Source organism: Agrobacterium sp. lyk4-40-TYG-31 (genome assembly GCF_030209855.1).
Lineage (GTDB): Bacteria > Pseudomonadota > Alphaproteobacteria > Rhizobiales > Rhizobiaceae > Agrobacterium > Agrobacterium vaccinii.
In genome coordinates this window covers 403701-461371 of the sequence record NZ_JARVRE010000002.1, presented here as the reverse complement: position 1 = coordinate 461371, position 57671 = coordinate 403701, and the positions used below count along the sequence as shown (strand labels likewise).

The following is a 57671-nucleotide window of genomic DNA, read 5'->3' as shown; positions in this document are numbered from 1 at the left end:
GGAACGCCTGCTAAGCTACCTGCGCTCTCGCAACGATTGCCGGATCGTTGGACAGGTTTCCAACAAAGAGGAGACACGGGTTCCGACGATTGCCTTCCGCTTCGATGGCCGCGAGGCGGGAGAGCTTTGCAAGGCAATGGACGGCGAAAACATCGCCATGCGGTTTGGTGATTTCCATTCGAGACGGCTTGCCGAATATCTCGACCTGACCGACCATGGCGGAATGCTGCGCGTTTCCATGGTACATTACAACACGCTGGAAGAGGTCGATCGCCTCACAGCGGCGCTTGACCGTATTTTGGCTGGCGATGCCGGATTTGCGAAAGCAAGCTAAGCTTTAAACGACAATAAGGACATGGAATGATGCGTTTCGATACGGTGATCAGACATGGAACCGTGGTGACGGCAAGCGACACCTTCGTCAGCGATGTCGGCATCAAGGACGGGCGCATCGCCGCGCTCGCCGCTGAACTGACCGATGCCGACGAGGTGATCGATGCCACCGGCCTTTTCGTCCTGCCCGGCGGTATCGACAGCCATGTCCATCTTGATCAGCCATCCGGTGATGGCATCGTTATGGCCGATGATTTCGACAGCGGCACCCGCTCTGCCGCCATCGGTGGCAACAGCACGGTTCTGGCCTTCTGCATGCAGGAAAAGGGACAGTCGCTGCGAGAGGCGCTGAAGGTCTATCATGCCAAGGCCGAAGGCAAGTGCCATGTCGATGTTTCCTTTCACCTCGTCATCACCGACCCGACCACGGAAGTGCTGGGACAGGAATTGCCTGCACTGGTAGAGGATGGCTACACCTCGCTGAAGGTCTTCATGACCTATGAAGGCCTGCGGCTGCGCGACGATGAAATCCTCGCCACACTGGATACGGCACGCCGCACTGGTGCGCTCGTCATGGTCCATTGCGAAAACGAAGATGCCATCCGCTATCTTATCGGTCGCCATGAGGAAGACGGCAAATTCGAGCCCAAATACCATGCCACGACGCGGCCCATCGCCGCCGAGCGAGAGGCGACGCACCGGGCGCTATCATTGGCCGAAATCGTCGATGTGCCCATCGTCATCGTCCACGTTTCCAACCGCGAGGCGATGGAGGAAATTCGTCGCGCGCGCCAGCGCGGCCAGAAGATCGCGGGCGAAACGTGCCCACAATATCTGATGCTGACCGCCGATGATCTCGACCAGAGCGAGATGGAAGGTGCTAAATATGTCTGCTCCCCACCTCCGCGCGATAAGGCCAGCCAGGATGCCTGCTGGGAGGGGCTGGAACAGGGCGTATTCGATCTCTTTTCGTCCGATCATTGCCCGTTCCGTTTCGATGATCCCGAGGGAAAGCTGAACGAGAAAGGCAAGCGTAATTTCCGTTGGATTCCCAACGGCATCCCCGGTGTTGCGACCCGTCTGCCAATCCTGTTTTCCGAAGGTGTGATGAAGGGCCGGATCGAAATCAACCAGTTCGTTGCCGTGACCTCCACCAACCACGCCAAACTCTATGGCCTCTACCCGCGCAAAGGCACAATCGCTGTCGGTGCAGATGCGGATATCGCCTTATGGGACCCGAACAAACGCGTGACCATCACCAACGACATGCTGCATCACGGCGCGGATTATACACCCTACGAGGGACTGGATATCAAGGGATGGCCAGTGCGCCTGCTCTTGCGTGGCAAGACCATCGTGGAGGACGGACACTTCGCCGGGCCGTCTCCACATGGAAGCTATCTGCCTCGACAGCGGTCATCGCTCACCAAGCAGCGTTCTGAGGCTTTGAGCTGAGCATCGAACCAGACAGCTGATTGCCCGGCATCCAGTCAATGCCGGGCATCGTGTTAATCGCCTACTGTTTCGAATATTTGCGGTCTTGATCGGACAAATGTTTTCCGTCCGGCTTTCCAGCCAGCCAGAGTTTGCGCCCCGGATCGTATGGCGCTGCGGTGGTTCGGGGCGTCAAGGATGACGATGTCGGCCACAGCGCCCAAAGCCAAACCATAATCTGCTCTCATAATCTTCGCGGCATGTGCGCTGACCATCTGAAAAACCGAGTCTATATCCTCATCGCGGGAAAGCTGCATGACATTGGCATAGAGATTGGCCATCCGTCCCAGTGAAGCATCTCCGAATGGAGTGAAGGGGTTCAGGACATTGTTGGTCGCGATTGCAGCTAGCACTCCATCTTTCAGCAAAAGATGTGCCGGTGTAACGCCGCGCGGGATGTTGAACTGCTGATCGCGCCCCATCAGAAACAAATCTGTAGCGGGCAAAACCGTCATAGCAATGCCGGCAGCGGCGATTTTGCGTGCAGCCATCGAACGTGCCGCCGGATCAAGCGCGGAGAGGTTGGTTACGTGGCCAATCGTCACGCGCCCACTATAGGCATTAGCCCGGGTTGCATCGATAACGGCCGGTAAATCGGTTCTTGCAGGATCGAGGCTGAAATCCAGATGGAAATCCACATCGACATCATACTTTCGGGCCAGCGCGAATATCCGCCGGATATGCTCCTCGGGTCGCGGGTCGGTATAGGGACAGCCCCCGATCGCATCGGCACCGGTTCGCAGAGCCTCGTCCAGCATCTCTTCCGTTTCCGGCTCCTGCGTCAGCCCTTCTTGCGCGAAGGCGCAAATCTGGATGTCGATTGCGAAGGAAAAATGCTCACGAACGCGCTTGATCGCTTCGAAAGAGCGCATGCCAGCGCGTGGATCGATCTCCACAAAGGTGCGCATGCGCGTGGTGCCGTTGGCGATGGCTTGCCGGACGATGGCAGATGCCCGCTCAGTAACGTCTTCTTCAGAAAATCCGGCCTTGGCTTTTGCCGTTTCGCGCACGGCTTCTTCCAGCGTACCGGCACAGATCGTGCAGCGTTCCAGAATACAGGCCTTGTCGAGATGGATATGGCTATCGACAAAGCCGGGAAATGCGAAGTTGCCGTCAATATCCTCTTCAGTCACGGCATCGCAGCGGATGTTTGCGCCAATCGCCACGATGCGCCCGGCCTTTACCGCAATATCCACCGGTCCCGGCTGATCTGCCAGTTGCGCATTTCGGAAAACGAGATCAGCGAGCATGTCCGGCCTCAAATACCAATGGCGCAGCCATCGCTGCGGGGATCATGTGCGCCGTCAATCCAGCCGTCACCGTTCAACCGGATTATCCCTGCCTGCCCGGCCAGCGCGCTCAGGGCAGGAATAGCGATGGTTTCGTGGCCCATGGCATGCAGTGTCTCGATAACCTCGTTGCCAACTGAAACCTCGATCTTCAGATTGTCGCGCGTATCGGAGAAGGTTCGTCCAAGAAGAAACCGTGGTGCGGAAAGCGCGGACAACGGATCGAAGCCGTGGTCTATGAGGCGGCTCAACAGCAACGTTATCGTCTGCGGCTGCCCGTCGGCACCTTGTGTGCCATAGAGAAGGTGCGGTTTGCCGTCCCGCAAACCAATGCCGGGATTGAGCGTGTAAAATGGCCGCTTGCCGGGTGCCAAAACGTTGGGGCTCATCGGATCTGTGCTGAAGGCCGCACCCCGATTTTGCCAAAGAATGCCGGTGTTGCCAAGCAAGACACCACTTCCCCAGTCGTAATAGGTGCTTTGAAGGACACTTGCACAACGGCCCTCGTTATCAACTGCGGCGAGGTAAACCGTGTCGCCAGTTTGATGGATAGCGGGCCACGCACAAGCGACCTTTTGATCAATTGATGCTGCCTTGCGTGACAAAGCGGTATCGTTCAACCAGTTCCCGCACGCCTGCGCGGCGAAATCGGGGTCGGCAATGGCGCCCCGATCAAGAAAAGCCTGCTTCACCGCCTCGACGCAGAGATGATAGAACTCTGCGGATGACGCGTTCACGTTCGCCATGTCGAAATGAGACAGGACGCCCATGATCCCGAGCGTCGTTACACCTTGGGATGGCGGCGGCGGTGCGAGGAGTTCGATGCCGCGATAGACCAGGGAGATAGGATCAACGATCCGTGCTGCGGTCTTTTGCAGGTCGCGCAGACGGATCGGACTACCCGCAGCTTCGAGGCCATTTGCGATGCGCTGGGCAAGCTCACCCTCATAAAATTCGCGGTGGCCGTAAAGAGCGATCCGCTCCAGAACAGCGGCCAGTTGCGGTTGCCGCTGAATGCCTTCAGTGACGAAATGGGCTTCGAAACCCGGCCATTTGGAAATTTCGGCGGCGCGAAATGCGTGCCAGTGCTTTTGCGATTGGCTGACCGGAAAACCCTGTGCCGCCAACTCAATCGCGTCCGCGAGCAGCGTGGCTAGGCTCTCCGTTCCTTGCCAGTTTTCGGAGGAATACCGCAAGGCCTCGCCCCAACTATCGACCAGCGCTGCCGTTGTCAGTGCCGATAGAGGGCCGCGTTGCGGTATGGCGTCAAGCACCGGCAGATGTTCAGCCGCCTGACCGATCCCCATGATCGTCTGGCGACGACCGGAGCCATCCGCCACGATCCAGATTGCATCTCCGCCCAGTCCGCAAAAATGCGGATAGAGAACAGTGAGTGCTGCACCGGCGGCAATCACGGCTTCGATCGCCGTGCCTCCACGCCGCAAGACCTTGGCACCCGCTTCACTCGCCGTGTGATGCGGCGTTGTGACCATGCCCTTGTTGGAGCGGGCCGCCCTATTTTCCGATTGGCGCATGTATGCTCCTAATCGGATACGGAAATGTAGCGGCTGAGAATCTCGGTGATATCCGGCCCATCATCCTTCTCGTCCACCTTGGCCCGGTCTTCGACGGCATGCAGGTGATGATCCATGATGCGCATTGCGGTCTCGGCATCGAGGTTTTTCAAAGCCTCGATCAACTGGACATGCTCATCGATACCGCATTCGGCAGAATGCGGACGCCCGAAACGGGCGAGGATGAGCGACGAGCGCGAAACGATCTGGCTGATGAAATCGATCAGCAGTTTGGAGCCGGTCAGTTCGGCAAGAAGAATGTGAAACTCGCCTGCAAGCCGGATAGACCGTGGGGACGATGCCTGTAGAGCGCGCTCTTCCTCCCGCACATGACTGATGAGTGCGTCGATACCGTCTCTTGGCATGCGCTTGCACAGGCGGCCTATCACTTCCCGCTCGAGGCAGCGCCTCAGCGCAAAAACCTCTTCCGCTTCTTCCAATGTCGGCATGGCAACGGCCGCACCGCGATTGGGCTTGATCTCCACCAACCCATCGGAGGCAAGCCGCAACAAGGCGTTACGAGCGCTAGTTCGGCTGACACCGAAGGTGTCGCCGATGGAATCCTCCGGCAACTTTACGCCCGGCTTCAGCGCCTGCTCAAGAATGGCACGGCGCAAAGAAGCGTAGATCGCGTCACTTCTGCTGAGATTTGTCGACATAACATGCTCTCGTTATCTGGATGCAATTTCGTCACTGTATCGCACGAGTATCGTACAAAATCCATACCGTTAAATTGCATGCAATTTCTTATTGCGTTTGCACTCATACTAATCTAGCGTTCTGCATAGTCCGCAAAAATGAGCCTAAAGGTCGTTTGCGACGACGGGTTTCAATAGCATTCATTCCGGTTAGCGACAAAGCGTCGACGAGATTGAATGCAATCCGAGGGGATCTACAAATGCAATTATCCAAAATTCTGATGGCAGGTGCTGCATTGCTGGCGCTGGCAATGCCTGCATCCGCGACAACTTTGAAATGGGGCGCTTCCCGTGACATCAGTTCGCTTGACCCATATTCCTACGGCGACAGTTTTGCGCTCGGTGTACTCAATCACGCCTATGAAGGATTGATGCGGTATGACCGAAACTTGAAGCTCGAGCCTGCACTTGCGGTCTCATATGAAATCGTCTCGCCTACCACATGGCGCTTCAAACTTCGCGAGGGCGTGAAATTCCACAATGGCGCTGATTTCACGGCAGACGATGTGCAGGCATCGCTGGTGCGTGCGACCAACCCGAAGTCGCCGCTGCGTGGCAACATTCCGGCCTATAAGGGTTCACGCGTCATCGATGCCCACACCATCGAAATCGATGTCTCTGCCAATTACCCGCTGCTGCTGAACGACCTGACGACGATCTATATCTTCGATGCGGGCTGGTTGAAGGATAACAATGCCGAGGCACCGACGGATGTCGGCTCCGGCACCGAAGGCTACGCCACTTATAATGAGAACGGCACCGGCCCCTTCAAAGTGGAAAGCCGCCAGCCGGATGCAAAAACCGTCTTCGTGAAATATGACGGCTGGTGGGACAAGCCTCAGCACAATATCGATCGCATCGAGCTCACGCCGATTGCCTCCAGCGCCACCCGCGTGGCCGCTCTTTTGTCCGGCGACATCGACTTTACGGATCAGGCACCGGTGCAGGATTTGCCGCGGCTTGAAGCCGCCTCGGGCCAGGTCAAGCTTCTCGAAGGGACCGATCTTCGCACGGTCATGATCGGTTTCAGCCAGCGTGACCAGTTGCTATCGGGTGCACCTAACCCGATGAAGGATCTGCGCGTCCGTCAGGCCATGCAACTCGCCATCGATCTCGATCTGATCCAGAAACGCGTGATGCGCGGAAAATCTCGCAATGCCGGTGCGCTCGTGGCACCACAAATACCGGGATATGATGCGTCGCTGGACCAGCCGGTCAAGGCCGATCCGGAAAAGGCAAAAGCACTTCTCAAGGAGGCAGGTGCCGAAGGTTTCGAGTTCGAATTCAACTGTGCTGACACCTTGGTCAATGAAGAGCAGATGTGCCAGGCCGTCGCGTCCATGTGGTCGCGGGTTGGCCTCAAGCCAAAGCTCGATCAAGGTCCCCGGGCGGTACAGACACCAAAGCGGTCTGCCGGAAAGGTTGATGTCTATACGCTTGGCTGGGCCACTCTGCCCATGCTGGATGCCTACAGCCTGACATCGCAGGTTCTCCACACCAAGGAGGGTTCATTCGGGATTTTCAACTGGGGTGGCTGGTCCGACAAGGAATTCGACAAGGTGACGGAAGCATCGGCGGTTGAACTTGATACGACAAAGCGCCTTGCGTTGGAGGCAAAATCGCTGAAAATCGCCAAGGAACACGCGCTGATGATCCCGCTCCATCAGCAGCCGCTGGCCTGGGCCACCAGCGCCAAGATTGCCGATTTCCCGCTGTTTTCGGATAACCTCCCGCGTTTGTGGCTGGTGAAGATGTAATCCGAGCCCCCGCCAAGATTTTTGGCGGGGGACCGTTCCTTCATGTGGGTCAGATCAAGGACACTTCACCATGCTCGCTTTCCTCATCAAGCGGATCGGCAACGCCGTTCTCGTGATGCTGACGGTCGCTTTCTTTGCCTTTCTCATCTTCCGTTTTCTGGGAGATCCCGTCGAGATGATGGTCAACGAAAGCGCGACACAGGTTGATCGCGACGAGTTGCGGGGACGCCTCGGCCTGAACGACGGCTTCCTCGTGCAATATGTGCGGTTTGTCGCCAACGCAGCGCAGGGGGAATTCGGCTTGTCCTGGCGCAATCAGCAGTCCGTGCTGGGTCTTATCGCCGAACGATTTCCAGCCACATTCGAGCTGGTCATCATCGCCACCATCCTGTCGCTCGCCATCGGCATACCGCTGGGTGTTTTCACGGCCATCGGTCGGGGAAAGTGGTGGGCGGAAAGCCTTCAGTTCAGCTCCATCATCGGGGTATCCCTACCGAGTTTCCTCGTGGGTATTCTCCTGATCCTGATATTTTCCGTCACGCTTGGCTGGTTGCCGGGTTATGGGCGAGGCGATGTGGTGCGCATCGGCTGGTGGTCCACTGGGCTGCTAACACCTTCGGGCCGCGCCGCCGTCATCCTGCCGTCCCTGTCTCTATCCCTTTTCCAGATCACCCTCGTCATGCGGCTGGTTCGCGCAGAAATGCTGGAGACGCTGCGGGCGGATTTCATCAAATTTGCCCGTGCACGCGGCGTAAGACGGCGCGCCTTATGGTTTCGCCACGCGCTCAAGAACTGTCTGATGCCCGTCGTTACCTTGACCGCCATGCAGGTGGGCAACCTGATTGCCTTCGCCCTCGTCACGGAAACGGTTTTCCAGTGGCCAGGCATGGGAATGCTGTTCATGCAGGCCGTCACCTTTGTCGATATCCCCGTCATGGCGGCCTATCTGTGCATCGTATCGTTCATCTTCGTAACGCTGAATACCTTCGTCGATATCGCTTATGCGGTCATCGACCCGCGTCTGCGCGCCGCGTGACAGGAGCATCACCATGACCGCCATCGAACCGACGCAGACAACGACCAAACCAACCCCATCGCGATTGGCACGGTTGCTGCAATCCGATCTGGGATGGAGCTTCACCCACCATCCATCAGCCATTATCGCCGCAATCATGCTTCTGGTGCTGATCGCATCCGCTTTTCTGGCTCCGCTGTTTACTGTGCAGAACCCCTACGATCTTGCCTCTCTCGATCTGTTGAACGCCGAGATACCACCGATCTGGATGGCTGAGGGACAATGGCCCTATATTCTCGGTACCGATGTTCAGGGGCGCGATCTGTTGTCGGCCATCCTTTATGGGTCGCGGGCGTCCATCATTATCGGGGCCGCCTCCGTGGCTGTATCGTTGGTCGTCGGCTCCACGCTCGGATTGATCGCCGGCTACCACGGCAAATGGGCAGACAGCCTGCTGATGCGGGCGGGTGATGTGCTGCTCTCCATGCCGACAATGCTGATCGCCATTCTCGTCTCAGCACTCGCCCGGCAGCTGCTGCCGCCCTATCTGCGCGAGGCGGGCGCATCCGGCGTCATCGTTTTTGCGATTTCACTATCCGCATGGGTCCAATATGCGCGAACCGTGCGGGCGCAGACCATGGTCGAGCGCAATAAGGAATATGTGCAGGCGGCCAGGCTCATACGTGTACCGACATGGCGCATCATGCTGAAACACATCCTTCCCAACACCACGACACCCCTGCTGGTGACAGCCACGCTGAACTTCGGCCTGGGCATTCTGATCGAGGCTACGCTTTCTTTCCTCGGCGTCGGCATGCCACCGGAACAACCATCGCTCGGAACGCTGATCCGCATCGGCAATCAGTATTTGTTTTCCGGTCTGTGGTGGATCGTGCTTTTCCCGGGCCTTCAGCTCTGTCTGCTCGTTGTGTCCATCAACGTGCTCGGCGACTGGCTGCGCGACGCCCTTAACCCCAAATTACGCTGAGGCATTTGATGACCGATCTTCTGATTACCAATGCAAGACCCATGGGTGGCGTCAAAGCCGATATCCTGATCAAGGACGGACGCATCGCTGCAATCGGTGAGAAGCTGGCGGCCGACGGCGCAACAATCGAGGATGCGGGCGGTCGCATTGCCATTCCCGGTCTGGTCGATGCCCATACTCATCTCGACAAGTCGCTGCTGGGATACCCCTGGTACGTCAACACGGTTGGCCCGCGGCTGATCGACAAGATCGACAATGAGCGCGCGGTAAAGCGTGAATATGGCCTCGACGCCCATGTGCAATCCATGCGGCAGTCGTTGCAGTCTGTGGGTTACGGCACGACGCTGATCCGCACCCATGTCGACATCGACACCGACCAGGGTCTGATCGCACTGGAAGGCGTCATGGAAACGCGGCGTCAGCTTGCGGGCGTGGTCGAAATTGAGATTGTCGCTTTCCCACAATCAGGACTGATGCGCAGACCCGGCACCGCCGAACTGCTGGACAAGGCCATGGAGATGGGTGCTGATCTGGTTGGCGGCCTTGATCCTTGCGGTATGGATCGTGATCCGAAAGGACATCTCGATACGATCTTCGCCATCGCTGAAAAACACGGAAAAGGCATCGATATCCATCTCCACGAGGGTGGCGAACTGGGTGCATTCTCCATGGAGATGATCTTTGAGCGCATCCGCGCCATGGGCATGCAGGGCAAGGTCGCGGTCAGCCATGCCTTCTGCCTGGGCCTTCCGGATTGGAATGTCTCGCAAGCCCTGATCGACACCTGCGCCGAGCTGGATGTCCCCATTTTCACGACGGCACCGCCATCCCGTGAGGTCCCGTCGCTGAAGCGTCTGCATGCTGCGGGTGTTCGCTTCGGTGCCGGGGTCGATGGCTTCCGCGACACATGGGGACCCTATGGTAACGGCGACATGCTGGAACGGGCCATGCTGCTGGGCATGAAGAACAATCTGCGCCGCGATGACGAGCTTGCAATGGCTCTCGACGTTTGCACTACCGGTGGCGCTTTAGCGATGGACCGCTCCGCCCATGCACTTGAGGTGGGCGGTCGTGGCGATGTTGTGTTGGTCGAAGGCGAAAGCGTCGGCGAAGTGATCGTTACACACCAGCCGCGCAAACTCGTGGTCACCGCCGGCAACATCGTTGCGCGCGACGGCGCAAGTCTGAGAGCACGGCCATGACGAATTCTGACTGGTCCAAGCTCACTCTCGGCAAACGCCCGCCCGGTCGATGGGCGCTGGCCGCGCGTTACGTAATCGCCGACATGCCGGACGGCAGACGCCTCATCAACAACGGTGAGGTGGTCATCGAGAACGACCGCATCATCTGGGTCGGCTCCCGCTTCGACGGAGAATTGGCTGCACGTTATGACATGGGCGAAGCCCTTATCGGTCCGGGCTTTGTCGATCTCGATGCCCTCTCCGATCTCGACACCACCGTGCTTGCCATGGACAACCAGCCGGGCTGGAAAAAGGGCCGCGTCTGGCCCTCCGATTACGCCGCACGGGCATACGAGATGTATACGCCGGAAGAACTGGCGTTCCAGAAGCGCTACGCATTTGCCCAGTTACTGCTCAACGGCATCACGTCGGCGCTGCCCATAGCTTCGCTTTTCTATCGCGCATGGGGTGAAACGGTCGCCGAATTCGAGGCCGCCGCCGTCGCCGCAGAAGAACTCGGAATCCGCGTTTGGCTTGGCCCAGCCTATCGCACAGGCGGTGTCATTCTTGACGAAGCGGGCGCGATGCAGCCGGTGTTTGACGAGGCACGCGGACTTCGAGAGCTTTCGGACGCCGCGGCTTTTGCCAAAAGGGTTCACGGCACCGGCAATGGACTGATATCAGGCATGTTCGCTCCAGACCGTGTCGAAACCTGCACGGAGGAACTCCTGCGCCAGACATTTGCCCATGCAGATGATCTGGATATGCCCGTGCGGTTGCACATGGCACAGGGCGAAATGGAATTGCAAACCGCCCAGCGCCTGCATGGCACCACCGCTCCGCAATGGCTTGATGGTCTCGGCTTCCTCTCCTCCCGCCTGATCGCACCGCACGCGACAGTGGCAACCGAAGATGATCTGCGGCGGTATGCGGCAAATGGTGTCACCGTCGCCCACTGTCCGCTTGTGTCTGCGCGGCACGGCTCGTCTCTCAAGTCCTTTTCCCGACTGAAAGCGAAAGGCATTCGCATTGGCATGGGGACTGATACGGCACCGCCCGACATGGTGTTGAACATGGCCGTTGGCATGATGGCAAACAGGATTGCGGAAGGGCGCGGTGATGCCGGATCGGCAGCCGAGTTCTACGACGCAGCGACTATTGCCGGTGCCGATGCCGTGAAGCGCCCTGATCTAGGGCGCATTGCGCCAGGCGCAAAGGCCGACATCGCCGTGTTCGACATGGCGGACCGGATGATCGCGCCGCGCATTGATCCCATTCAGACACTTGTCTATGGCGCAACCGGTCGCGTCACCCGCGCAACAATCGTCGATGGGCGGATTTCCATGCGTAACGGACAGGTGGCTGGGATTGATCTCGTCGCCGCACGAGGTCAGGCGCAGCAGCAATTTGACGGTCTGATCGCTCGTTATCCTGAGCGCACTTACGGCCATCCATCGGTGGAGGACATCTTTCCACCCAGCTATCCTTTCGTTCAGAGTGAGGTGTCGTCATGAACTCTGCAAGTGCCTCCCCCGCTCTCGAAGTCAAAGGTCTTTCTGTCGAATTCCCAACCCGCGGGGGCGTTCTTACGGCGTTGTCCGATGTGTCCCTGACGATTGCGCGAGGCGAAATTCTCGGTGTCGTGGGCGAGTCAGGTGCGGGCAAGTCGATGACCGGCATGGCCGTTCTCGGTCTTCTCGAACCGCCCGGTCGCGTCGCTTCCGGCGAAATCCACATCGGCGGCAAACGGACGGATAATCTGAACAATGACGAGATGGAAAACGTGCGAGGCCGCATGGTGGGTGCCATCTTTCAGGACCCGCTGACCTCACTCAACCCTCTGTTTTCCGTAGGTCAGCAACTCATCGAAACCATCCGGTTGCATTCGGACCGAAACCGGGCGCAGGCGCGTCTTCATGGCGTTCACCTGCTGCAACAGGTGGGCATTCCCGGTGCGGAAGAGCGCATCGACCATTATCCCCACCAGTTTTCCGGCGGCATGCGCCAACGCGTCGTCATCGCATTGGCACTTGCGGGAAATCCGCAACTGATCATCGCAGATGAGCCGACAACGGCGCTCGATGTTTCGATACAGGCGCAGATTACCAGCTTGCTGCGCAAGCTGTGCCGGGAGCAAGGCGCTGGCGTCATGCTGGTGACCCACGATATGGGCGTGATCGCTGAGACGGCCGACCGCGTCGCCGTGATGTATGCGGGGCGCATCATCGAGATCGGCACCGTCGAAGATGTCATCTCCCGCCCAAAACATCCCTACACGCGCGGCCTGATGGGCTCAATTCCAGCGCTTGGCGCACGTGTCGAGCACCTGACCCAAATAGACGGTGCCATGCCACGGCTCAACGCCATTCCGCCCGGCTGCGCCTTCAATCCACGTTGTCGCGCCGTCGGTCCACGCTGCCTCAAAATCCGCCCGGCGCTGATACCTCATGCATATGGTGCCGTAGCCTGCCTGCTACATGACGGAGGTGTTGCATGAGAAGTTCCCAGAACGCCCTTGAAGTCGATCAGCTGACGCGGGTCTTCGATGTTTCGACGCCCTGGCTGAACAGGATGATCGAGCGCAAGCCGAAACGCTATCTGCATGCCGTGCAGGATGTCACCTTCATTGTCCAAAAAGGCAAGTGCCTGGCACTGGTCGGCGAGTCCGGCTGCGGGAAATCTACCGTGGCACGGCTCGTGACGCGGCTCTATGCCCCGACCGAGGGAGCCATCGTCTTCGCACCGGCCAGCGACGGTAAGCCGATGGAAGCGCAGATGATCTTTCAGGACCCGCAGGCAAGTCTCAATCCGCGCTGGCGCGTCGGTGATATCATTGCCGAACCCATCCGCGAATTCGGCCTTCGTGACAGTCCGGAGGCCGTGACCGAACGCGTGGCCGATCTGCTGAAGATCGTTGGCCTTTCACCCGATGACAGCAGGCGTTATCCGCATGAATTTTCCGGTGGGCAGCGGCAGCGTATCTCGATTGCCCGCGCACTGGCGAGTGAGCCGGAATTCCTTGTCTGCGATGAACCGACATCGGCACTCGATGTCTCGGTGCAAGCGCAGATCCTCAATCTGATGCGCAAGCTTCAGGACGAGCTCGGGCTGACCTACCTGTTTATCAGCCATAATCTGGCCGTTGTGCGTCACATGGCAGACCGGATTGCGGTGATGTATCTCGGGCGTATCGTGGAGGAGGCAGATACGGAAGCCCTGTTTGCCAATCCGCAGCACCCCTACACGAAGTTGCTGCTCGAGACGATACCGGATGTGGCTTCCCCCAATCGCGACCGGGCACTGATGGGCGGCGAACCGCCCAGCCCGCTCGATCCGCCGAAGGGTTGCGCCTTCCACCCCCGCTGTCCGCTTGCCGCAGATATTTGCAGCAAGGAAGCACCGGTCTCACGCGAGCGCCAAGGCGGCGGTATTGTCGCCTGCCACATGGCCCCGCTTTAGCAGACACCCACATTTCGGCGTCAAACACGTCATAAATTGCATGAGGAGTTTTAATCAGCATGACAAAGACTGTCTTCACCAATGCCAAACTGGCAGACGGCCTGCTGCGTGATATCAGTGTAGAAAGCGGACGGATCACATCCATCGACCCTGCCGGGTCGGATACCGCCTCGGCGTCTGTTGTCGATATTGCCGGAGATATGCTTGTCCCGGGATTTGTCGAAGGACATATCCATCTGGATACCAGCTTCTACGGCGACACTTGGATACCGCATCGCCCCTGCACCAATGGTTTCGACGTGCATGAGCGTGTTGCATTTCAGGCGGAAAACATGGCTGTCGCTGCACCGATGGACAAACGCGCGCGCAACCAACTCGATCTTTGCATCAGCAATGGAACGCTACATATGCGCAGCCACGTCATGGTGGATGGCTCCGTCGGGCTGAAATCGCTGGAGACCATTCTGGCGGTTCGTGAAGACTACAAGGATCTGATCGACATCCAACTCGTCGCTTTTCCTCAGAGCGGCATCCTCAAAAGCCCCGGCACACCGGAACTGTTGGATGAGGCAATCAAACTTGGCGCTGATCTCGTCGGTGGCCTTGATCCCGCAAGCTTCGACCGTGATGTGAACGGCCATCTCGATGTGGTGTTCGGCGTTGCAGACAAACACGGCGTGGACATCGATATCCATCTTCATGACGGCGGAAGCATGGGTGCTTTTACCATCGAGGAGATTTGCGCCCGAACGGTCGCGCTCGGCATACAGGGCCATGTCGCTATCAGCCACGCCTACGGACTTGGCGACTTGGCCCCTGACGCAGCTCGCAAGATTGCCGCGACCATTGCCAAAAGCGGAGTATCGATCATGACAAACGCGCCCGGCAACCACACTTTTCCGCCTGTTGCCCTGCTGCGCCGCGAAGGCGTGACCGTCTTCAGCGGCAGCGACAACATCCGCGATTCCTGGTGGCCCTATGGCGATGGCGATATGCTGCACCGTGCCGAAATCATCGGCTACCGCTCTGGCTTCTACACAGATGACGAATTGAACGCTGCATTCGACATCGTCACAAGCGAAGGCGCAAAGGCTCTTCGCTTAGAAGATTACGGTGTTCACGTTGGCGCGAAAGCAGACTTCGTAACATTTCCAGCCACCTGCATCCCCGAAGCAGTCGTCTCATTTCCTAGAAATCGAAGTGTCTTTAAAGGCGGGCATATGGTGGCAAAAGGAAACGCAGTCTTCCGCTAGTACCCTAACATCTAAACGCGCAGAATAATGTGCTGCGGGAGGGGCGGGTCATCAAAGACTCCAGATCAGCTCCTCAGCATCTGCAAGGCGGCAACAAATTCGGCAGGCCGTAATGCAGCACCCTGACGGTTATTTGTTGCCGCACCATCCCTCGTTATATCGATAAGGTCGTGCATCTTTTTAGACCGCGTTCCATGCGCAGAACGCGGCTGATCAGAGCGCGACCCCCAGTACCGCTGATCGCACGAGGCCGTATACTGTCATACCAGGAAGACGAGAGAAGAAGTCGTTACGACGTGCGGTCTCGACCCAAGTGGACCATTCGCTGATCACAGCCAATTGGTTGTCTTTCCACACCACGGTTGCTTCGATGACACCGATATCCTCACCCTTCAGGTTTTTAACGGCAAAACGGAACTCGCGGTTGGCAAGCTCAGCTTCCGAGAGGGCCGGGTTTTCGTTAGTGCGGAGGATCACCGGCGCAGCAGCATCCGGCGTCTGCTTGACGAAGTAGTTTTTGATGATTTCGGCACCCGTCTTTTCCAAATCTGGCTTTTCAGCCATGGGCAGCACGATAAGCCAGATCAGGCCGACAGCGCGATCATCGCTGCGACGGATCATGTGCAACTCAGCCGGCAATGGCCCTTGAAAGTCGTTGATCGGGATTTCCCAACCAAGCGGGATTTGAAGGTCGATATTGCGTTCGCCGATCCGCAGGGGAACGCGCTGCATGTCGTCGCCAAAATTTGCTTGCTTGCCGTCGGAGAACTGAAAATTTTTGAGAAAAGCGATTGAATAGCCGTCAAGCTCGTTCAAAGCCTTTTTGGCCGCCTCCGGCGTCGGTTCACCGATGACCTCAACGACAAAGTGAATTGCCAGCGCATTTTTCCCTTTTGCAAAACAGTGACTTAGGATAGCGGCCTTCGGCTTGCCGTTGTCGCTCTGCGTAGCGAAGACCTTTGCTTCAGTTAGATCTTGGGATGCGAATGTGGAACGAGGCGTGTAACCGTCCAACTCGGCCTCGAACTTACATATCCGCAACGCCGCAGGTGGGCTACGAAGGTCATAGGCCATTATGGTCGTCTCGACCCGTTGGCCATCGGCACCGGGCGTTACCTTTCCGACGATCTTCACCCTGCCGATTGAACCGGGCTCCGCATCCTCCATTGCCACCGTCTCGACTGTGGCATTGTCTGGCACCTCAGTCTCGAAATTCAGGCTCGGATTATTGAATTCAAAAACATGTTTTTTCCATGCGCCTTCTGCGGCACTCGCTTCACCAAAGACGGAGAAAAGAGAAATCAGCGCGGAAAGGAAGAGCATGACTTGCGGATAAGGCATCAGGATTTCCTATGAAGATGCAGACGACCTCGACGTCATGGAAACGAAAAAAATGTCAGCCAAATCAATGACAGAAAACAACCAAACAGCCAACTTCAGATTGTGCCATTTTTTCCATGTTGTATAATCTCGGCACCCAATTGCAGTCCTAATTTGAAGGAGATTACCCCTCCCATCCACGTTTTCTGCTGTGCGCTGACTTTGCGAGCACTCTACCGCCAGCCAAAGTCACCTAGGGCGGCGAAATCAGCGTTTCCTGCTTAAACGGAAACGCTGCTCTAGCCGAAGCTACTGCTCATCTCTTCAGCGAGGCTGACACGGGAAACACCACGTCGGTTCAGCCAAGCTTCTCCAGCACCTTGTCGAGAGTAAGAGGCAAATCACGGATGCGGACGCCGGTTGCATTGTAGACGGCGTTGGCAATCGCCGCTCCCACTCCCGTAATGCCGATTTCGCCGATGCCGCGTGCGCCCATGGGGGCCTGCGGATCGGGCTTGTTGGTATAGAGAATGTCGATGGGCGGGACATCCATCTGCACTGGCACGTGGTAGTCAGCTAGAGAGGCGTTGACGACGCGGCCCGTCCTCTCGTCGAAGTTGGTTTCCTCCGTCAGGGCAAGGCCGATGCCCATGATGATGCCGCCCTTGAACTGGCTGGCGGCCATCTTGGCATTCAATATCTGCCCAGCATCGAAAGAGCCGAGGAACCGCGACACGCGCGTTTCACCGGTAACGACGCTGACCCGCACTTCGCAGAACTGGGCGCCATAGGAGTGCATGGAAAATGCCTCCATTTCTGCCGGAGCTGGTGCATCTGCTTCGCAGACCAGTGCTTCGCGCCCTGCCCTCCGCAATATGGACTGATAGCTTTCGAAGCGACTTTTGTCGTCCACATGTCCAAGACCATTATCTCTCGGCTCGACGTCTCCGAGGGACAGCCCTGCGAGTGGCGAGTCATTGCCAGCGAGCTTTATCAGTTCCTCGACGAAGACCTCCGTTGCCGCGATGACAGCACCGCCAATCGAGGCGGTTTGTGTCGAGCCACCGGCGATTACGCCGCGCGGCAGCTTGCTGTCGCCATACTCGAAGGTGACATGGTCGAGCGGCACGCCCAGCCGCACAGCAATGTGTTGGGCTTGAGCCGTCGCCGTTCCCATGCCCATGTCATGCACGGCGGTGGAGACCGTCACATGCCCCTCTGCCGTCAGCTTGATCCTCGCCGCACCGCCTGGAAAGCGATGGTAAGGATAAGTTGCTGTCGCACAGCCCATGCCGATAAGCCATTCTCCCTCGCGTCTTTGGCGTGGAGTCTGGCTTCGGCGATCCCAGCCGAATTGCTCCGCACCCTTTTCATAGGCCTCGATGAGGTATCGTGATGAAAACGGTTTACCGGTCGTCGGGTCCTTTTCCGGTTCGATACGGCGGCGCAGTTCGATGGGGTCCATTGCCAGCTTGTCTGCCAATTCATCCAGCGCACATTCCAATGCGAAGGTGCCGACGGATTCACCGGGTGCCCGCATGAAAGTGTTTACCAGCATGTCCATGTCTGCGACATCCTGCGCCAAGCGGAAGGTCTTGGCGGCATAAAGGTGCTTGGCTGGAAAGGTGAACTGTTCCGGGCAGGAATTGTGCAGTGTCATCGCTGCCGTACCCGTGTGGACCAGGGCATCCAGCGTGCCATCGAATTTGGCGCCGAGTGCCACCCGTTGCTCGGTCACTGTGCGACCACCCACGATACGGAATACGCCTTCGCGTGAGAGCATGATCCGCACCGGTCGCCCTGCCAGCTTGGATGCAGCACAGGCAAGTATCTGATGGTCCCAAAGACATTTGCCGCCGAACCCCCCGCCGACATAGGGCGACGTCACATGTACCATATCCGCGTCGAGATCGAAGATATCGGCAAGTTGGCCTTTCGTCAGGTCCAGCAACTGGCTGGCATCATGAACGCGCAGTTCGTCTCCGGTCCAGGCAACGGTTGCCGCATGTAACTCGATGGCATTGTGATTGTGTCGCGGCGTGCGGTAGATGACATCAACCTTGACCTCGGCATTGGCGAGCGCTGTCTCGGCGTCACCGATTTCCACGATAGGCGGTTGCCCGAGCAGGTTGTCCAATTGCCGTGGTGTTTTCTTCGCCTCATCGAAAGAGGTTACCGCTGGCAGCATCGCATATTCCGCCTTGATAAGCGAAGCGGCATAATCCGCCTGTTCCTGCGTTTGCGCCAAAACAAGGGCGATTGGCTGGCCGTTCCAGTGGATTTCGTCGTTTTGCATCACCGGCAGATCACTGGCACCTGCCGCTGTCGGCGATGACATCATCAATGACGGCGCCTTCATGCGGGGGGCATTCTTGTAGGTCATGACGAGAATGACACCGGGTGCCGCCTCTGCCGTCTCCACATGCAGATCGGTGATGCGACCCCGCGCAATGGTGCTGAAGGCAAGCGCCGCATAGCTGAGGTTCACATAGGGAAACTCCGCTGCAAAACGCGTCTTACCCTGAACTTTCATGGGACCATCGATGCGAGAAACGGGCTGTCCTAGCGTACCGTGCTTGCGCAGCATCGGGTCAGCCGTAATGGCGGGCTGCCAGCGGCCGGGCTTCCCTGCATCTGGCAGCGTCTGGGTTTCGGCGCTCATGCGTTTTCTCCCTTCAATTCTTCAAGAACGGCAACGATGGTTCGTTTCGCCAGTTCGATTTTGAATGCATTGTCACGCAGGCCAACGGCATCTGCGAGTTCCGCCTCAGCAGCGACCTGGAAACTCTCCGCATCCGCTTTTTGACCTTTCAGGGCAGCCTCGGCTTTGAGTGCTCTCCAGGGTTTGTGAGCAACACCGCCAAGCGCCAGCCTGACATCGCGCACGACACCGGCATCGTCCACGTCCAGTGCTGCGGCGACGGAAATGAGGGCGAACGCGTAGCTCGCGCGATCCCGCACCTTTCGGTATGCAGACCGCCGCGCAAAGGCGAGCAGCGGAATTTCAACTGCCGTGATGAGTTCGTCCGGCTGCAACTCGGTCTCCACATCGGGGCGATCACCGGGTAGGCGGTGAAGGTAACGCAGGGGCATGCTGCGGGTGCCCGTCGGTCCTTGGAGGTGAACGACAGCATCCAAAGCGACAAGAGCCACGCACATGTCGGACGGGTGGGTCGCCACACAGCTTTCGGACGCGCCGAGGATTGCGTGGTAGCGGTTGAAACCTTCCAGCGCATCACAGCCCGCATGCGGCTGACGTTTGTTGCAGCGAGCGGCGTTGTCGTAAAAATACCGACAGCGGGTCCTCTGCAGTATATTGCCGCCAACCGTTGCCACATTGCGGATTTGCGCACTTGCCCCGGCCAAAATTGAGCGGGACAGAAGCGGGAAATTCGCCCTGATGGCATCATGCGCTGCAAGTGCCGTGTTTTTCACACCGGCACCGATCAGCAGACTTCCATCGGAGCGCTGCTCAATGGTGCCGGGCAGATGCGAGATATCGACCAGAGTTTCCGGCTGCTCGACGGTTTCGCGCATGAGATCAACGAGATTTGTGCCGCCTCCCAGATATTTCGCCGCAGGGCCTGCCTGTTTAAGCGCGATGGCGGACGCGGCATCTGATGCTTGATGATAGGAGAAAATATTCATGCCCGTGCCCTCTCTTCGATCGGCGCTGCCGTTTGCTGTGCCAGGGTTTCGGAAATGGCTTCGACAATGCCGTTATAGGCTCCGCATCGACAGAGATTGCCGCTCATACGCTCGCGGATTTCCGTGTCGGTGACCGGAATGCTATCCGCTGAAAGATCGCTTGTGACGACACTCGGGATGTTGCGTTCGATCTCGCCTGCCATCCCGATGGCGGAACAGAGTTGCCCGGGCGTGCAATAGCCACACTGAAAGCCATCATGCTCGATGAAGGCTTTTTGCAAGGCGTTGAGATTGCCATTGTCGGCAAGCCCTTCGACCGTGGTGATGCTCCGACCCTGATATTGGACCGCGAGTGCCAGGCAGGAGTTGATACGCTCACCATCGACAAGGACGGTGCAAGCGCCGCAGGCGCCTTGGTCGCAACCTTTTTTTGTCCCCGTAAAACCGAGGGAGTTGCGCATGAGGTCGAGCAGAGAGGTGCGGATATCCGCCTCTACGTCGATTGCAGTTCCGTTGATGGTAAAATGCATATGCATCTCCTTTGTCCAAAACGCATTGGCGATGGCGCGCACGCAACGTCATTACATGCGGCGCGTTCACTGAATTCTTTGAAGGTATGCGTGCGCGACCGTCGCACCATGTCGATGCGGCAAGTCAGATTTCGCGGTAGGCTAGCCTGACGCGATGGCGGACTGGCGACAGGCCGCGATATCGGCGATAACGGAGAGAGCCAAAGTTTGGGCATCTCTCGCTTTTTCGAACAGGCCAATCGGTGCCTTGATCCGGGCTATGGCCTCATTGGAATGGCCGCTTTGTCGCAGCCGTTCCACGCGTTTTTGGTGAGTTCGGGCGCTGCCAAGGGCACCGATGTAAAACGGTCGCGATTTCAACGCTGCTTCAAGCATGGGCATTTCCAGGTCGAGATCGTGTTGAAGCAGAGCGACCGCCGTATCATCATCGATCAACGAAACATCAAAAGTGCCAACCGCGCCATGGTCGTGAACGACGACGTCATAGCCCGCGGCTTTTGCGACCTGTGCAGCCGTTTCGACTTCGAGTGAGCGCCCAGACAAAAGAACGCGGACGGCAGGTCGGTAGGACGTTATGAAGACATCGTCATTCCAACCGGCTTTACCAATGACGCTACCGAGTGACAGGCGCTGGCTGTGTGGAGCATAGGAAAGCCATCCAGTCTGGCGATTTTTAACAAGCGCGACGGCGGAACAGAGCGGCGTCACATCGCGAACGAGATGGACGGCAACGGTAATGCCACCGCCACATGGAAGGACGATATCGAAGAAGGGCGACCCCTCCCCCAGCATCACGAAACGGTCGTGACCTCCGGCGATTGCCTGTAGGGCCTCAGCGGCGATAGCTGCCTCCGTGCAACCGCCTGACACGTAGCCGCAATAACGACCGTCATCGGCAACGGCCATTTGCGCTCCGAGCGGACGTGATGAGCCACCTCGGATTTCCACCAATGTGCAGAGCGCCACCTTGTGACCGGACATCATGGATTCTATTGCAAAATTCAAAACGTCGAGCGCGTTGTCTGTCGAGAACGCTTTTTCCGGTACGGGCATTTCTGGAGATGTGCCAGCACCAAAGACATGGAACTGCCGGGCGTCGACTTCGTTATGCAGGCTGAGATTGGCGGTTTCAGTCATGATAGGCTCCTGCGTCGTGACGCCCTGATTGAACGCCTAATCTTTCGGAATGTGGGTTGGTTCCCAAACCCGGGACATTCATTTGCACCGCCACGCTCTTTCGGCATGACATTCACCACGGACCTGCACTAAAGATTAGGTGGCGCCACACATAAACGGAGGCGCCTCCGTTTAATCTAGTGACTTGCGATCATTCGTCAAGCCTTTTCGCGTGGAGTGAGATAAAAGTGCCTATGGAGCGACCACAACCATCATCCAAGCAGCCTCGATTACGGGCAGACGCACGCCGTAATCGGGAAAAGCTGCTGGAGGTTGCGGTTCTGGCATTTTCGGAAAACGGTGCGGCTGCTTCTCTGGAAGACATTGCCCGGCGCGCAGGTGTCGGAATTGGTACACTCTACCGCCATTTCCCAACGCGAGAACATCTGGTCGAAAACGTCTATCGTCGCGAACTGGAACTTCTGGCGACCACCGCCACCGAACTGATAGCGCAGGAAAAAGCGGATGTCGCGCTTGCAGAATGGATGGACCGCTTCGTCAGCTACATGGCGGCCAAACGCGGCATGGCCAGCAGCCTAAAATTGCTGTTCACATCCAATTCCACGCTTTTCAACGAAGGCTCCAGGCTTCTGCACCAGACATTCGGCCAACTCCTGAAAAACGCTATCGATGCTGGCGCGATCAAGGGCGACATCGAACCCGCAGATGTTCTGAGTGCACTCTTCGGCATATATTCGATCCCGGAAGGACCGGACTGGCGCGAGCGAGCGCACAGAATTGTCCGCCTCGTCATGGACGGATTGCGGCTTCCAACGGCACCAGAATTATCGAAGTGAGACGAAAATGGTGTTGCGCTCGCTGGACGTTGCCCAAGTGGGAACGTGCCTGCTGAGTAGGCTAACACGTCGCTGAAGATGGTAGAATATATCGACTACTATTCCGCCTGAATACGATATTCTATTCCATTTTCAGCGCCGTACGTGGAGATTTCTTCCTCGCCGCTATTAAAGCGTTTCTCTATGTTCGCCTGAAACAAGGAGCCATAGATGTTTGCCAGAGCCATAACCAAAGTTATTTTCGGACTTTCGATTTCGCTCGCTACACTGGCGAGCACTCAGGCTTCAGCAGACGCTACGCTGGACCGGATCAAAGGCCGTGGCAAGCTGACTGTCGGCGTTATTCTTTCTGGTGCACCTTTTGGTTTTATCGATCCCAAGTCGCAGGAGCAGAAGGGTTACAATGTTGACCTGGCGAAAGCGCTGGCTGCCGATCTCGGTGTCGAGCTGGAAACAGTGACGGTAACGCCGCCGAACCGGGTACAATTTCTGCAGCAGGGCAAAGTCGATATCCTCATTGCCAACATGCAGTACACCGACGAACGGGCAAAAATTCTCGATTACGTGCCGACACCTTATGACCGTGCCGGTGGCGCTGCCGTTGTGCGCAAGGATAGCGGCTTGAAGGATTGGGCTGACCTCAAGGGCAAGCCGGTTTGCATCTCGCAGGGTTCGAACTACGCCCAGCCGTTGGCCGAAGAATATGGAGCCATCGTTAAGGCGCTGCCAAGCCAGCCGGAATCGCTGCTTGCGCTTCAGGGCGGCAACTGCGTTGCTGCCGTGCATGTCGGGGCGACTGTCGGCTTGCTGCTTGTTGACCGCGCCGACGAATGGAAAGACTACGCTATTCCTTTCCCGACAGAGTTGATCCCGTCCGATTCCGTGATCTGGCTCCGTAAGGATGAAAACGATACCAAGACCGCACTCGATAACGCCGTGAAGAAGCTGCACACCTCGGGCAAATTGCTCGAAATGGCAAAGACGAACCGCTTGCTCAATACCAAGTATCTGGAAGAAGAGAACAAAAAGCTTTCTGCCGCCCCATGAGCGGAGACCAGCGGTAAATCCTTATGAATGATGTGAATCTTACCAGCCTGTTTGTCGATCTGACGAGCAGGCTGGGTCTCAATTATGAATTTCTGGCGACGGGTTACGAGGCGCAAATCTGGCGAGATGGTTTCATCACCACGCTTTATCTTGTCGCCATCACCATTCCCGTCAGTCTGATTTTCGGATTGTTGTTTGCAGCCTGCCTGACCTCAGGCAGGCTATGGCTGTCTGCGCCGGTGCGAGCGTTCGTTGAGCTCACGCGCAACACGCCGACGCTCGTGCAGCTCATGTTCAGCTTTCTCGTGCTCAATACATTTGTCTCCAATCTGTTTGGCGGCGCGCAGAACAATCCGCTTTCCCCCTTCTTCTGGGTGGTGGCCGTGGTTGGGCTGCATGTTGCGGCGTTGCACGCGGAAGCCATTCGTGGCGGCATCGAAGCGGTACCCTCCTCGATGATAGAAGCGGCACGCGGCATGGGCTTCAGCCAGTTCGAAATCCTGCGTTACGTGCAGATACCGCTGGCATTTCGCGCATCCCTGCCCGCCATCGTCAACGGGCTCATCAACCTGGTCAAATCGACAACAGTGGGCAATGCCATTGCCGTCAGCGAAATCACCTATGCGTCGATCATGGTGTGGACGCAGCGCGACAATGTGGTCGAACTGATGATCGTCCTTCTGGCGTTTTTCAGCCTGATCAATTTTCTGATCGCCCGCGCCGGTTTGTGGGTAGAGCGCAAGCTCGCCATTCCGGGGTACGGCCTATGAACATGAAACCGACCCAGGCACCCAAGGCAAGCAGCCGTGTTCTACGTTATGCCGGTTTTGTCGCCATGCCGCTGCTGGTTGTCGTCTGGTCTCTCATCGACCTGACACTTGGCAAGGAATTGCTGGACTGGCTTCCCTACCTCGCCTCCGGCTTTTCGATGAATATCGTGATCGCACTCTGCGCGATTACGATCGGGACCACGGCTGGCGTTCTACTCGGCCTTATGCAACTGGCGCCTTACTGGTTCATTCGCTGGCCAGCAGCAATGTACGTCCAGATTTTTCGCAACGCGCCAGCGCTCGTGCTGATCTTCGCCACCACCTATATCTTTCCGTTCGAGATCGTGCTGTTCGGCAATTATCTGCCGTTTCCGGACTGGATCAAGGCCGTGATCGGCCTCGCCATTCTTGCCAGCGCCTACATCGCCGAAATCACCCGTGGTGCCGTCGTTTCCATACCGACAACGCAGTGGGAGGCGAGCAAAGGACTTGGCTTTTCCCGCATGCAGGCCCTTCGCTTCGTCATCCTGCCGCAGTGTGTGCGCCGTTCGCTACCGCCATGGATGAACGTGGCCTCTTCGATTGCCATGGGGACATCGCTGGCATCCCTTGTCGGCGTCCATGAATTGATGCATGCGGCAACAGATGCGAGCACTGCCGTGCGCAGGCTTGATTTCACCATCATCGCCTATGTCGTTGTCATGGCTGCGTTTTTCACGCTCTGCTACCCGATCGCCCGGCTTACCCGCCGCCTCGAACAGCGCTTCAACGCGGGCTGAAGGATTTTAAAGATGACTGTATCCACCGATACCGCGATCGTGAAACTGGAAGACGTGCATCTGTCTTTCGGGAATACACAGGTGCTCAAGGGCATAGATCTCACGGTCAACAAAGGCGACGCCGTTTCGATCATCGGCCCCTCAGGCTCAGGGAAGTCCACCCTGCTACGCTGTATCAACGCGCTGGCAATGCCGCAAAGCGGTAAGATCACCGTCGCGGGCACACGGGTCGATGAGCTGACGAAGGAGAGCGAGCGCATCGAACTGCGCAAGCGGGTTGGCATCGTATTCCAGCAATACAATCTGTTTCCGCATCTGACCGTTCTCGACAATATCGTGCTTGCGCCAACGCGGATTCTCGGCGCCAACCGCACGGCAACCGAGAAACTTGCCCGCGAGTTGCTGGAGAAAGTCCGCCTGTCCGAGAAGGCAAACGCCTATCCCGGCCAGCTTTCCGGTGGCCAGCAGCAGCGCGTGGCCATTGCCCGCGCACTGGCTATGAAACCCGACCTTGTTCTGTTCGATGAGGTGACATCCGCGCTCGATCCTGAAACCGTTGGCGAGGTTCTGTGGGTCATCCGCGACCTCATCCGCGATGGGATGACCAGCATCCTCGTGACCCACGAAATGCGGTTTGCAGAAGAGATCAGCGACACGGTCGTGTTTACCGAAAACGGTCGCGTCGTCGCTCACGGTTCGCCGAAGGAAATTTTTCACGACACCGACAATGCCCGCATCCGACAATTCGTCGGCGGCCTGTCCGGCGCCCGCGCCTCGGTGCGTGATGGCGAAGGTATCTGACCATGGAGAATGCCACATTCACCTCTGCCTTTGCCAAGGCAATCGTCCAATCCGATCCGAGCGGTGATCAAGCCGCAATGGATGCGGCGCGCACGGCGATCACGGATTTTTTGGCTTGCATGATTGCTGGTGCCAATGACCGCACGACGGGTGTTCTCGCCCGTGTGATAGGCGCCAATTTGCCGGGAAAGGCAATCCTGGTCGGTCAGGCTAGACAAACAGATCCGCTGGTTGCGGCGGTGCTGAACGCCTATGCGGGCCATCTGCTTGACTATGACGATGTTCATGCAAGCGTGCGAGGCCACCCGACAACGGTAATTGTGCCTGCACTGCTGGCTCTGGCCGCTGAACGGACCTTCAGTGCGGAGGCTTTCATTGCATCCTACATCGTTGGGCTGGAAGCCATGGCGCGGCTGGGGCTTTCTCTGGGCTCCAAGCATTACGAGAACGGATTTCACGCCACCGCAACGCTTGGCCCCGTGGGCGTCGCAGCCGCGATCTGCCATCTGAACGGTTCCTCAGTGGAAGAAACTGCCATTGCGCTTGGATTGGCCGCAACGCAGGCAGCCGGGCTGCGGTTGCAATTCGGGTTTGATGCAAAGCCTTATCATGCTGGCATGGCCGCACGGTCTGGCCTTGTCGCGGCACGATTGGCAGCGGCGGGCTTTGGTGGCGCGCCTGATTTTCTGGACAATCCGGTCAGCTTCTACGCCGCCTATGCGTTTGGTGCAGGACAGCCGGAACTGACGAGCAAAAACTGGGCGCAACCATGGCAAATCGTATCGCCCGGCCTGACGCTGAAAGCTTATCCCTGCTGCACGGCCAGCCATCCCGTTGCCTCACTGGGAATAGACCTTCACGGTGAAGGGCTGAAAGCCGAGCAGATAGACACGATCACCTTCACCTACCCCCCAGGTGCGGACGCGGCTTTGGTGGTAACGAAGCCGAGCAATGGCATCGAGGCGCGGTTTAGCCCGGAATATGTGTTTTCCGCAGCGTTGCTCGACGGTGCTTTGCGGCTTGGTCATTTCGACGAACGGCCGGTGGAAGACCGCATCATGGCGCTCGCAAGCCGTGCCAGCCGCCACCATGATACGTCGGTTCCCCGTATGTCGAGCGATCCAACCACGCGGTTCGTCGTGCTGGATATCGCTATGAACGACGGTAGTACAATCAATCGCCGCTTCGATGGCCTGCCCGGCGTCACAGATCCAACAGAAAAATTCCACGACGCAACCGCTGGCAACCCCGCCTTTGCGGATATTCCAGACCTTGTCCGCAGCATGAGGAGCGAGGCCGATTTTGCCCGGCTTCTTGCGCTGCTCAATCAGAACTTCGTTTGACGAGAGATTTTACCATGAGTGCCAAGAGACAAATCCATCTGGGTCTTTTCCTTCAGGGTGCGGGCCACCACGTTTCCGGCTGGCGTCACCCGAAAGCGGAAGCAGGCAGCGAAAACTTCGATCTGCTGCGCCGCGTTTCGCAAATGGCCGAGCAGGCAAAGTTCGATATGGTGTTTCTGGCGGACGGCCTGACCAGCGGCGTGGATGCGCATCCATCCACCATCGCCCGTTTCGAACCACTGACATTGCTTGCGGCGCTGGCACTGGTAACCGAAAAGATCGGTCTTGCCGCCACGTCCTCCACAACCTATGGCGAGCCCTATCACACGGCGCGCTCCTTCTCCTCGATCGACCATCTGAGCCATGGCCGTGCCGCCTGGAACATCGTGACGACTTCCTACGCCCGCACAGCCAACAACTTCTCAAAATCGCATCCCGAGCATGACGAGCGTTACGCTGTTGCAGAGGAGTTCGTGAATGTCGTGCGCGGTCTATGGGACAGTTGGGACGATGACGCTTTCATCAAGGACAAGCAAAACGGTGTCTATGCCGATCCCAACAAGGTGCATATGCTGGACCACGAGGGCAAATATTATTCGGTCAAAGGTCCGCTCAACATTCCGCGTTCACCACAGGGTCATCCGATCCTGATTCAGGCCGGCTCTTCCGGCCCCGGTCAGGATTTGGCCGCTCGTACGGCGGACGTGGTGTTTACGGCTCAGCAAAGCCTCGCCGAAGCCCAGGCCTTCTACAAAAGCCTGAAATCCCGTGTCGAGAAGTTCGGTCGCCACCCCGATGACGTGGCCGTCATGCCGGGCTTCCTGCCGGTCGTCGGCCGCACCTCCAAAGAAGCTGCGGACAAGCTCGCCGAACTCGACCAATGGACAGAGCTGAAAAGCGCCATGCCGCTTCTCGAAGAGCGCATCGGACACAGCCTTACCGATTACGACCCAGACGGCCCTTTGCCGGAGTTGCCGATTTCCGACCAACTGCGCAGCCGCGCCGAACTCTTGACCGCTCTGGCACGCCGAGAGAACCTTACAATCCGCCAGTTGGCCCTTCGTGTTGCCGCCGGTCGCGGCCACCACATCGTCCTCGGCACGCCAGTGGAAATTGCCGACCGCATGCAGGAATGGTTCGAAGGACGCGCCGCCGACGGATTCAACGTCATGCCGCCATTCTTCCCGGAAGGCCTTGAGGATTTCACGCAGCTTGTCGTGCCGATCCTTCAGGAAAGGGGTCTGTTCCGCACAGAATATCAGGGGTCAACGCTGCGCGATCACCTGGGTCTCGCGCGCCCTGCCCTTCCGCCGAGTTAACTTGTGATTGCGATACACATTTAAAGGGCGCATACCAGAGTTCGCTCAGCAGCTTTCCTTCGGACGTTGCTCGTAGCTTTCGTCAGGATTGCCACATGAACGTGCAAGAGATGACGGCGCCTGAATGTCAGGCGATGCTTGAAGCCAACAGTATCTGCCACTTGGGTTGCATCGCAGCGGGTAAGCCGTATGTGGTGCCGATCCAGTACGTTTATCAGGGCGGCATGCTTTACGCATTCTCCATGCCCGGCAAGAAGATCAAGAGCCTGCGGGACAATCCGCATGTCTGTCTTCAGTTGGATCATGTGGAGACGAAACGGGAGTGGCAAAGCGTTCTGGTAGAAGGACGTTACCAGGAGTTGCCCGATAACGAAAAATGGCATGGGGAACACATCTATGCCTGGTCTCTTCTACAGAAGAAGAACGACTGGTGGGAACCAGGCGCGTACAAGCCGGCGAAGACAGAGCTGTCCAAAACCGCTTCACTGCCAGTCTTCTTCAGTGTTCAGATTGAGAAACTCTCGGGCCGCCGTGCGAGAAGCGATTAGGATGATCAGATGCGCGAGCCGTTGGATTATCACGATCAAAATGACAAATTCAGCACCGAGAAACTACTGACATTCAACGTCGGCTCGTCGTCCGTCAAATTCGGCGTATTCATCCTAAAGGCAGGTACTCCCCTTAGCGTCGGCAAAGGCATAATCGAGTTTCAGCGGAATTGTTTGAAGTTTCAGTTCGGAGGCGCTGAGAAATCAGAGATTGCACTTCCAGCAACTTCTAAGACTTGCACCAGTGGGGTTGTCGATGCAGTATTTACAGCGCTAGCAACCCATTTTGAAATAGTAGACATCACAGCCGTTGGGCACAGGATGGTGCATGGCGGCGACCTGTTCCGCGGCGCAGTGCCGATTGACGAGAAAACCCGTACATCAATCGAAAGCCTTCTTCCTCAGGCTCCGCTCCACCAGAAACACAGTCTTCAACTGATTGACGCAGTCTCAACGCTGCAACCGGACATCTTTCAGACCGCGTCCTTCGATACTTCGTTCCACAGCACCAACAGTACGCTTGTGAGACGATATGCACTGCCCCGTGCCCTGCATGACCAAGGGGTAAAGCGTTTCGGTTTTCACGGCTTATCCTACTCTTTCGTCGCTCGCGAGGTGGCCCGTATTGCTCCAGACGTTGCCGACGGAAAAGTCGTGGTCGCTCATCTTGGTAGCGGCTGTAGCCTTTGCGGGATGGAAGGTGGAATAAGCCGCGATGTCAGCATGGGATTTTCTACGCTTGACGGCATACCGATGGCGACACGTTGTGGCGCGTTGGATCCGGGCGTACTGCTCTATTTGCTTGCCGAGAAGAAACACACACCGGAAGAGCTAGAGCATCTTTTATATCACGAAAGCGGCCTATTAGGCGTTTCCGGCATCAGTTCAGATAGTCGCGAACTGCTTGAAAGTGGTCGACCAGAGGCAAAAGAAGCCATTGGCCTATTTGCGTTTCGAACCGCTGGCGAGGCCGCACGTATCGTCAGCACGCTGGGCGGGATAGACGCATTCGTCTTCACAGCAGGCATAGGCGAGCACCAACCGGCCATAAGGGCTGCGATCTCGTCACATCTTGGTTGGCTCGGCCTTGAGATCGACCAAAAGGCGAATAACTCAAATGCCCAACTCATCAGCAGCCCGGACAGCAGGATCAAGGTCTTCGTCATTCCGACAGACGAGGAACAGGTGATCGCAGACGATACCTTCCGCTTGCTGACAGCGCTGCAGACCAACTGAACCAAGACATCGAGCAATCACATTTCCAAACGGGAGAGGAATACTTTCTTATCCGTTGGCGAACGGCAGTACCCAATGCCACAGGAGCGATTATGGATCATCTCAGTCACACCGAAAAGCCTCTCGATAGTGAAGAACTTCACAAGATCGACGCGTGGTGGCGGGCGGCTAACTATTTGAATGTCGGTCAGATTTATCTATCTGCCAATCCTCTATTGCGTGAACCGCTGCAGGTCGAACACATTAAGCCAAGACTGCTGGGGCACTGGGGCACCTCTCCCGGCCTGAATTTGATTTACGCTCATATGAATCGTCTTATCAAGAAATTCGACCTCAACACAATTTACATGGCTGGCCCCGGTCATGGTGGCCCTGCACTCATCGCAAATGTTTACCTTGAGGGTAGTTACACGGAGTTTTATCCTGACGTGACGCAGGACGAGGTAGGGCTCCGGCGTCTGTTTCGCCAGTTCTCGACGCCTGGCGGAATTCCTAGCCATGTCAGTGTTCCCACGCCAGGCTCGATCCATGAGGGCGGGGAACTCGGTTATGTCTTGGTCCACGCATTCGGAGCCATTATGGACAATCCACATCTCCTTGTTGTTGCCGTCGTTGGCGATGGTGAAGCGGAAACGGGACCTTTGGCTGGGAGCTGGAAAAGCATCGACTTCATCAACGCCGCGCGCGATGGAGCAGTCCTTCCGATCCTGCACCTCAACGGATACAAAATCGCTGGCCCTACAGTCCTTGCACGCCATAGCGATGAAGACTTGCGCAAGTTCTTTGAGGGCCAAGGCTACGAGCCCTATTTTGTCGAGGGTGACGTACCAGAGGTCATGCACCAGCTTTTTGCCGCTGTGGTTGAACGTGCTGTCTCAAAAATCCGTTCGATACAGTCATCGGCTCGTGGCGGCATTTCCAACAACAGGCCGCGTTGGCCGATGATTGTACTGCGGACGCCAAAAGGTTGGACGGGGCCGAAGGTCGTTGATGGCATCCCGATCGAAGGCACGTTTCGAGCCCATCAGGTGCCTGTATCTGAGGTTCTGACGAACCCTGAGCATCTGACCATTCTCGAAGATTGGATGCGCAGCTACAAACCGGAAGAGCTGTTCGATGACAATGGAACATTCCGTGCAGAATACGCCGATCTATCGCCCGCCGGGGAGTTGAGGATGGGGTCAAATCCGAATGCAAACGGCGGCAAGTTGACAAAGCCTCTCAATCTCCCGGACTTCAATTCTTACGCTGTTAATTTCGAGCATCGAGCCCGTGAGCGCATGGGCTCGACAGCAGTGCTGGGAGAATATCTCGGGGATATCTATGTCAACAACCCGCATAACTTTCGCTTGTTTTGCCCTGACGAAACCAATTCCAACCGGCTCGGAGCAATTTTTGAAGTCAGCGATCGCTGCTTGGTCAGCGACATACTTCCGGCAGATGATCACGTCTCGCATGATGGTCGTGTTATGGAAGTTTTGAGCGAGCACTGCTGTCACGGATGGCTTGAAGGATACACGCTCACTGGCCGGCATGGCCTTTTTGCCACCTACGAAGCCTTTGCCATGATCGTCGATTCCATGTCGATGCAACACGGCAAGTGGATGGAACATGCTAAACACGTCCCGTGGCGGGCCGATATCCCGTCACTCAATTATCTCCTGACATCGACCTGCTGGCGCAATGATCACAATGGCTTCAGCCACCAGGGACCAGGCTTTATCGATACCATCATCCATCGCAAACCAGCAGTCGCCCGCGTTTATTTGCCGCCGGATGCAAATTGCCTTCTCTCCGTCGCTGACCACTGTTTTCGAAGCCGCAATTATCTCAATCTTATCGTCATCGACAAGCAGCCGCAGTTGCAGTGGCTGACGATGGAAGAGGCCCGTGAGCATTGTGAAAGAGGTGCTGGCATCTGGGACATGTACAGCAACGAACCAGATGAGCCGGACGTTGTAATGGCCTGCGCAGGAGACATCCCAACCCAAGAAACAATTGCTGCAGCCTGGTTGCTTCGTAAATATGCTCCGGGTTTGAAAGTCCGTATTGTCAACGTCGTCGACCTGATGCGGCTATGTCCCGCGGATCGCCATCCCCATGGAATGGGGGATATCGAATTTGCAGAAATTTTCACGACAACTGCACCTGTGGTCTTCACCTTTCATGGTTATCCGGGGGTCATCCATGATCTCTTGCACGGACGTGAAGCGCACGACCGGTTCCATGTGCGCGGCTACCTTGAAGAAGGAACAACAACCACGCCGTTCGACATGGTTGTTCTGAACAGGATCAGCCGTCTACATCTTTGCTTGGACGTATTGCGGTACGTTCCAAAAATGCTGATCGACGGTGCGAGCCTGCTTGCGTACTGCACAAACACCCTCGCAACACATAACGATTACATCCGCGAGCATTTTGACGATCTGCCGGAGATTAAAAATTGGGTCTGGAGCTCTTGAGCGGATACGAACCATCGATCTATTAATTGAAACGCGACCTGCTTGGGTCCGTATTGTCGCCCCGGTTATTTAGAAGAGTGTAACGGAGTCGGCACAACCCACGTATTTCTGATGGTTTATATCATCTATGGAGACAAGTATCGACCGCGCCTCAGACCAAATCAGCGCTGTTTACTCCGTCTCATGTCGAAACTCACACCCTTATTTCACACCGTTCGATAGAAATGCCTGAAGCTCTGGCGTCTTTGGATTTGCGAAGAGTTCTGCAGACGGACCGGCTTCCCAAATCTTGCCCTGATGCATGAAGACGGTGATATTGGCGACGCTACGGGCGAAATTCATTTCATGTGTTACCAGCAACATGGTCATGCCCTCACGGGCAAGTTCTTCGATCACGAGAAGAACCTCACCCGTCAGTTCAGGGTCCAGAGCCGACGTTACCTCATCGAACAGCATCACTTTCGGTCGCATTGCCAGCGACCTTGCTATGGCCACACGCTGCTGCTGGCCACCCGAAAGCATTTCCGGATAGACTGAGAACTTATCGGCAAGCCCGACGCGCTCTAGTGCCTTTCGAGCCAAATCATCTGCATCAGGCTTCGACACCCCCTGAGTAATACGTGGGGAGAGCATGATGTTTTCGCCAACTGTCAGGTGGGGAAACAGATTATAGCTCTGAAAGACGATACCGACATCCTTGCGCAACGCCCGGAGCTTGGCTTGATCCTGCTCTACCTTATGACCAGCCGCGTGAATGCTTCCCGACTGGAATGCCTCCAGCCCGTTAATGCAACGCAACATGGTGCTTTTACCGGACCCGCTGCGGCCGATGAGTGCCACGACCTGCCCGGTTTCGACACGCATCGAGACGCCTTTGAGAACTTCAAGCGCGCCATAGCGCTTGTGAACATGATCAATGGCTACGACCGACATGGAGAACCCTTTCAAGATAACGGCTTAGGCGCGACAGAGGAAAGCAGATGAAGAAGTAGATGAGCGCAACCACCATGAAGACCTTAAACGGTTCAAAGGTGGCGTTGTTGATCAACTGGCCAGCGCGCGACAATTCGATAAAACCGACGACCGAGACGATCGATGTGTTCTTGACCAATTGCACCAGAAAACCCACCGTTGGCGGCAGCGATATTCTCAAGGCCTGCGGCAGGATGATGTAGCGATATTGCTGAGCGCGGGTCAGCGCCAGGGAGGCCGAGGCTTCCCACTGCTGAAACGGCACCGCCTGGATCGATCCACGCCAAATCTCTGCCAGATAGGCCGAAACATAGATCGCCAGCGACGCAGACGCCGCCAACAGAGGTGGGATATCAAAGCCGATCAACGTCAGGCCGTAATAGGACATGAACAGGATCATCAGGACCGGAATGGACTGGATGACCAAAATATAGCCGATGCCAATGGCACGCAGAACCCCGTTTTGCGCCAGACGCATGATGGCGATAGCGCCACCGAAAGCAGCGCCGATGCTGAAGGCGATCGCTGTCAAAACAACGGTCCACCCAGCCGAGCGCAGCAGGAAAAGAAATTCAGGCCAACCGAAAGAGGTCATCAGGCGGCACTCCCTTTGCTGGCGATTGCGGGAGTGACATCAGGCTTGACACGCTTACCAAAGAGAACGTGACCCAACCCGATCAAACCGAGCTTCAACGTCAGCGCAATGACCAGATAGGCAATGGTTACGATGATGTAGCTTTCGAAGCTGCGGAACGTGCGCTGCTCAACGATGGCAGCGGAACCGGAAAGTTCTGGCACGGAAATAAAAGAGCAAATACTGGAGGCCAAAAGCATCAGTACGAACTGACTGGACAGTGCTGGCCAGACCTTGGCGAACGCTGGTTTCAGTATGATGTAACGGAACACTTGAAGCCTGCTGAGCGCCAGTGACAGGCCTGCCTCAAGCTGAGATTTGTGTGTGGAATCGACACCTGCCCGGATGATTTCGGTCGAATAGGCCGAGAGGTTCAGCGTCATAGCAAGCAGCCCCGCCTCGATACCCGACATTCGCAAGCCCAGGAGCGGAAGACCGAAAAATATCATGAACAGCTGTACCAGAAACGGCGTGTTGCGGAGAAGCTCGACATAAGCGTCAACACAAAAGGCAACGATGCCACCGGCAAGGCTGCGCAACCCGACGAGCAGAATAGCCAGCGCCGTTCCCAGAATGATCGCACCGGCGGAAAGTAGGATAGTGAGCTTGATCCCGTTCAGGATCAGGTCGGTTTCAGCCAACACGGGTTCGAACTGAAGTGTGAAACTCATGATCTGTGTCCTTGATCTAGCCGCTCGTCATAGCAAGCTTGGTGCCGCCGAAGCGGCACCAAAGTCGCCCTAGTAAGTCGGCAGCTTCGGGAGCGGCGATCCGACCCATTTTTTGGAGATCGCGTCCAGTTCCCCGCTGGATTTCATCTTCTCAATAGTGCCGTTGAGCCATTGCTGAAGCTCAACAGCGTCCTTTCGAACAGCCATTGAATTGGGCTGCATGGAGAAAAAGAACTTCGCTTCAATGGTAGTTTCGCCGCGCGCCTTCATCGCAGCATTGGATTGTGCTTCAGGACTGGCAACAGCCTTGACCTGATGCGAGAATAAAGCCTGCATCGTCGTCGCATCATCATCGAAACGTAAAACCGTAAGGCCAAGCTCACGCTCGCGATCAACCAGTTGATGTTCGACGCTGGAGCCGCGGTTGACGCCGACCATCATGCCCTTCAGGCCCGACCAGTCGGTGATTTGCTCGTCCTTGCTGGCATAAATGCCGACCTGAAACGCGCTGTAGGGATTGGTGAAGGTGACGGCCTTTTCACGTTCCGGCGTTTTGGCCAGCGTTGCGACCAGAAAATCGACCTTGCGTGCTTCCAGCGCTGGAATACGCGATGGCGGCGTCAGTTGCACCATCTCGACAGGCACACCCATATATTTGCCGACGAGGGTCGCGACATCGGCATCGTAACCGATGGCATTGCCCATGGCGTCTACCGACCCGAAAGGAGGAGCGCCCACAAGCACGCCGATCTTGACCTTGCCTCGTTTGACGATTTCATCGACGCTTTGCGCGTAGGTTACGGTGGCCGTCAGCATACTGGCGCAGATTGCGACCATGGCACCGGCCAGTTTAAATGATTTGGAAATGCTCATCACTCTCTCCCTTGTTGATTGAGCTTACGGTCTTGTCGTCCTGTCGAATCCGGCCTCCCCGTCGGATGTCGTCAGCTGTCCTTTCTGACGATGTTGATGCAGGGCGCGCCTGCCAGGCGATGCGCGATATTGTCTGCGATCGTTTGCTGGCGCCGGCGTACCGTCCCATGGGTCCATCCCGACATGTGCGGCGTCATGATCAGGTTTTTCAACGTGTGAAATGGCAGGCTGGACGGCAGCTGTGTCGGTTTGCCGGGACCTGGATAGGTGTACCAAGTGTCGATCACCGCCCCGCCGATCTTTCCTTCATTCAGCGCATCGTAAAGCGCTTGCTCATCGATTGTCGGGCCGCGCCCAACGTTGAAAATGACACCATCGGCCTTCATTTTGCTGAAGGAGTCGGCATTGACGATACCGGTGGTTGATGGCGTCATCGGCACCGATACCACGATGTAGTCAGCCGTCGGCCAGAAGTCGGCCAGTTCATTCAGCGTGAAGGACTGGTCCACCACCTCGGATTTTGCAACGGGGCTACGATTAGCGACGCTGACCTTCATACCGAACGCCTTGGCGCGCCGGGCGAGGGCCTGACCGATGTGGCCAAAGCCAAGCAGCCCGATCGTCTTGCCACAGACTTCATCATGGAGACGGTCTCGCGAGCCGGATGAATAGACCCAATTGCCCTGACGCAATTTGGTATCGGCATCGTCAAGTGGAACGTGACGGTTGAGGATAGCGGCGAAGACATATTCCGCAATCGCCGGGTCATGGCCGAAACAGTTGCACACCATGGCGCCTGCAGGCAGTAAGTCCAAATTGACGGCGTCATATCCAGCGCCCGGCACATGGAACAGAGACAGGTTTTCGGGCTGCGGCAGGGTGGCATCGAATTTGACGCCGACGATCACATCGGCGGTGGCATAGGCCTTCTTCTGCTCGTCTGTTTCCAGCACATCCGGCAACAGGATGATCTGCGCGTCTTTCGGCGCCAGATCAGCAAAACCATGGCTGAAGCAGGCGGCATTTTCACCGTGAAACACGATGCGTTGCATTGTCATTCCCTCCCCGGAATTCTAAAAATTGGCTCGATGCTGCAATCCAGCAGCCGTGGGTCCAGACCCGACTCCATCGTATTGAACATCGAGTCCACGAAGGCGATGAGCTGGTTCGAAGCCGAGACCGCCGCATCCATATGCCGGTTGGCGACAGCGCTGAGTACGGCGAGATGGCAATCGATGGTGGGCGTCAGATCGATCTGCACCGAGCAGTGGGTGTGATGGATGAAGCCTATGCGTCGAAAGATCGTGTGAAGCGGACGCAGCGTGTGCTCGAGGAAAGGCTCGCTTGCTGCCGCCAGCAGAATCTGATCGATCCGCCGGTCGATATCATTGAAGTCCGCCAGAGTGATCTCGTCGCGTTTCGCCTTCAGTGCCCGCGCGATATGCAGCATCTGATTGCGATGCGACAGGCTGGCACGCTCGATTGCCAGCTTGACGACGAAACGCTCCATATCGCCGCGCAGCTGTAAAAGCATCCGCTCCCGCGCAAGATCAATCGGGGCAACCTTCAGACCATGACGGGGAACGATCGTGAAAAGCGTATCTGCAGCAAGACGATTGACGGCGTTGTGAACCGGGGTGCGACCCAGACCGGTCAAGTCCTGCAACTCCTGCACGGTCAAAGACTGGCCAGGCTTCAGCTCGCATTTGATCAGCATTTCCTCGATGCGCTGGTAAGCAAGCTCAAAGAAATTGACGCGGTTGCGCCGCGGCGAAATTTCGCCCTCCTTCACCAAGGATGGAACCGTACGTTTTTTCGCCATGAACGATCTCCTCCCGTCACGACAGAGCTCATTCCGCTCATCTGCAAAAATGTTTAAAACATGTTGTGAAATATTACAAGCATGATTATTGTCTGCATCCAAGGGAGAGGTGCGACAGGCAAGAGGGCCGGCATCGCGTTGGGTAGGAGAGACACCGTGAAAATCACACAGATCGAGACACTGAAAACCGAAGAGTTTTCCAATGTCCTATGGGTCCGCGTTCACACGGACGCAGGGATCATCGGGCTTGGGGAGACATTTTACGGTGCGGGTGCCGTTGAAGCGCATATCCATGATACGCTGGCGATGCGCCTGCTGGGCAAAAACCCGCTGCACATCGAAGCGCTGCACAGGGAGATGACCAATCTTCCCATGGCGCAGGCATCGACCGGTGCGGAGTCCCGTGCAACGTCGGCGATCGACATTGGCCTTTGGGATATCTTCGGCAAAGTTTGTGATCAGCCCGTCCATCAGATGTTGGGCGGTCTGTGCCGCGACAAACAGCGTGTCTACAACACATGTGCTGGCTACAAATATGTACGATCCCACAACATCAAGCCGGTTTCCACCTGGAACCTCGGCGATGCGAACGGTCCTTACGAAGACCTCGACGGGTTCATGAACCGCGCCGACGCTGTGGCCGAAAGCCTACTGGAAAGCGGCATCACCGCCATGAAAATCTGGCCATTTGATCCGGCCGCCATTGAGAACCACGGCGTGCACATCACGCCTGAGCAGATGAAGAAGGCCGTCGAGCCCTTCGAGAAAATCCGCAAAGCGGTGGGCGATAAAATAGAGATCATGGTCGAATTCCACTCACTGTGGAACCTGCCCACCGCCATCAAGATCGCCCGTGTATTGGAGCAATACCAGCCGACATGGTACGAAGATCCTATCCGCATGAACTCGCCGCAGGCACTCAGCGAATTTGCGCGGTCCACGACCGTTCCGGTCTGTGCGAGCGAAACACTTGGTTCGCGCTTTCCCTACAAGGACATGCTGGACCGCGACGCGATGCAGATCGTCATGGCCGATCTCTGCTGGACCGGCGGCCTGACGGAGGGCCGCAAGATCGCCGCACTGGCCGACACCTATCACCGCCCCTTCGCCCCCCATGACTGCATCGGCCCTGTCGGTTTCATCGCGGCCATCCACGCCTCCTTCAGCCAACCCAACACGCTGATCCAGGAATCCGTTCGCGCTTTCTATACCGGATGGTACAAGGAGCTTGTGGACAATGTCCCGGTGATCGAGAATGGCTATGTCCTGCCGATGGAAGGTCCGGGACTGGGTGTCGACCTTCTTCCTGCCGTCTATGAACGTTCGGACCTCAGCGTCCGTCGCAGCACCTTGTGAGGCCCACCATGACAAATCCACTTTTTGATCTCAAGGGGCGCACCGCGCTCGTCACCGGCTCTTCGCGCGGCCTTGGTCGCGCCATGGCGGAAGGCTTTGCTGCTGCCGGTGCGCATGTCATTATCAACGGCACCAACGGCGAACGCGTCGCCAGTACAGTCGCCGATTTCACGGCAAACGGCTATGAAGCCAGCGCCTCCGTCTTCGATGTCACCTCGGAAGAGGCCATCAAAGCGGCCTTTGCAGATTTCGACGCACAGGGCGTGGAAATCGATATTCTCGTCAACAATGCCGGTATTCAGTTCCGCAAACCAATGGTCGATCTGGAAACGGCAGACTGGCAACGGGTCATTGACACCAACCTGACCAGCGCCTTCATGTTGGGCCGCGAGGCGGCACGCCGCATGATACCGCGTGGTCGCGGCAAGATCATCAATATCGGCTCCCTCACCAGCGAGTTGGCGCGCGCCACCGTCGCACCCTACACGGTTGCCAAGGGCGGCATAAAAATGTTGACCCGGGCCATGGCCGCCGAATGGGCACAGTTCGGCATTCAGGCCAACGCGATCGGACCTGGCTATATGATCACCGATATGAACCAGGCCCTGATCGACAATCCTGAATTCGACGCGTGGGTGAAAGGCCGCACGCCTGCGAAACGTTGGGGCAAACCGGAGGAACTGGCGGGAACAGCCGTCTACCTGGCGTCAGGGGCATCGGACTATGTCAACGGCCAGATCATCTATGTCGATGGCGGCATGCTTTCGGTGCTGTGACACGGGCAGAAACTAAGTACCGGGAGGAGATAGAACCATGCGAGGGATCATCATCCACGCAGCCAAAGACCTGCGCGTCGAAGAGGTGGACGAACCGGAACTGGCTTCGAACGAGGCAAGTGTCCAGGTTTCAACAGGCGGCATTTGCGGGTCGGACTTGCACTATTATCACCATGGCGGGTTCGGAACGATCCGCGTTTTGCATCCGATGGCGCTTGGTCATGAGTTTGCAGGCGTCGTGGCCAAAGTTGCCGACGGCGTGTCGCATCTCGCTCCGGGCATGCGCGTCGCCGTAAACCCCAGCCGGGCCTGTGGACACTGCCGCTTTTGTGCTGAAGGCATGCAGAACCAGTGCCTCGATATGCGCTTCATGGGCAGCGCCATGCGCGTTCCCCACGTTCAGGGCGGCTTTCGCGAAACCGTAACGGTCGATGCGTCGCAATGCGTGCCGATTGCCGACAGCCTGTCCATGGGAGAGGCTGCGATGGCTGAACCTCTGGCAGTCTGCCTTCATGCGGCCAAGCAGGCGGGCTCACTGCTGGGCAAGCAGGTGCTGATCACCGGCGCCGGGCCAATCGGCGTACTCTGCGTTCTGGTGGCACGGTTCGCCGGTGCAGCCCGCATCGTCGTTACGGATGTAGCCGACGAGCCGCTTATGACTGCAACAAAAATCGGGGCCGATGAGGTCATCAACGTCGCCAAAAATGGTGCCGCGCTCGACGCCTACAACAAGGACAAGGGAACGTTCGACGTCCTGTTCGAAGCATCGGGCAATCAGGCAGCGCTCGCATCCGCACTGGACGTGTTGCGACCCGGTGGCGTGATCGTGCAGCTTGGGCTAGGCGGACAGATGACGTTGCCGGTCAACACAATCGTCACCAAGGAACTTCAGCTTCGCGGCACGTTTCGTTTCCACACCGAATTCGCTGAAGCCGTCGATCTGATGGGCAAAGGCCTGATCGATGTAAAACCACTTATCTCGGCAACCTTGCCATTTACATCAGCAACAGAAGCCTTCGACTTGGCCAGTGACCGGTCACGCAGCATGAAGGTTCAGCTTGATTTCACGCGGAGCAATCCATGATTTCGATTGTGCCCCAAGCCTTGACGCAGGAAAAATTTGCACCGTATGGATTGGTTTCCGGTCTGACGGCGGCAGGTTCCCTGCTCATTGAAGGAGCTTTCGATGCGACGGAAGATGCACAAAAACCGGTGATTCAAATCGTCAAAATCGAATCACCTCAAAAGACTATTCTCATCAAGCAACTGGAGGCTCACCCTTTTTCGGCGCAGACTTTCCTGGCACTGGATATGGCGCCCTCCCTGATCGTCGTTTGTGACTGGAAGGGAACCGAAGGACCGGACCTGGCAACGCTCAAAGCCTTCATCGCCCAGCCAGATCAGATCGTTACCTATCGACGGGGCGTCCTGCATCACAAGATAACGCCACGCGCACCATTAGCGACGTTCGCGATGGCGATGCGACAAACGGATCGAGGCGACGACACGGTGCTGTACGCACTTGGTGAACCAGTGAGTATCGATCTATCTCTTTAGAAAGCTCGCTCCTGCCCAGTTCTTGAGGCGGAAATGCTCTAAGTATAAGCGTGGGTAGCTACGCCCTGCTTCTCCCGGGGCGTTCCATATCGCGCGACCGAATTCTGGTTCTACATGCTACAAATGGGCCTGCGCAATTGCCGCTTTGGACAACACGTTCACGAATATCATTTGATATCGGTGCGGTCATCAGATGCTGGCCTCCATCCAGCCAACATCAGTGAATCACATCAGAACTGATTTGGGAACCAAAACCGATTCAGAAAAACGTGGAAACGCTCTAGGTTCTGGTCGAAATGGATGGCGAATGCCACGTTTTCTAAGACGAGATTGGACAAACCCATGCAAAAGCCGGCTCGTATCGCGACGCATTTCCATGTGGTGTAAAATGTTTCTGACGAAATAGACAGCGTGCTGGGCGCTAATCCTGGGGAACAGGATATTTCGGCTCTGGTGTATAGTGGTTGGCCGTCTGCATGTGCTTCGATCCGGAATCTTCCATCGAATGCGCGAGGAGTATCTCTTGCTGGGCAGTTTGTGGCTGAACCGCCATACGACCTTTGAAAAAATGAAACAACGCTACCGCGAAACCACGATCCGAAATCCATTGCCGCGCCAGAAGCCATCCGGTTCGAGGCTTCCCCGGTATGTGCAGCAGGCTTTCAGTTTACCGCTGGAAAAGCAGCCTCCGCGCAGAACGCGCCGGATTGACGGTGCCGCATCCACCGCTTCACGCTCATCGTTCGAATAGGGATATTTGAAGTCGGGCGTTGCCATATCGTCGCCCCACAGCGTGGTGCACCACTCCCAGACCTGACCGACCATATCGTAGCAGCCATAGGGAGAACGCCCTTTCGGAAACAGGCCAACCGTGCAGGTGGTATTGAAGCCGGCCTCTTCCGAATTCGCCGCATCGTCCATCCAAGCATGTCCCCAAGGATAGCTGAGGACATCCGGCCCTATATCCGGCTGGTCACCGCGCGCGGCACGCTCCCATTCCGGTTCCGTCGGCAATCGCACGAATTCGTCTGTCGAAATACGCCCTTGCGCACGCCAGCGATGCGTCAACCAGTCACAATAGGCTCGTGCATCGTACCATGTCAGGTCGGTCGCAGGGGCACTGCGTCGGTCGCCCGAAAACCCGTCCGGGCTGCGCCACAGCCGGTTCGTGTCGCGCACGAAGGCACCATAGGCACTGTTGGTCACCGGATAAAGGCCGATACGAAAGGCGTCGACGATAACTGGATGAGGTGGTGCTGAATTGGGATGGCTGTGAGAGCCGAAGGTGAATTCCCCACCTGTAACATCTGCCAATGCATCGAGTTCGCGCGGGTCACCCCAGAGCGAGAGCCTGCGGCCCGCCGCCTCACGTTCCGGCGCTGAGAGAGCTCCGTGGCTGACGATTTTTAGCAAATGCGCCGCAATGCGGTCACGCAGCGGTCCTGTGGCCGCCACCATATCCGCCGCCAGCAACGCGCCCCGCAGAACCGCATCACCCTCGCCTTCTATCAGCGCTTCAACCAGGGCGCTGGCCTCATTCTTGCCGGAAAGACGCGCAGCAAGGCTTGTCATGACCGGTGCCCAAAGGCCTGGCTTCTTGCGAAAATGTTCAACGGCCAAATCAGCAGGCTTGGATGCCAGATGCACCGCCGCCAGCAATTGCCGCACGCGGGTGATGGGCATGATGGTCGGGTCATCCACCTCGGCTGTCAGCGCATCGAACGCCAGACCACAAAAGAGGTCGCTGGTCTGAGCACCACCGGAAATCTTTGCAAGCCAGCTGTCGGTGATGGTCTCGGCGCTCTCACCCACATCGCCGCCATGCATGGCCATGACGAACTGCGCGGGATTGGCCGCGGCAGTGCCAAGAGCAATCCCTGTCGCGCCGAGATCGAGGCCCGCCAGTCGCACAGCCGTGTCCCGACGTTGGCTTTTCAGAAGCGGCAGCAGATCATAGCGCACATAGCCCGCGGGAAGCGCCCAGCTCTTGACGACAGAGACCTCGCCGAGTGCAAGCAGCTTCACAGCCGGATGGCGGCTCTGGAACGCCAGCGCTTCGGCAAGCAGCTGACACCCTGCGTCACCGGCCGCCTCTATGCCATCGAGGATCAGCAAAAGCCCACGGTCCGTATGGAGCGCAACATCCGTGGAAGATGCGAGCAGTTCCTCGAAAGTTTTTGACGGGTCTACAGTCAGATAGAGCGGCACAACACCGCCCAGGGTCCATTGCTCATCATGCACTGCACCGAGATCGTTGCGCGGAATGGCGCGGGGCGCAAAGTCACCTTGCACGAGTGAGAACGCCAGATGCTTCGCAAACGTGGTCTTGCCGCTTCCAGTCTCCCCTGTCAGCAGGAGTGCTGGATGATCGCGCACCATTTCCAGCGCCGAGAAATAGACGGCGGGTTCGGGTTCTGCCTGATCGGTCAGCTTGCGCAGGCCCTTGGCCGCCTTGTCCTCAAATGTAAAGTTGACGAGCAGCGGAATATAACCCGTCGCCAGATCGACAATCGAGGCATCCGGCAGTGCAAAAAGCTGAGCGGCACCAAACTCGCGTGCTTGCGAAATCAGGCTGTCCGCCGCGTCTATGTCCTCATTGTTCATGGAAAGAGCTTTGCCACATCTGGGTTATGAAATCTCTGGATTTCGATGGCATAACCTGCGGGATCTTCAAAGAAAAAATGCTCGCAGAAGGTTCCACGCAGCATCTCCGACTGACCGGCAGCGCCTGCTTCCCTCAACCGCTTGTGCCAACCCTCCACATCTTGAGAGACGATGGTCAGCAGCACGGCGCTCTTTTCCTGATGTTTCAGATGACCGCGATTGCCATCAACAATGCCGAAATAGCAGTTTTCAGCGATGCGGTAGATGCGTGCCATTGTCTGATCGAGCACCAGTTCGAAGCCCAGAACCTCTTCATAAAACGGCACGACAGCATGGATATCGTCGTAATAGAAGAAGGTGATCGAATAGTCTTTTTTCATTCTGTGCGTCCTCGTGTTCAGGCGATCGTCAGCGTGCCCTTGTGATCGATCGAAAGGCCGGCGATGTCCTTTCGCGCCGCGAAAACATCGACGGGATGCGCCAGATAAAGCCAGGGCGGATTTGCGTTGAGATAGGTTAAGCAAGCGGCATAGGCGCGCTCACGTAGTTCCGGCTCCACTGCCGCATTGGCCGCCGCGATCAGCCGTTCGGCTTCAGGATCGTCGTAACCTTGCCACCAAACGGCTTTCGTGACGCTCGATATCTTGTCATTCAAAATGCGATAGGTGCTGTGCGGCGAGGAATCGAATATCGCCAGATCGCCCATCTTCTTAGCGCCAATCTGGCGGGCATATTCAGGCCGGTCGGTTTCGATCTCGATTTCTACCTCGAATCCAACAGCTTCAAGTGCTTTGGCCACGAACCGGCTGATCTCCGGCGCACGTTCCGGCATGAAAGTAGGCGTGCGAAGCTTGATCTTGCGGTCTCCATCCACCTCGGCCAGCAAGGCACGCGCCCCGTCGGGATCATAGGCGATGGGTGAAAGCCCAGCCGTTCTCATACCGAGATGAAACGGACTGACGATGCTGGAAGACGGCACGGCCAGATCACCGAATATCTCACGGCATATAGCCGCCGTATCGACGGCATGATTGGCGGCAAGCCGTGCCTGGGGTGAGCGGAAAATGCCCTCGCTGCAATTGAGGTAATACATGACCGACAACGTGTTGACGGCCCTGCCCCACTGGAAGGCATCATCGAACTCCAGCTTGCCCTCGACACGCTCCAGATTGAGCGCGGCATCGACCTTGTCGGATTTCAATAGTGCGTAGCGTTGGTCGGCGGACGGCTCGCAGAGCGCAATGATGCGCTGCGGTTTTGCATTACCGGACACCCGCTCCAGTTCAGTTCGGACCTTGGTTTCGAAATTCAGAACGCGGAATGGCCCTGTACCCAGAACCGGCATGCCGTCAGGGGCGAAGCGGCAGATGTAAAACTCTGAGAAGATATCGAGAATATCGGCGATGGGATGCGGGTTGCGCACCACAATCGCTCCGTCTCCATCCGCCAATATCTCTGCATCGGCAAGATAGCGGGCATAGGACCATTTCATGCCGAACGTATCCACGGCCTCTAGAATGCCATCGATGAAGTCGGTGATATCGGAAGCGACACAAGGCTTACCGTCATGGAACACAGCGCCTTCGCGAATGACGAAGCGCCATTCGCGTCCATCTGGTCTGTGCGTCCAATGCGAGAACAGGGCGGGCAAGACCTGGCCGTCACTCCATTTCAGCAGCGGTTCGAACACAAGATTTTTCAGCGTGAGAATACTGGTGTCATCCGTCACCCGTGCCGGTGGCAGGAAATCGACTTTTTCGAGGGCTATGGTCAGAGTGGACATGGTTGCCTCAGTCGAGTTCGTTGCGACGGCGCGGATTGAACCAATCGGCAAGGGAATCGCCGATCAGGTTGAAGGAGAGCACCGCAAGCAGGATCGCCATGCCGGGGGCGAGCGCCACCCAGGCGGCACTGCGCACGAATTGCAGGTTGGCGGACACATCCGCACCCCACTCCGCCATGGGCGGCTGCGCACCAAGTCCCAGAAAACCGAGGCTTGCGGTTTGCAGAATGGCACTGCCAAGCGCCAACGTCGATTGCACCAGCAGCGGCCCAAGACCGTTGACGAAAACATAGCGGAAGAGAATGCGCGGTGTCGGTAGCCCAAGCGAAACCGCCGCCTCGACATAGGGCTTGACGGAAATGCTGAGCGCCTGACTGCGGGCGACGCGGGCAAATTGCGGGGCAAGCGTGATGGCAACGGCCAGCATCGCATTTTCAAGGCTGGGGCCGAAGGCAGCAGCAAGCGCAATAGCCAGCACAAGGGCCGGAAACGCCAGAATGGCATCCACGATGCGCATGACGACACTATCAAACCAGCCACCGAGAAAACCCGCCAGCATGCCGATGGTCACGCCAACAACAAAAGCGATGGCCACAACGCCCACGCCAATGGCCAATGTGGCGCGACCGCCATACATGATGCGGGTGAAGATATCGCGCCCAAAGGCATCCGTGCCAAGCCAATGTTCGAAACTCGGCGCGGCCAGCTTGTGAAGCACATCCAGCTTGGTTGGCGAATAGGGCGAAATCATCGGCCCGAACACGATCACGCAGACCAGCGATAGCAGGATGATACTGCCCGCCAGAGCCAGCGTGTTTTTGCGCAGGAAGTTTAAAAACTCTGACATCCGGCTCACTTCATCTTCTTGCGGACACGCGGGTCCAGAACGCCGTAGAGAACATCCACCACGATGGAGGTGAAGACGAACAGCAGCGCAAACACCAGCGTCGTACCTTGAATGACAGGATAGTCGCGGTTCTTGATCGCCTCGAACATGTAGCGCCCGATACCGGGCCATGCGAAAATCGTTTCGGTCAGGATCGCGCCACCCAGCATTTCAGCAAATTTCAGACCGACGACCGTGATGGCCGGCAGCAGGGAATTGCGCAATCCGTGGCCCAGAATAACATCCTTGCGCCGCAGGCCCTTCGCCTTGGCCGTGCGGATGAAATCCTCGCCCATCACTTCCAGCATGGTGTTGCGTACGAAACGCCCAAGGGTCGCTCCGAGAAAGGCAGCCAGCACTGCGGTGGGCAGGATCAAATGTTGCAGCGCGCTCCAGGCGGCTGCCCAGTTTCCGGTGATGATGCCGTCCAGAATGGCAAACCCCGTCACCGGTTCGGCAATGATGAATGAACTCATTCGGCCCGAAACAGGCAGCCACCCGAGATAGGTGGCGAACACCAGTTGCAGGATCAGCGCCAGGAGAAAGGCGGGCATCGAAACCCCAACGAGCGAAACGACGCGAGTGATATGGTCGAATGTCGAATTCGGGCGCGTGGCGGATAAAACGCCGATGGGAATGCCGATCATGATGGCGACGATGACGGCCAAAACCGAAAGCTCAATCGTGGCGGGCAGGCGTGTGAGAATTTCATGTGCCACCGGCTGGCCGGTTTTCAAGGATACGCCGAAATCGCCTTGCAGCAGGCCGGTAACATAGTTGAAAAACTGGACGGGAAAAGCCTGATCGAGATCCAGTTGCGCACGGAGTGCATCGATTTGCTCCTGCGTCGCACCGGGGCCGAGCAAGGTCACTGCCGGATCGCCGGGAATGAACCGCACCAGCGAAAACACGATGACCAGCACGATACACATGACAGGTATCAAGGCGATCAACCGGCGTAGAATAAAACTGGCCATTCCCTGCCCACTCACATCATCGAAAAATGCTCTGCACCGGTTTCCCGTTTCAGATCGGATCGTCGGGCGCGCAGGGTGCGCGCCCGGAAAGGTTTACTTCTTGGACACGCCCCAATATTCATTGAGTGGCGGTGCACTGTTGACGACGAGGCCTTCGACATTGGCGCGCTGGAAGACGATCAGCTTGGGGCTGAAGAGATAAACGCCGGGAACGCGCTTGACGATTTCTTCCTGCACCTGATGATACAATGCCGTGCGTGCCGGGACATCTACAGTCTGCTGCGCTTTCAAGATCAGATCATCCAGCGCCTTGTCTTCCGGCATACGGAACGTCATAGCCGAGTTGGCGAGCGACGATAAGTATCCGATAGTGATGTGCGCATCCGGATCGTTGTACCAGGGCTGGCGACCATCAAGTGCTGCATCGAACTGGCCTGCGGTCTGAAGGGCGCGGTACGCCGGGAACTCGGTCTGCTCGATGGTGGCGTTGATGCCGATATCGGCCAGATTGGCCTGCACATAGGTGGCAACGGCTGCCCAGAGCGGGCCCTGGAAACTGTAAAGCTTCAGCTGGATTGTGGAGGCATCGACACCTGCTTCCGCGAGCAGCTTCTTCGAAGCTTCAGGATCATAATTCGGCGCCAGATCCTTGATCTTTGGATCGAACGCCCAGCTGTTGGTGGTCAATGGACCATAGACGCGTTCGGCAGTGCCACCGAACACGCCTTCCAGCAGGCCATCATAATCAATGGCATGGGCGACGGCCTGACGTACGCGGATATCCGCGAACGGACCGTCTTTCTTGCTGTTGTTGAATTCAAGCTGGCGGATGATCTGGCTGGGTGCCTCAAGAATCTTCACATCGCCATTGGACTTGAGTGCTGCAATGTCTTCAGCCGCAATGGCGGAAAGCTGGCCCTGCTGCTGCACCACATCGACGCCGCCGCTTTCAAGCTCCAGACGACGAGTCGAGGCCTCCGGGATGACGCGGTAGATGATGCGCGAAAGCTTCGGCGCACCACGGAAATAATCCGGATTGGCTTCCAACACCACATTGGTATCGGCCTGTGCGCTCTTGAAGGCAAAGGGGCCGGTGCCGACCGGGTTGGCAGCAAATTTGTCGCCAAACTTCTCGACGGCAGCAGGGCTGACGATGGCCGACTGCGGCTGCGCCAGAATGGAGAGGAAGGCCGGATAAGGCTCTGTGAGGCTGATCTTCACTTCTGTGGGTGAAACGACCGCGATGTCCTTGATGAGGCCGAAAGTCGCCTTGACGTAGGAATTTGTGGCCTTGGTACGCTCCAGCGAGAACTTAACCGCAGCAGCATCAAAAGGCGTGCCGTCCTGAAACTTGACACCTTCACGAATTTTGAAGTCGAACTCTTTACCGTCGGCAGACACAGTCCAGCTGGACGCCAGTCGGCCTTCCAACGCCTTGAAGTCCGGCGCAGTCCAGGCAACCAGCGTATCGAAAACATTGAGAATGATCTCGCTGCCGATCGGTTCGGCCTTGTTGGTGCCGGGCTCCAGACTGACGGGATCGGATGGGACGGCGATGACGAGTGTTTTCAACTGGTCATCACTCTGGGCGTTGACCCCGCCTGCAAGCAGCGGAACAGCCACAAAGGCTGCGGCGGCTAGTCCTTTAAAGAGTTTCATGGGCACGACCCTTTCGCGGTCTGATCGAGGCATTGTGCAGCCTCTGCTGGCTTCATGCTGTCAGTATAATCGCGGCTCGCGCCTCTGATATTCCACGAAATATATCATCGCTTTTTAGGCTGTAAAGGTGATCTGCAAGCAATTTGAACAAATAGCTAATATTGCTTATTCATTGTGCAAAAGAGGAAATATTATATTGTCTTCAGCGAAATTTGAGCAAAATCTGAGCGTCAGATTTGCTCAAACAGGATCCGCACCGGTGACGACAGGACGCGTCGGATCGCTGACCCAGGCAGACCACGACCCGGGATACATAGCCGCTTTGATGCCGATGGAGGCAAGCGCCAGAACCGTGTGTGCAGCCGACATTCCCGCCCCGCAATAGACACCGATCGGTTTCTTGCCATCGGCACCCAGCGCCCGATACATTTCGCGCAACGTCTCTCCGTCGGTGAAATTTCCGTAGTCCGTGACATTGTCAGGCGCTGGTGCACTCAAGGCATGGGGAATATGCCCGCGTGGTGGCTGGCCGGGCGCGACTTTCCCGCCAATGTAATTGGGCCGGATGCGCGCATCGAGAAGAACGCCATCGGTCGCCAGCTTCAATGCCGCATCGGCACCAAGCTCAGCCATATGTCCCGGCAACAGAACGATGTCGCTCGGCACGGGTGTCGTGCTTTCATCCGTCACCGGCATATCCGCCGCAATCCACGCTGGAAAACCACCATCCAGCACCCGCACATCCGGTAAGCCTGCCCAACGTAAGATCCACCACGCGCGCGCTGCCGTCATGCTGCGGTCAGCATCGTAAATGACGATGGTACTGTCAGGTCGCAGACCCCAGCTGCGTGCCTTGGCCTGAAGTTCTGCAATGTCAGGCAGGGGTCTATGTCCCCCTTCGACGCTCGCAGGAGACTGAAAATCGGTATATGCTTGCGTATCTATCGCGCCTGTGATCCGCTGCCCCTTGAATGAGTTCTGGCCCGTATAGGGATTAATGGAGTGCACGGCGATGACCGTGACATCCGCACCAGAGAACAACATTTCTTGCAACTGCGCTGGCGTCAAAAGAACCGAAATGCGCGTCGTGTCAGACATGGTAATCTCCGAATATCAGGGCTGGAAGGAGCCTACCTCTCTTATCATGGTAAAATCACCCATTGCGAAAAGGATGACAAGCAATAAATATCTCATGTAATATTCTACGAGATATTTTTATTGACATTCGATCATCTGCGCGCTGCAATGCGGCTCTCATGAGCCGGAGTATCGAAATTTGACAGTCCTTTCGGTCGAAAATCTGACCACCGCATTTCGCTGCAACGGCATCTGGAACTCCGTGGTCAATGATGTGAGTTTCAGCATCGATGCCGGTGAGACAGTGGCAATTGTTGGTGAATCCGGTTCTGGCAAAAGCGTCACGGCCATGTCGATCATGCGACTGTTGCCGGAGCGAACATCGCGCGTGGCAGGCACCGTCAGGCTTGGCGAAACCGACCTGCTGTCGCTTCCCGAGCGGCAGATGCAGGACATTCGCGGCAATGATATCGCGATGATTTTCCAGGAGCCGATGACATCGCTCAACCCCGTCCTATCGGTGGGCCGTCAGATTGCCGAATCGATCATCCGGCATCGCGGCATCTCCAAGACCGAGGCGCGGGCGGAAACGGTGAGGCTTCTCGAGCGTGTGCGCATACCCGCCGCATCCAGCCGTTTTGACGAATATCCGCACCAGCTTTCTGGCGGCATGCTTCAGCGCATCATGATTGCCATGGCACTGGCCTGTCGCCCGAAACTGCTGATCGCCGACGAGCCGACGACGGCTCTCGACGTCACCGTTCAGGCGGAAATCCTACAACTGATCAAATCCTTGCAGGATGAGGAGAACATGGCTGTCCTCTTCATCACCCATGACATGGGTGTTGTGGCCGAAATTGCAGACCGGACCGTGGTCATGTTCCGCTCCCGCGCGCTCGAAACCGGCAAGACGGAACAGATTTTTGCCCAACCCGCCAATATCTATACCAAGGCGCTGCTCTCTGCCGTGCCAAGGCTGGGGTCGATGGTAGGTCACGATTATCCGGCCACGTTTCCATTGACCGATACGGATACAGGCGTTTCCTCAGCCGAGCGCGAGATCGCGGGCACCATACCCGCAAACACGCCACCGATCCTGGAAGTCCGCAATCTGATTACCCGGTTCGATATCAAATCCGGCATTCTCGGACGTGTGAGCGGGCGCGTTCATGCCGTCGAGAATATCTCGTTTGATCTGCATGAGGGTGAAACGCTCGCGCTCGTCGGTGAATCCGGCTGCGGCAAGTCCACCACCGGGCGGTCTGTGCTGCGACTGATTGAACCGGTCAGCGGTACCATCCGCATCAATGGACAGGATGTTCGTTCCCTCACACCCGCTGCACTTTCGAAGCAACGCCAGCATATGCAGATGATCTTTCAGGACCCCTTCTCCAGCCTCAACCCGCGCATGCGCGTAGGTGAAGCCATCATGGAGCCGCTGGTGTCGCATGGTTTGGCCTCGACCAAACACGCCCGCGACAGGGCGACGGACCTGCTGGTCCGCGTGGGATTGCAGGCCGATATGGCCAAGCGCTTTCCACACGAATTCTCGGGCGGCCAGCGCCAGCGCATCAGCATTGCCCGTGCATTGACGCTCAATCCAGGCCTCATCGTGGCCGATGAAGCCGTCTCTGCACTCGATGTCTCGATCAAGGCGCAGGTCGTCAACCTGATGATGGAATTGCAGGAGCAGCTGAAAATCGCCTATCTCTTCATCAGCCATGACATGGCCGTGGTAGAGCGGGTGAGCCACCGCGTTGCAGTCATGTATCTGGGTGAGATCGTCGAGATCGGCACCCGCGCGCAGATATTCGGCAATCCGCAGCATGCCTATACAAAGCGGTTACTCAGTGCCGTTCCGATTGCCGATCCCGCCAGACGCCATTTGCGGAAAGTGGCGGAAGGCGGAGAGATTGGCAGTGCGGTACGTCCGGTAGATTATGTACCGGTGGTGGCACGCTATGCAGAGCCAGCACCCGGCCATCTCGTCAAGGTCGCCTGAAAGGTCAGCGCATGCGCCAAGATTTGCGCGGGAACGGAGACTTAGAGCGTCAATCCGCCCTGCCCGGTTGCGATCAGTGCGCCGAGGATGCCGCTCCGGGTATTCTCGTTGTGCTCCACAATAACCTGCCGCGCGAGATCGGAATCACGCTTGCGCAGAGCCGCCACGATACGATGATGGTCGACATTGGTTTCCGGATTGATGTCGCGAACGCGCGCGCCCATATAGAAAAGCCGCGCACATTCCTCAAGATGGCTCATGACCAGCGCATAGAGACGAGGATTGCGGGAACCACGGGCAATGGCGGAATGAAATTCCTGATTGGAATCCACGAAGGTTTTGGTGCTGATCTCCTCACCGATCACGTAGCTGACATCGGCCAGCTGATCGAGCGCGTCGAGGTCTTCATCGGAAAGGTTCTTGGCCGCAAGCGCCGCCGCAGTCCCTTCCAGCATGCCGCGAATGGCAAAAAGGTCGTTCATATCCTTCACGGTGACAGGCGTGACGCGGTAGCCGCGGCGCGGATAGGCTTCCATGAAACCCTCGACGCAAAGCCGTGCAAGCGCCTCGCGCACCGGCGTTTTGCTGACGGAAAGCTGCTCGGCAAGCTCCGGCTCGGACACATCCATGCCCGGCGCCAGTTCTCCGGTGATGATGCGCTCCCGCAAGATAGCATAAGCCTTCTCGGTCAGAGATTTGCTGCGCTTCTCCGCCGACACATCCGCTTTGTTCAAAGCCAATCTCCAGTTTTGCGTCTACGCCATGCGTTAATGCTCGCAGGTTCAACATAGGTCAGTCATCCGGGCATTGCTATGCACCGATTGCGCCTTGGCCTCATCACCAACAGAACTTTGACAACAGACGAAGCGCTGATATACTACGTAATATATTTAACGGATACAATCCTCGTATTCGTCCACGCCGCAGGTATCGTCTTGTCAGAAATTCTGGTCATCAATCCCAACAGTTCCGTCTCTGTCACACGCTCCATGGAGGCCTGCCTTGGTCTCGTCCGCGATGCCACCCGCCACAGCATCCGTTGTACGGAACTTGCCAAATCTCCGCCTGGTATCGAGACGGACGCCCATGTGGGTGAGGTCATTCCCAACATAGTCGAAGCCGTGAACGAGGCTTCAGCCGATGCCTTCGTGCTTGCCTGTTTCTCGGATCCCGGCATTGCAACGGTCAGAAAAATGACGACGCGACCCGTCGTCGGCATTGCCGAAGCGGCCTATCTGGCGGCCCTTGGCCTTGGTGAGCGCTTCGGCATCATCTCCCTCGGCCAATCCTCGATCAACCGGCACCTGCGCTATCTGAAACATCTGGGCTTCGACGGTCGCCTTGCTGGAGACCGCTCCATCGACAAGACAGTGGTGGAGTTGATGGCGGGGGACGTCGTCGAAATCGTCTCACGCACGGCGAAAGTTCTGCGTGATGAGGACGGTGCCGATGTCATCATTCTCGGCTGTGCGGGCCTTGGCGGATACCGCCGCGCGCTCGAAGAGACACTCGGGCTTCCCGTCATCGATCCTGTTCAGGCCGGCGTGGCGCTGGCGTGTACAACACTGGACTTGCAATATGGAAGGCATGCATCATGAGCCATGATATCGTGATAACCGGCACCGTGGTACTGCCGGACGGCCCACTGGAAAACGGCTGGATTGCCATCAAGGACGGAAAGATTGCCGCCATCGGCAGCGGTGATCTTCCGGACGCAGGTGAGCGGTTCGACGCAGGCCAAGACCTGATCATTCCCGGCGTCATAGATGGCCAGACTCATGCTTGCAGCTATGGCGGACTGCCCGGCATCGCGTCCACCACCCGCTCGGCGGTGGCTGGCGGCATCACCACCATCGTGGATATGCCCTATGACAATCCCGATCCGCTGAATTCGGTCGCAAGACTGAATGCCAAGATCGACGCAATCAATAAGCATGCCCATTCCAACGTCGCACTTTACGCCACGGTGACGCCCGACCAGTCCACCGAAGAAATCGACGGTCTGATTGCCCGGGGCGTGGTGGCGTTCAAGATTTCGACCTTCGAAAGCAGCCCCACGCGCTTTCCGCGTATCTCCTCCAACCAGACACTGGAAATCTTTTCCGCCCTTGCCGATACAAACATTCCTCTTGGCGTCCACAATGAAGATCAGGAAATAGTGCGCGCCCACATTGCAGCCGCCAAGGCCGCTGGACGTGATGGCATTGAGGCGCATTCCGAAAGCAGGCCACCGGCGGCGGAAATGGCCGCAACGGCGCAATTTCTGGAACTGGGTGCAGCCGCAGGCGCCCACGCGCATATCGTTCACCTCACGACGACACGGGGCTTCGACATTGTCGAAAACTATCTGCTGGATGGTTTCCGTGCCACGGGTGAACTCTGCGTGCACTATCTCTGGTTGGACCCGGAAATCGACGGCCCCGAACTCGGCGCAAAAATGAAGGTCAACCCACCCATCCGCCCCGGCCAGATTGAGGCACTGTGGGAGGATGTGGCGGACGGTCGTGTCGCCTTCGTCAGCTCGGATCATTCCAGCTGGCCGGGCGACAACAAATTCACGCCGTCCATTTTCGACGCGGGCGCTGGTGTGCCGGGTCTCGAAACCCTTCTTCCGGCTTTCTACACCGGCGCGGAAATACGCGGTTACGATGCTGCGATCATGACGGTCGAACAACTGTGCGAACGGCCCGCCAAATTCTTCGGCCTCTGGCCCGAAAAGGGCACATTGCGTGTCGGTGCGGATGCCGACATCGCCATTCTGAAAACCGAACGGCAGATCTGGGACTCGTCAAAAGCCCATGATGAACTGTGCTGGAGCCCCTTCGACGGCCGCGAATTTTCAGTTCGCGTGGTGCGCACCTATGTCGGCGGCAAGCTGGCCTGGGATGGTGCCGACATCGTCAATGCCGCCGGTGACGGGCAATATGTCTCTCGCGGCACATCCAGCTGGTTTGAAGCTTAAAGGAGACCGATATGCCACTGATCAACAACGAGACCTCGGGCGTTTTCGTCATTGCCTGCACACCCTTTACAGACAGCGGCGAAATCGATGTGGCGAGCGTCGATAGTATGGTGGATTTCTATTATGACAAGGGCGCAGACGGCCTGACGATCCTTGGCATGATGGGGGAAGCGCCAAAGTTGACGCAGGCCGAATCCATCGCCATCACTCGCCAGACGTTGGCACTCTCCGGAGAGAAGCCCGTGGTCGTTGGCGTCTCGGCACCGGGACTTGCAGCCATTGGTGAACTGACGAAAGCCGTTATGGACCTGGGCGCTGCCGGTGTGATGGTGGCACCGCCATCCAGCCTTCGGACGGACGAGCAGATCATCGGCTATTACCGCAATGTCGTCGAGACTGTAGGCACGGACGTTCCAATCGTCTTGCAGGATTTCCCGCTGGTCACCGGCGTGCAGATTTCCTCGAAAACGCTTGGTGTCATCTTCGAAGCGCATCCCAGCATCGTAATGCTCAAGCATGAGGATTGGCCGGGTTTGCAAAAGATCACCGATTTGCGCGACGCCGAAATGAAGGGTCGCCGCCGGACGTCGATTCTGTGCGGCAATGCCGGCGTGTTTCTGCCAGAAGAGATGCAACGCGGCGCCGATGGTGCGATGACCGGCTTTGCCTATCCCGAAATGATGGTTGAGGTCTGCCGCCTGAGCAATGAAGGCAGCTACGACGCTGCACAGGATCTGTTCGACGCCTATCTGCCGCTGATGCGTTATGAGCAACAGCCAGGCCTTGGGCTGGCGATCCGCAAATATGTGCTGGCCAAGCGCGGTGCGATTGCCAGTGCGGCCCAGCGCCGCCCGGGCGCATCTCTCAACGCGCAGGCCATCACTGAGGTCGAACGACTGATCGAGCGCCAGACCCGCAAACTCGAGGCTTTGAAATAATGGATTTTCTGATTTCCGGCAAAACCGCCCTCGTTCTGGGCGCAAGCCGTGGCTTGGGTGCCGCGATCGCCAAAGGGCTTGCCGCTGAAGGCGTCAAAGTCTTCGCCGCAGCCCGCAACGTGGGCACAATAGAAAAGACCGATAACATCACGCCAGTGACGGTCGATCTCTCCGACGCGACTTCCGTCGCTGCCATGATCGCGAACGTTACGGCAGCGGGTGGCGTCGATATTCTCGTCAACAATTCCGGTGGCCCCAAAGCCGGACCGGCCGCCGGCCAGTCGAAAGAAAGCTGGGCCAGCGCCTTCGACAGCATGGCAACCTCCATCTTTACAATGACCGACGCCATGCTGGAAGGAATGATTGCGCGCAAATGGGGTCGCATCATCACCATCGGCTCCTCCGGTGTCGTGCAGCCCATTCCCAATCTGGCCCTTTCCAACGGCATCCGCGCTGCGGTGTCCGGTTGGTCGAAAACACTAGCTGGCGAGGTTGCCCGCCACGGCATCACCGTCAACATGATCCTGCCCGGCCGGATCGATACCGACCGCGTGCGTGAACTCGATGCAGGCAAGGCGGAGAAAACATCAAAGACGGTTGAAGCCGTGCAAGACGCCTCTCGCGCCGAAATCCCGGCGGGCCGTTACGGCAAGCCGGAAGAATTTGCCGCAGTCGCGGTCTTCCTTGCCAGCGCGCAGGCAAGCTATGTAACGGGTTCGGCCATCCGGGTGGACGGTGGCATGATCAAGGGGTTCTGATCAGAATGGTTGATTTCAACAAGGTTGTTGAGCGTCGCGGGACCGGAAGCTCCAAATGGAGCAAATACGGACCGGATATCCTGCCCATGTGGGTGGCTGACATGGATTTTCCATCTGCCCCTGAAATTGTCGATGCCATTAAATCCCGTCTGGAACATCCTTGTCTCGGTTACGGTGTCGCACGCGACGAGTTACGCGCCTGCATCGTAGCGGATCTGCAAACCAAATATGATTGGACGATCACGTCTGAAGACATCGTCTTCCTGCCGGGCGTAGAGCCCGGCTTTAATATGGCGCTGAAGGCCATGCTTTCGCCGGGCGATGGTGTGCTGGTGCAGACACCGGTGTATCGCCCGATTCTCAATGCCCCCGGCCATTGGGACATGAAGCGAATTGATGCGCCGCTGGTCGCCACTAACGGTGGCTACAAAATCGATCTGGACGATTTTTCCGCCAAGCTTAAGCAGTCCAAAGCCTTGTTGTTTTGCAATCCGCAGAACCCCACAGGAAAAGCCTTCACGCGTGGCGAAGTCGACGCAATTGCCGG

At 57.2% G+C, this 57671-nt stretch carries 52 protein-coding genes (2 of these 52 cut by a window edge); 30 read left to right on the top strand and 22 right to left on the bottom strand.

Translation table 11 applies throughout. The annotated features are described in order from the left end of the window. Together QRN55_RS02835 and hydA are read left to right on the top strand one after the other, a co-directional pair. Nucleotides 1–334, top strand: the end of a protein-coding gene (locus QRN55_RS02835; protein WP_284774640.1) for a cysteine desulfurase-like protein. 932 nt of this gene lie to the left of the window's left edge; the window shows 334 of its 1266 coding nt (coding positions 933–1266); its start codon lies off the left edge, out of view; its stop codon occupies nt 332–334. Nucleotides 335–363: 29 nt separating this feature from the next. Next, nucleotides 364–1788 carry a dihydropyrimidinase gene (hydA, locus tag QRN55_RS02830; protein WP_284774755.1) on the top strand — a complete coding sequence of 475 codons (1425 nt, stop codon included), beginning with the start codon at nt 364–366 and terminating at the stop codon, nt 1786–1788. Nucleotides 1789–1841: 53 nt separating this feature from the next. Here the strand turns inward: hydA and QRN55_RS02825 are convergent, their stop codons facing one another. Genes QRN55_RS02825 through QRN55_RS02815 form a run of 3 tightly spaced genes read right to left on the bottom strand, consistent with a single transcriptional unit; the run spans nt 1842 to nt 5349 of the window. Further along, nucleotides 1842–3077, bottom strand: a complete 1236-nt coding sequence (locus QRN55_RS02825) for an amidohydrolase family protein (RefSeq protein ID WP_284774638.1) — start codon at nt 3075–3077, stop codon at nt 1842–1844. Between the two features lie 8 nt (nt 3078–3085). Beyond that, entirely contained in the window at nt 3086–4651 is a 1566-nt protein-coding gene (locus tag QRN55_RS02820) for a gamma-glutamyltransferase family protein (RefSeq protein WP_284774637.1), read from the bottom strand. 8 nt (nt 4652–4659) lie between these two features. Beyond that, entirely contained in the window at nt 4660–5349 is a 690-nt protein-coding gene (locus tag QRN55_RS02815; RefSeq protein ID WP_284774635.1) for a GntR family transcriptional regulator, read from the bottom strand. A 239-nt stretch (nt 5350–5588) separates the two neighbouring features. On the opposite strand from QRN55_RS02815, the gene QRN55_RS02810 reads away from it, so the two are divergent. The 8 genes from QRN55_RS02810 to QRN55_RS02775 all read left to right on the top strand — a co-directional run bounded on the left by QRN55_RS02810 (nt 5589) and on the right by QRN55_RS02775 (nt 15041). Beyond that, nucleotides 5589–7145 carry an ABC transporter substrate-binding protein gene (locus QRN55_RS02810; protein WP_502871275.1) on the top strand — a complete coding sequence of 519 codons (1557 nt, stop codon included), beginning with the start codon at nt 5589–5591 and terminating at the stop codon, nt 7143–7145. A gap of 70 nt (nt 7146–7215) precedes the next feature. Beyond that, nucleotides 7216–8181 (top strand): ABC transporter permease, encoded by a 966-nt coding sequence (locus QRN55_RS02805; protein WP_067653066.1) that lies wholly within the window; start codon nt 7216–7218, stop codon nt 8179–8181. Nucleotides 8182–8194: 13 nt separating this feature from the next. Next, complete coding sequence (locus QRN55_RS02800) at nt 8195–9148, top strand: ABC transporter permease (RefSeq protein WP_103587411.1); 954 nt, start codon at nt 8195–8197, stop codon at nt 9146–9148. 8 nt (nt 9149–9156) lie between these two features. Beyond that, nucleotides 9157–10350 carry an amidohydrolase family protein gene (locus QRN55_RS02795; RefSeq protein ID WP_284774632.1) on the top strand — a complete coding sequence of 398 codons (1194 nt, stop codon included), beginning with the start codon at nt 9157–9159 and terminating at the stop codon, nt 10348–10350. Next, nucleotides 10347–11843: an amidohydrolase family protein gene (locus QRN55_RS02790; RefSeq protein WP_284774630.1), complete on the top strand. Its 1497-nt coding sequence runs from the start codon at nt 10347–10349 to the stop codon at nt 11841–11843. The genes QRN55_RS02795 and QRN55_RS02790 overlap by 4 nt, the downstream gene beginning before the upstream one ends. Then, a complete protein-coding gene (locus QRN55_RS02785; RefSeq protein WP_284774629.1) occupies nt 11840–12826 on the top strand; it encodes an ABC transporter ATP-binding protein in 987 nt (328 codons plus the stop codon). Before QRN55_RS02790 ends, QRN55_RS02785 begins: the two co-directional genes overlap by 4 nt. Continuing rightward, nucleotides 12823–13788: an ABC transporter ATP-binding protein gene (locus QRN55_RS02780; protein ID WP_284774627.1), complete on the top strand. Its 966-nt coding sequence runs from the start codon at nt 12823–12825 to the stop codon at nt 13786–13788. Before QRN55_RS02785 ends, QRN55_RS02780 begins: the two co-directional genes overlap by 4 nt. Before the next feature lie 59 nt (nt 13789–13847). Further along, on the top strand, nt 13848–15041 hold the full coding sequence (locus tag QRN55_RS02775) for an amidohydrolase family protein (protein WP_284774625.1): 1194 nt from the start codon (nt 13848–13850) through the stop codon (nt 15039–15041). 213 nt (nt 15042–15254) lie between these two features. Here the strand turns inward: QRN55_RS02775 and QRN55_RS02770 are convergent, their stop codons facing one another. The 5 genes from QRN55_RS02770 to QRN55_RS02750 form a co-directional block, all read right to left on the bottom strand. Beyond that, entirely contained in the window at nt 15255–16382 is a 1128-nt protein-coding gene (locus QRN55_RS02770; protein WP_284774622.1) for a hypothetical protein, read from the bottom strand. Nucleotides 16383–16719: 337 nt separating this feature from the next. After that, the gene (locus QRN55_RS02765) at nt 16720–19023 is read right to left on the bottom strand and encodes a xanthine dehydrogenase family protein molybdopterin-binding subunit (RefSeq protein ID WP_284774621.1); all 2304 of its coding nucleotides are present in this window, start codon (nt 19021–19023) and stop codon (nt 16720–16722) included. Continuing rightward, entirely contained in the window at nt 19020–20009 is a 990-nt protein-coding gene (locus tag QRN55_RS02760) for an FAD binding domain-containing protein (RefSeq protein WP_284774619.1), read from the bottom strand. The genes QRN55_RS02765 and QRN55_RS02760 overlap by 4 nt, the downstream gene beginning before the upstream one ends. After that, entirely contained in the window at nt 20006–20539 is a 534-nt protein-coding gene (locus QRN55_RS02755) for a 2Fe-2S iron-sulfur cluster-binding protein (protein ID WP_284774617.1), read from the bottom strand. The genes QRN55_RS02760 and QRN55_RS02755 overlap by 4 nt, the downstream gene beginning before the upstream one ends. A gap of 141 nt (nt 20540–20680) precedes the next feature. After that, complete coding sequence (locus QRN55_RS02750) at nt 20681–21676, bottom strand: XdhC family protein (protein ID WP_284774616.1); 996 nt, start codon at nt 21674–21676, stop codon at nt 20681–20683. A gap of 233 nt (nt 21677–21909) precedes the next feature. Here QRN55_RS02750 and QRN55_RS02745 point away from each other — a divergent pair, with 233 nt between their 5' ends. From QRN55_RS02745 to QRN55_RS02700, 10 genes are all read left to right on the top strand, one after another. Continuing rightward, entirely contained in the window at nt 21910–22512 is a 603-nt protein-coding gene (locus tag QRN55_RS02745; RefSeq protein ID WP_284774751.1) for a TetR/AcrR family transcriptional regulator, read from the top strand. A gap of 210 nt (nt 22513–22722) precedes the next feature. Continuing rightward, a complete protein-coding gene (locus QRN55_RS02740) occupies nt 22723–23559 on the top strand; it encodes a transporter substrate-binding domain-containing protein (protein WP_284774614.1) in 837 nt (278 codons plus the stop codon). Nucleotides 23560–23582: 23 nt separating this feature from the next. Next, nucleotides 23583–24329 carry an amino acid ABC transporter permease gene (locus QRN55_RS02735; protein ID WP_284774612.1) on the top strand — a complete coding sequence of 249 codons (747 nt, stop codon included), beginning with the start codon at nt 23583–23585 and terminating at the stop codon, nt 24327–24329. Then, nucleotides 24326–25108: an amino acid ABC transporter permease gene (locus tag QRN55_RS02730; protein ID WP_502871274.1), complete on the top strand. Its 783-nt coding sequence runs from the start codon at nt 24326–24328 to the stop codon at nt 25106–25108. Before QRN55_RS02735 ends, QRN55_RS02730 begins: the two co-directional genes overlap by 4 nt. Nucleotides 25109–25120: 12 nt before the next feature. Next, on the top strand, nt 25121–25909 hold the full coding sequence (locus QRN55_RS02725) for an amino acid ABC transporter ATP-binding protein (protein ID WP_284774610.1): 789 nt from the start codon (nt 25121–25123) through the stop codon (nt 25907–25909). A 2-nt stretch (nt 25910–25911) separates the two neighbouring features. Next, entirely contained in the window at nt 25912–27252 is a 1341-nt protein-coding gene (locus QRN55_RS02720) for an MmgE/PrpD family protein (RefSeq protein WP_284774608.1), read from the top strand. A gap of 14 nt (nt 27253–27266) precedes the next feature. Then, nucleotides 27267–28571 (top strand): LLM class flavin-dependent oxidoreductase, encoded by a 1305-nt coding sequence (locus QRN55_RS02715; protein ID WP_284774606.1) that lies wholly within the window; start codon nt 27267–27269, stop codon nt 28569–28571. A gap of 95 nt (nt 28572–28666) precedes the next feature. After that, nucleotides 28667–29119 (top strand): pyridoxamine 5'-phosphate oxidase family protein, encoded by a 453-nt coding sequence (locus QRN55_RS02710; protein WP_284774604.1) that lies wholly within the window; start codon nt 28667–28669, stop codon nt 29117–29119. A 9-nt stretch (nt 29120–29128) separates the two neighbouring features. Next, complete coding sequence (locus tag QRN55_RS02705; RefSeq protein ID WP_284774602.1) at nt 29129–30355, top strand: acetate/propionate family kinase; 1227 nt, start codon at nt 29129–29131, stop codon at nt 30353–30355. Between the two features lie 92 nt (nt 30356–30447). After that, entirely contained in the window at nt 30448–32817 is a 2370-nt protein-coding gene (locus QRN55_RS02700) for a phosphoketolase family protein (RefSeq protein WP_284774600.1), read from the top strand. 201 nt (nt 32818–33018) lie between these two features. Here the strand turns inward: QRN55_RS02700 and QRN55_RS02695 are convergent, their stop codons facing one another. The 6 genes from QRN55_RS02695 to QRN55_RS02670 form a co-directional block, all read right to left on the bottom strand. Then, complete coding sequence (locus tag QRN55_RS02695) at nt 33019–33750, bottom strand: amino acid ABC transporter ATP-binding protein (RefSeq protein WP_284774598.1); 732 nt, start codon at nt 33748–33750, stop codon at nt 33019–33021. Continuing rightward, a complete protein-coding gene (locus tag QRN55_RS02690; protein ID WP_111839330.1) occupies nt 33731–34384 on the bottom strand; it encodes an amino acid ABC transporter permease in 654 nt (217 codons plus the stop codon). Before QRN55_RS02690 ends, QRN55_RS02695 begins: the two co-directional genes overlap by 20 nt. Continuing rightward, nucleotides 34384–35094 (bottom strand): amino acid ABC transporter permease, encoded by a 711-nt coding sequence (locus QRN55_RS02685; RefSeq protein WP_233123656.1) that lies wholly within the window; start codon nt 35092–35094, stop codon nt 34384–34386. Before QRN55_RS02685 ends, QRN55_RS02690 begins: the two co-directional genes overlap by 1 nt. A gap of 69 nt (nt 35095–35163) precedes the next feature. Then, nucleotides 35164–35967 (bottom strand): transporter substrate-binding domain-containing protein, encoded by an 804-nt coding sequence (locus tag QRN55_RS02680; protein WP_112500170.1) that lies wholly within the window; start codon nt 35965–35967, stop codon nt 35164–35166. Nucleotides 35968–36038: 71 nt separating this feature from the next. Beyond that, complete coding sequence (locus tag QRN55_RS02675; RefSeq protein ID WP_284774593.1) at nt 36039–37025, bottom strand: 2-hydroxyacid dehydrogenase; 987 nt, start codon at nt 37023–37025, stop codon at nt 36039–36041. After that, nucleotides 37022–37789 carry a GntR family transcriptional regulator gene (locus QRN55_RS02670; protein ID WP_284774592.1) on the bottom strand — a complete coding sequence of 256 codons (768 nt, stop codon included), beginning with the start codon at nt 37787–37789 and terminating at the stop codon, nt 37022–37024. Before QRN55_RS02670 ends, QRN55_RS02675 begins: the two co-directional genes overlap by 4 nt. A 156-nt stretch (nt 37790–37945) precedes the next feature. Here QRN55_RS02670 and QRN55_RS02665 point away from each other — a divergent pair, with 156 nt between their 5' ends. Genes QRN55_RS02665 through QRN55_RS02650 form a run of 4 tightly spaced genes read left to right on the top strand, consistent with a single transcriptional unit; the run spans nt 37946 to nt 41478 of the window. Further along, the gene (locus QRN55_RS02665) at nt 37946–39145 is read left to right on the top strand and encodes a mandelate racemase/muconate lactonizing enzyme family protein (RefSeq protein ID WP_233123658.1); all 1200 of its coding nucleotides are present in this window, start codon (nt 37946–37948) and stop codon (nt 39143–39145) included. Nucleotides 39146–39153: 8 nt separating this feature from the next. Then, nucleotides 39154–39921, top strand: coding sequence for an SDR family oxidoreductase (locus QRN55_RS02660; RefSeq protein WP_111839335.1), 768 nt, complete (start codon nt 39154–39156; stop codon nt 39919–39921). A gap of 37 nt (nt 39922–39958) precedes the next feature. Next, nucleotides 39959–41005, top strand: coding sequence for an L-idonate 5-dehydrogenase (locus QRN55_RS02655; protein WP_284774588.1), 1047 nt, complete (start codon nt 39959–39961; stop codon nt 41003–41005). Further along, nucleotides 41002–41478, top strand: coding sequence for an ureidoglycolate lyase (locus tag QRN55_RS02650; RefSeq protein ID WP_284774583.1), 477 nt, complete (start codon nt 41002–41004; stop codon nt 41476–41478). Before QRN55_RS02655 ends, QRN55_RS02650 begins: the two co-directional genes overlap by 4 nt. Nucleotides 41479–42057: 579 nt before the next feature. Here the strand turns inward: QRN55_RS02650 and QRN55_RS02645 are convergent. The 7 genes from QRN55_RS02645 to QRN55_RS02615 form a co-directional block, all read right to left on the bottom strand. Continuing rightward, nucleotides 42058–44082: an SUMF1/EgtB/PvdO family nonheme iron enzyme gene (locus QRN55_RS02645; RefSeq protein ID WP_284774581.1), complete on the bottom strand. Its 2025-nt coding sequence runs from the start codon at nt 44080–44082 to the stop codon at nt 42058–42060. Beyond that, a complete protein-coding gene (locus tag QRN55_RS02640) occupies nt 44079–44462 on the bottom strand; it encodes a VOC family protein (protein ID WP_284774579.1) in 384 nt (127 codons plus the stop codon). The genes QRN55_RS02645 and QRN55_RS02640 overlap by 4 nt, the downstream gene beginning before the upstream one ends. A 17-nt stretch (nt 44463–44479) precedes the next feature. Then, nucleotides 44480–45865: an ABC transporter substrate-binding protein gene (locus QRN55_RS02635; protein ID WP_284774577.1), complete on the bottom strand. Its 1386-nt coding sequence runs from the start codon at nt 45863–45865 to the stop codon at nt 44480–44482. Between the two features lie 7 nt (nt 45866–45872). Beyond that, on the bottom strand, nt 45873–46712 hold the full coding sequence (locus tag QRN55_RS02630) for an ABC transporter permease (RefSeq protein ID WP_284774575.1): 840 nt from the start codon (nt 46710–46712) through the stop codon (nt 45873–45875). 5 nt (nt 46713–46717) lie between these two features. Then, the gene (locus QRN55_RS02625) at nt 46718–47728 is read right to left on the bottom strand and encodes an ABC transporter permease (RefSeq protein ID WP_284774572.1); all 1011 of its coding nucleotides are present in this window, start codon (nt 47726–47728) and stop codon (nt 46718–46720) included. A 93-nt stretch (nt 47729–47821) separates the two neighbouring features. Further along, complete coding sequence (locus tag QRN55_RS02620; protein ID WP_284774570.1) at nt 47822–49387, bottom strand: ABC transporter substrate-binding protein; 1566 nt, start codon at nt 49385–49387, stop codon at nt 47822–47824. Between the two features lie 240 nt (nt 49388–49627). Further along, nucleotides 49628–50485 (bottom strand): sulfurtransferase, encoded by an 858-nt coding sequence (locus tag QRN55_RS02615; RefSeq protein WP_284774568.1) that lies wholly within the window; start codon nt 50483–50485, stop codon nt 49628–49630. 178 nt (nt 50486–50663) lie between these two features. On the opposite strand from QRN55_RS02615, the gene QRN55_RS02610 reads away from it, so the two are divergent. Next, nucleotides 50664–52466 (top strand): ABC transporter ATP-binding protein, encoded by a 1803-nt coding sequence (locus tag QRN55_RS02610; protein ID WP_284774566.1) that lies wholly within the window; start codon nt 50664–50666, stop codon nt 52464–52466. 41 nt (nt 52467–52507) lie between these two features. Here QRN55_RS02610 and QRN55_RS02605 read toward each other — a convergent pair whose 3' ends face one another. After that, nucleotides 52508–53200 (bottom strand): GntR family transcriptional regulator, encoded by a 693-nt coding sequence (locus QRN55_RS02605; protein WP_284774564.1) that lies wholly within the window; start codon nt 53198–53200, stop codon nt 52508–52510. Between the two features lie 201 nt (nt 53201–53401). Between QRN55_RS02605 and QRN55_RS02600 the strand changes: the two genes are divergently transcribed. The 5 genes in view from QRN55_RS02600 to QRN55_RS02580 are tightly spaced (at most 11 nt apart) and all read left to right on the top strand, a layout consistent with a single transcriptional unit that may run on beyond the window. Beyond that, on the top strand, nt 53402–54064 hold the full coding sequence (locus QRN55_RS02600) for an aspartate/glutamate racemase family protein (RefSeq protein WP_111839632.1): 663 nt from the start codon (nt 53402–53404) through the stop codon (nt 54062–54064). Then, nucleotides 54061–55428, top strand: a complete 1368-nt coding sequence (locus QRN55_RS02595) for a dihydroorotase (protein ID WP_284774561.1) — start codon at nt 54061–54063, stop codon at nt 55426–55428. Before QRN55_RS02600 ends, QRN55_RS02595 begins: the two co-directional genes overlap by 4 nt. 11 nt (nt 55429–55439) lie before the next feature. Then, the gene (locus QRN55_RS02590; RefSeq protein WP_284774559.1) at nt 55440–56366 is read left to right on the top strand and encodes a dihydrodipicolinate synthase family protein; all 927 of its coding nucleotides are present in this window, start codon (nt 55440–55442) and stop codon (nt 56364–56366) included. Beyond that, nucleotides 56366–57124 (top strand): SDR family oxidoreductase, encoded by a 759-nt coding sequence (locus QRN55_RS02585; RefSeq protein ID WP_284774557.1) that lies wholly within the window; start codon nt 56366–56368, stop codon nt 57122–57124. Before QRN55_RS02590 ends, QRN55_RS02585 begins: the two co-directional genes overlap by 1 nt. A 5-nt stretch (nt 57125–57129) precedes the next feature. Next, nucleotides 57130–57671 carry the 5' portion of a MalY/PatB family protein gene (locus tag QRN55_RS02580; RefSeq protein WP_284774556.1) on the top strand. 592 nt of this gene lie beyond the right edge of the window, so the window shows 542 of its 1134 coding nt (coding positions 1–542); its start codon is at nt 57130–57132; the stop codon falls past the right edge of the window.

Excerpts from the sequence above, each read along its gene's own strand:
- hydA (WP_284774755.1), top strand. The coding sequence starts at position 364 with ATGCGTTTCGATACGGTGATCAGACATGGAACCGTGGTGACGGCAAGC.
- QRN55_RS02825 (WP_284774638.1), bottom strand. The coding sequence starts at position 3,077 with ATGCTCGCTGATCTCGTTTTCCGAAATGCGCAACTGGCAGATCAGCCG.
- QRN55_RS02820 (WP_284774637.1), bottom strand. The coding sequence starts at position 4,651 with ATGCGCCAATCGGAAAATAGGGCGGCCCGCTCCAACAAGGGCATGGTC.
- QRN55_RS02815 (WP_284774635.1), bottom strand. The coding sequence starts at position 5,349 with ATGTCGACAAATCTCAGCAGAAGTGACGCGATCTACGCTTCTTTGCGC.
- QRN55_RS02810 (WP_502871275.1), top strand. The coding sequence starts at position 5,589 with ATGCAATTATCCAAAATTCTGATGGCAGGTGCTGCATTGCTGGCGCTG.
- QRN55_RS02805 (WP_067653066.1), top strand. The coding sequence starts at position 7,216 with ATGCTCGCTTTCCTCATCAAGCGGATCGGCAACGCCGTTCTCGTGATG.
- QRN55_RS02800 (WP_103587411.1), top strand. The coding sequence starts at position 8,195 with ATGACCGCCATCGAACCGACGCAGACAACGACCAAACCAACCCCATCG.
- QRN55_RS02795 (WP_284774632.1), top strand. The coding sequence starts at position 9,157 with ATGACCGATCTTCTGATTACCAATGCAAGACCCATGGGTGGCGTCAAA.
- QRN55_RS02790 (WP_284774630.1), top strand. The coding sequence starts at position 10,347 with ATGACGAATTCTGACTGGTCCAAGCTCACTCTCGGCAAACGCCCGCCC.
- QRN55_RS02785 (WP_284774629.1), top strand. The coding sequence starts at position 11,840 with ATGAACTCTGCAAGTGCCTCCCCCGCTCTCGAAGTCAAAGGTCTTTCT.
- QRN55_RS02780 (WP_284774627.1), top strand. The coding sequence starts at position 12,823 with ATGAGAAGTTCCCAGAACGCCCTTGAAGTCGATCAGCTGACGCGGGTC.
- QRN55_RS02775 (WP_284774625.1), top strand. The coding sequence starts at position 13,848 with ATGACAAAGACTGTCTTCACCAATGCCAAACTGGCAGACGGCCTGCTG.
- QRN55_RS02770 (WP_284774622.1), bottom strand. The coding sequence starts at position 16,382 with ATGCCTTATCCGCAAGTCATGCTCTTCCTTTCCGCGCTGATTTCTCTT.
- QRN55_RS02765 (WP_284774621.1), bottom strand. The coding sequence starts at position 19,023 with ATGAGCGCCGAAACCCAGACGCTGCCAGATGCAGGGAAGCCCGGCCGC.
- QRN55_RS02760 (WP_284774619.1), bottom strand. The coding sequence starts at position 20,009 with ATGAATATTTTCTCCTATCATCAAGCATCAGATGCCGCGTCCGCCATC.
- QRN55_RS02755 (WP_284774617.1), bottom strand. The coding sequence starts at position 20,539 with ATGCATTTTACCATCAACGGAACTGCAATCGACGTAGAGGCGGATATC.
- QRN55_RS02750 (WP_284774616.1), bottom strand. The coding sequence starts at position 21,676 with ATGACTGAAACCGCCAATCTCAGCCTGCATAACGAAGTCGACGCCCGG.
- QRN55_RS02745 (WP_284774751.1), top strand. The coding sequence starts at position 21,910 with ATGGAGCGACCACAACCATCATCCAAGCAGCCTCGATTACGGGCAGAC.
- QRN55_RS02740 (WP_284774614.1), top strand. The coding sequence starts at position 22,723 with ATGTTTGCCAGAGCCATAACCAAAGTTATTTTCGGACTTTCGATTTCG.
- QRN55_RS02735 (WP_284774612.1), top strand. The coding sequence starts at position 23,583 with ATGAATGATGTGAATCTTACCAGCCTGTTTGTCGATCTGACGAGCAGG.
- QRN55_RS02730 (WP_502871274.1), top strand. The coding sequence starts at position 24,326 with ATGAACATGAAACCGACCCAGGCACCCAAGGCAAGCAGCCGTGTTCTA.
- QRN55_RS02725 (WP_284774610.1), top strand. The coding sequence starts at position 25,121 with ATGACTGTATCCACCGATACCGCGATCGTGAAACTGGAAGACGTGCAT.
- QRN55_RS02720 (WP_284774608.1), top strand. The coding sequence starts at position 25,912 with ATGGAGAATGCCACATTCACCTCTGCCTTTGCCAAGGCAATCGTCCAA.
- QRN55_RS02715 (WP_284774606.1), top strand. The coding sequence starts at position 27,267 with ATGAGTGCCAAGAGACAAATCCATCTGGGTCTTTTCCTTCAGGGTGCG.
- QRN55_RS02710 (WP_284774604.1), top strand. The coding sequence starts at position 28,667 with ATGAACGTGCAAGAGATGACGGCGCCTGAATGTCAGGCGATGCTTGAA.
- QRN55_RS02705 (WP_284774602.1), top strand. The coding sequence starts at position 29,129 with ATGCGCGAGCCGTTGGATTATCACGATCAAAATGACAAATTCAGCACC.
- QRN55_RS02700 (WP_284774600.1), top strand. The coding sequence starts at position 30,448 with ATGGATCATCTCAGTCACACCGAAAAGCCTCTCGATAGTGAAGAACTT.
- QRN55_RS02695 (WP_284774598.1), bottom strand. The coding sequence starts at position 33,750 with ATGTCGGTCGTAGCCATTGATCATGTTCACAAGCGCTATGGCGCGCTT.
- QRN55_RS02690 (WP_111839330.1), bottom strand. The coding sequence starts at position 34,384 with ATGACCTCTTTCGGTTGGCCTGAATTTCTTTTCCTGCTGCGCTCGGCT.
- QRN55_RS02685 (WP_233123656.1), bottom strand. The coding sequence starts at position 35,094 with ATGAGTTTCACACTTCAGTTCGAACCCGTGTTGGCTGAAACCGACCTG.
- QRN55_RS02680 (WP_112500170.1), bottom strand. The coding sequence starts at position 35,967 with ATGAGCATTTCCAAATCATTTAAACTGGCCGGTGCCATGGTCGCAATC.
- QRN55_RS02675 (WP_284774593.1), bottom strand. The coding sequence starts at position 37,025 with ATGACAATGCAACGCATCGTGTTTCACGGTGAAAATGCCGCCTGCTTC.
- QRN55_RS02670 (WP_284774592.1), bottom strand. The coding sequence starts at position 37,789 with ATGGCGAAAAAACGTACGGTTCCATCCTTGGTGAAGGAGGGCGAAATT.
- QRN55_RS02660 (WP_111839335.1), top strand. The coding sequence starts at position 39,154 with ATGACAAATCCACTTTTTGATCTCAAGGGGCGCACCGCGCTCGTCACC.
- QRN55_RS02655 (WP_284774588.1), top strand. The coding sequence starts at position 39,959 with ATGCGAGGGATCATCATCCACGCAGCCAAAGACCTGCGCGTCGAAGAG.
- QRN55_RS02650 (WP_284774583.1), top strand. The coding sequence starts at position 41,002 with ATGATTTCGATTGTGCCCCAAGCCTTGACGCAGGAAAAATTTGCACCG.
- QRN55_RS02645 (WP_284774581.1), bottom strand. The coding sequence starts at position 44,082 with ATGAACAATGAGGACATAGACGCGGCGGACAGCCTGATTTCGCAAGCA.
- QRN55_RS02640 (WP_284774579.1), bottom strand. The coding sequence starts at position 44,462 with ATGAAAAAAGACTATTCGATCACCTTCTTCTATTACGACGATATCCAT.
- QRN55_RS02635 (WP_284774577.1), bottom strand. The coding sequence starts at position 45,865 with ATGTCCACTCTGACCATAGCCCTCGAAAAAGTCGATTTCCTGCCACCG.
- QRN55_RS02630 (WP_284774575.1), bottom strand. The coding sequence starts at position 46,712 with ATGTCAGAGTTTTTAAACTTCCTGCGCAAAAACACGCTGGCTCTGGCG.
- QRN55_RS02625 (WP_284774572.1), bottom strand. The coding sequence starts at position 47,728 with ATGGCCAGTTTTATTCTACGCCGGTTGATCGCCTTGATACCTGTCATG.
- QRN55_RS02620 (WP_284774570.1), bottom strand. The coding sequence starts at position 49,387 with ATGAAACTCTTTAAAGGACTAGCCGCCGCAGCCTTTGTGGCTGTTCCG.
- QRN55_RS02615 (WP_284774568.1), bottom strand. The coding sequence starts at position 50,485 with ATGTCTGACACGACGCGCATTTCGGTTCTTTTGACGCCAGCGCAGTTG.
- QRN55_RS02595 (WP_284774561.1), top strand. The coding sequence starts at position 54,061 with ATGAGCCATGATATCGTGATAACCGGCACCGTGGTACTGCCGGACGGC.
- QRN55_RS02590 (WP_284774559.1), top strand. The coding sequence starts at position 55,440 with ATGCCACTGATCAACAACGAGACCTCGGGCGTTTTCGTCATTGCCTGC.
- QRN55_RS02585 (WP_284774557.1), top strand. The coding sequence starts at position 56,366 with ATGGATTTTCTGATTTCCGGCAAAACCGCCCTCGTTCTGGGCGCAAGC.